At 45.1% G+C, this 57,671-nt stretch carries 57 protein-coding genes and 1 tRNA gene (2 of these 58 running past the window's edge); 11 read left to right on the top strand and 47 right to left on the bottom strand.

Annotated elements, in window-relative coordinates:
- On the top strand, positions 1–891 hold the 3' portion of the coding sequence (locus tag MHB43_RS10640; protein WP_405131938.1) for a PLP-dependent aminotransferase family protein. Its footprint begins 525 nt before the window's first position; 891 of the gene's 1,416 nt are visible here — the last part of the coding sequence; its start codon lies beyond the left edge, outside the window; the stop codon is at positions 889–891.
- 116 nt (positions 892–1,007) lie between these two features.
- Here the strand turns inward: MHB43_RS10640 and MHB43_RS10635 are convergent, their stop codons facing one another.
- The gene (locus MHB43_RS10635) at positions 1,008–3,458 is read right to left on the bottom strand and encodes a flavocytochrome c (RefSeq protein ID WP_405131937.1); all 2,451 of its coding nucleotides are present in this window, start codon (positions 3,456–3,458) and stop codon (positions 1,008–1,010) included.
- Between the two features lie 39 nt (positions 3,459–3,497).
- Positions 3,498–4,085: an NADPH-dependent FMN reductase gene (locus tag MHB43_RS10630; RefSeq protein WP_405131936.1), complete on the bottom strand. Its 588-nt coding sequence runs from the start codon at positions 4,083–4,085 to the stop codon at positions 3,498–3,500.
- 182 nt (positions 4,086–4,267) lie between these two features.
- Here MHB43_RS10630 and MHB43_RS10625 point away from each other — a divergent pair, with 182 nt between their 5' ends.
- Positions 4,268–5,197, top strand: a complete 930-nt coding sequence (locus MHB43_RS10625; protein WP_405131935.1) for a LysR family transcriptional regulator — start codon at positions 4,268–4,270, stop codon at positions 5,195–5,197.
- A 9-nt stretch (positions 5,198–5,206) separates the two neighbouring features.
- Entirely contained in the window at positions 5,207–6,145 is a 939-nt protein-coding gene (locus tag MHB43_RS10620) for an FAD:protein FMN transferase (RefSeq protein WP_405131934.1), read from the top strand.
- Between the two features lie 144 nt (positions 6,146–6,289).
- Here MHB43_RS10620 and MHB43_RS10615 read toward each other — a convergent pair whose 3' ends face one another.
- The gene (locus MHB43_RS10615) at positions 6,290–14,599 is read right to left on the bottom strand and encodes an immunoglobulin-like domain-containing protein (protein WP_405131933.1); all 8,310 of its coding nucleotides are present in this window, start codon (positions 14,597–14,599) and stop codon (positions 6,290–6,292) included.
- 399 nt (positions 14,600–14,998) lie between these two features.
- On the opposite strand from MHB43_RS10615, the gene MHB43_RS10610 reads away from it, so the two are divergent.
- Entirely contained in the window at positions 14,999–18,628 is a 3,630-nt protein-coding gene (locus MHB43_RS10610) for an S-layer homology domain-containing protein (RefSeq protein WP_405131932.1), read from the top strand.
- A gap of 317 nt (positions 18,629–18,945) precedes the next feature.
- On the opposite strand, the gene MHB43_RS10605 is transcribed toward MHB43_RS10610, so the two are convergent.
- From MHB43_RS10605 to nrdR, 4 genes are all read right to left on the bottom strand, one after another.
- Entirely contained in the window at positions 18,946–19,902 is a 957-nt protein-coding gene (locus tag MHB43_RS10605) for an IS30 family transposase (protein ID WP_405131931.1), read from the bottom strand.
- Between the two features lie 329 nt (positions 19,903–20,231).
- Complete coding sequence (locus tag MHB43_RS10600; protein WP_339183686.1) at positions 20,232–21,044, bottom strand: bacterial surface protein; 813 nt, start codon at positions 21,042–21,044, stop codon at positions 20,232–20,234.
- A 189-nt stretch (positions 21,045–21,233) separates the two neighbouring features.
- Positions 21,234–21,306, bottom strand: a tRNA-Ala gene (locus MHB43_RS10595).
- Between the two features lie 184 nt (positions 21,307–21,490).
- The gene (nrdR, locus tag MHB43_RS10590; protein ID WP_036609807.1) at positions 21,491–21,958 is read right to left on the bottom strand and encodes a transcriptional regulator NrdR; all 468 of its coding nucleotides are present in this window, start codon (positions 21,956–21,958) and stop codon (positions 21,491–21,493) included.
- A gap of 116 nt (positions 21,959–22,074) precedes the next feature.
- On the opposite strand from nrdR, the gene MHB43_RS10585 reads away from it, so the two are divergent.
- Positions 22,075–22,296 (top strand): alpha/beta-type small acid-soluble spore protein, encoded by a 222-nt coding sequence (locus tag MHB43_RS10585; RefSeq protein WP_017689472.1) that lies wholly within the window; start codon positions 22,075–22,077, stop codon positions 22,294–22,296.
- A gap of 82 nt (positions 22,297–22,378) precedes the next feature.
- Here MHB43_RS10585 and MHB43_RS10580 read toward each other — a convergent pair whose 3' ends face one another.
- The 12 genes from MHB43_RS10580 to MHB43_RS10525 all read right to left on the bottom strand — a co-directional run bounded on the left by MHB43_RS10580 (position 22,379) and on the right by MHB43_RS10525 (position 35,560).
- Positions 22,379–22,942, bottom strand: a complete 564-nt coding sequence (locus tag MHB43_RS10580; protein ID WP_036609809.1) for a lytic transglycosylase domain-containing protein — start codon at positions 22,940–22,942, stop codon at positions 22,379–22,381.
- Complete coding sequence (gene coaE / locus MHB43_RS10575; protein WP_339307715.1) at positions 22,939–23,535, bottom strand: dephospho-CoA kinase; 597 nt, start codon at positions 23,533–23,535, stop codon at positions 22,939–22,941. Before coaE ends, MHB43_RS10580 begins: the two co-directional genes overlap by 4 nt.
- A 9-nt stretch (positions 23,536–23,544) precedes the next feature.
- Positions 23,545–24,318 (bottom strand): manganese efflux pump, encoded by a 774-nt coding sequence (locus tag MHB43_RS10570; RefSeq protein WP_405131930.1) that lies wholly within the window; start codon positions 24,316–24,318, stop codon positions 23,545–23,547.
- 142 nt (positions 24,319–24,460) lie between these two features.
- Positions 24,461–25,288 (bottom strand): DNA-formamidopyrimidine glycosylase, encoded by an 828-nt coding sequence (gene mutM / locus MHB43_RS10565; RefSeq protein WP_036669994.1) that lies wholly within the window; start codon positions 25,286–25,288, stop codon positions 24,461–24,463.
- Positions 25,289–25,406: 118 nt separating this feature from the next.
- On the bottom strand, positions 25,407–28,061 hold the full coding sequence (gene polA, locus MHB43_RS10560) for a DNA polymerase I (RefSeq protein WP_405131929.1): 2,655 nt from the start codon (positions 28,059–28,061) through the stop codon (positions 25,407–25,409).
- A gap of 236 nt (positions 28,062–28,297) precedes the next feature.
- A complete protein-coding gene (gene phoU, locus MHB43_RS10555) occupies positions 28,298–28,957 on the bottom strand; it encodes a phosphate signaling complex protein PhoU (RefSeq protein WP_101313351.1) in 660 nt (219 codons plus the stop codon).
- 63 nt (positions 28,958–29,020) lie between these two features.
- Positions 29,021–29,776 carry a phosphate ABC transporter ATP-binding protein PstB gene (gene pstB / locus MHB43_RS10550; RefSeq protein WP_221823161.1) on the bottom strand — a complete coding sequence of 252 codons (756 nt, stop codon included), beginning with the start codon at positions 29,774–29,776 and terminating at the stop codon, positions 29,021–29,023.
- A 229-nt stretch (positions 29,777–30,005) separates the two neighbouring features.
- Positions 30,006–31,187: a methyl-accepting chemotaxis protein gene (locus tag MHB43_RS10545; RefSeq protein ID WP_405131928.1), complete on the bottom strand. Its 1,182-nt coding sequence runs from the start codon at positions 31,185–31,187 to the stop codon at positions 30,006–30,008.
- A gap of 152 nt (positions 31,188–31,339) precedes the next feature.
- Positions 31,340–32,068: a response regulator transcription factor gene (locus MHB43_RS10540; RefSeq protein ID WP_036609823.1), complete on the bottom strand. Its 729-nt coding sequence runs from the start codon at positions 32,066–32,068 to the stop codon at positions 31,340–31,342.
- Positions 32,069–32,184: 116 nt separating this feature from the next.
- Positions 32,185–34,005: a two-component system histidine kinase PnpS gene (gene pnpS, locus MHB43_RS10535; RefSeq protein ID WP_405131927.1), complete on the bottom strand. Its 1,821-nt coding sequence runs from the start codon at positions 34,003–34,005 to the stop codon at positions 32,185–32,187.
- A gap of 43 nt (positions 34,006–34,048) precedes the next feature.
- Positions 34,049–34,396 carry a cupin domain-containing protein gene (locus MHB43_RS10530; RefSeq protein WP_339183674.1) on the bottom strand — a complete coding sequence of 116 codons (348 nt, stop codon included), beginning with the start codon at positions 34,394–34,396 and terminating at the stop codon, positions 34,049–34,051.
- A 294-nt stretch (positions 34,397–34,690) separates the two neighbouring features.
- Positions 34,691–35,560: an SDR family oxidoreductase gene (locus tag MHB43_RS10525; protein WP_405131926.1), complete on the bottom strand. Its 870-nt coding sequence runs from the start codon at positions 35,558–35,560 to the stop codon at positions 34,691–34,693.
- Positions 35,561–35,949: 389 nt separating this feature from the next.
- Here MHB43_RS10525 and MHB43_RS10520 point away from each other — a divergent pair, with 389 nt between their 5' ends.
- Positions 35,950–37,509 carry a histidine kinase N-terminal 7TM domain-containing protein gene (locus tag MHB43_RS10520; protein WP_339183669.1) on the top strand — a complete coding sequence of 520 codons (1,560 nt, stop codon included), beginning with the start codon at positions 35,950–35,952 and terminating at the stop codon, positions 37,507–37,509.
- Positions 37,510–37,771: 262 nt separating this feature from the next.
- Here MHB43_RS10520 and MHB43_RS10515 read toward each other — a convergent pair whose 3' ends face one another.
- From MHB43_RS10515 to MHB43_RS10495, 5 genes are all read right to left on the bottom strand, one after another.
- Complete coding sequence (locus MHB43_RS10515) at positions 37,772–38,197, bottom strand: hypothetical protein (RefSeq protein WP_017689485.1); 426 nt, start codon at positions 38,195–38,197, stop codon at positions 37,772–37,774.
- A gap of 135 nt (positions 38,198–38,332) precedes the next feature.
- Complete coding sequence (gene mdh / locus MHB43_RS10510; protein ID WP_076318370.1) at positions 38,333–39,274, bottom strand: malate dehydrogenase; 942 nt, start codon at positions 39,272–39,274, stop codon at positions 38,333–38,335.
- Positions 39,275–39,289: 15 nt separating this feature from the next.
- Entirely contained in the window at positions 39,290–40,582 is a 1,293-nt protein-coding gene (icd, locus tag MHB43_RS10505) for an NADP-dependent isocitrate dehydrogenase (RefSeq protein ID WP_036609828.1), read from the bottom strand.
- 147 nt (positions 40,583–40,729) lie between these two features.
- Positions 40,730–41,842, bottom strand: coding sequence for a citrate synthase (gene citZ, locus MHB43_RS10500; protein WP_017689488.1), 1,113 nt, complete (start codon positions 41,840–41,842; stop codon positions 40,730–40,732).
- 443 nt (positions 41,843–42,285) lie between these two features.
- Positions 42,286–42,510, bottom strand: a complete 225-nt coding sequence (locus MHB43_RS10495) for a helix-turn-helix domain-containing protein (RefSeq protein ID WP_405131925.1) — start codon at positions 42,508–42,510, stop codon at positions 42,286–42,288.
- A 164-nt stretch (positions 42,511–42,674) separates the two neighbouring features.
- On the opposite strand from MHB43_RS10495, the gene MHB43_RS10490 reads away from it, so the two are divergent.
- Positions 42,675–42,899, top strand: coding sequence for a helix-turn-helix domain-containing protein (locus MHB43_RS10490; RefSeq protein WP_405131924.1), 225 nt, complete (start codon positions 42,675–42,677; stop codon positions 42,897–42,899).
- Between the two features lie 230 nt (positions 42,900–43,129).
- Here MHB43_RS10490 and MHB43_RS10485 read toward each other — a convergent pair whose 3' ends face one another.
- From MHB43_RS10485 to MHB43_RS10470, 4 genes are all read right to left on the bottom strand, one after another.
- The gene (locus MHB43_RS10485; protein ID WP_405131923.1) at positions 43,130–43,501 is read right to left on the bottom strand and encodes a hypothetical protein; all 372 of its coding nucleotides are present in this window, start codon (positions 43,499–43,501) and stop codon (positions 43,130–43,132) included.
- Positions 43,502–43,633: 132 nt separating this feature from the next.
- On the bottom strand, positions 43,634–44,173 hold the full coding sequence (locus MHB43_RS10480) for an accessory gene regulator B family protein (RefSeq protein ID WP_405131922.1): 540 nt from the start codon (positions 44,171–44,173) through the stop codon (positions 43,634–43,636).
- Positions 44,170–44,796, bottom strand: coding sequence for a hypothetical protein (locus tag MHB43_RS10475; RefSeq protein WP_405131921.1), 627 nt, complete (start codon positions 44,794–44,796; stop codon positions 44,170–44,172). Before MHB43_RS10475 ends, MHB43_RS10480 begins: the two co-directional genes overlap by 4 nt.
- A gap of 87 nt (positions 44,797–44,883) precedes the next feature.
- The gene (locus MHB43_RS10470; protein WP_405131920.1) at positions 44,884–45,216 is read right to left on the bottom strand and encodes a YolD-like family protein; all 333 of its coding nucleotides are present in this window, start codon (positions 45,214–45,216) and stop codon (positions 44,884–44,886) included.
- Between the two features lie 164 nt (positions 45,217–45,380).
- Here MHB43_RS10470 and MHB43_RS10465 point away from each other — a divergent pair, with 164 nt between their 5' ends.
- From MHB43_RS10465 to MHB43_RS10450, 4 genes are all read left to right on the top strand, one after another.
- A complete protein-coding gene (locus tag MHB43_RS10465) occupies positions 45,381–46,022 on the top strand; it encodes a hypothetical protein (protein WP_405131919.1) in 642 nt (213 codons plus the stop codon).
- Positions 46,023–46,035: 13 nt separating this feature from the next.
- Positions 46,036–46,239 (top strand): hypothetical protein, encoded by a 204-nt coding sequence (locus MHB43_RS10460; RefSeq protein WP_405131918.1) that lies wholly within the window; start codon positions 46,036–46,038, stop codon positions 46,237–46,239.
- A 135-nt stretch (positions 46,240–46,374) separates the two neighbouring features.
- Positions 46,375–46,578, top strand: coding sequence for a hypothetical protein (locus tag MHB43_RS10455; protein WP_405131917.1), 204 nt, complete (start codon positions 46,375–46,377; stop codon positions 46,576–46,578).
- A complete protein-coding gene (locus MHB43_RS10450) occupies positions 46,559–46,816 on the top strand; it encodes a hypothetical protein (RefSeq protein ID WP_405131916.1) in 258 nt (85 codons plus the stop codon). Before MHB43_RS10455 ends, MHB43_RS10450 begins: the two co-directional genes overlap by 20 nt.
- A 63-nt stretch (positions 46,817–46,879) precedes the next feature.
- Here the strand turns inward: MHB43_RS10450 and MHB43_RS10445 are convergent, their stop codons facing one another.
- The 19 genes from MHB43_RS10445 to MHB43_RS10355 all read right to left on the bottom strand — a co-directional run.
- Positions 46,880–47,608: an N-acetylmuramoyl-L-alanine amidase gene (locus MHB43_RS10445; protein WP_405131915.1), complete on the bottom strand. Its 729-nt coding sequence runs from the start codon at positions 47,606–47,608 to the stop codon at positions 46,880–46,882.
- Entirely contained in the window at positions 47,601–47,810 is a 210-nt protein-coding gene (locus MHB43_RS10440; protein WP_405131914.1) for a holin, read from the bottom strand. The genes MHB43_RS10445 and MHB43_RS10440 overlap by 8 nt, the downstream gene beginning before the upstream one ends.
- Positions 47,811–47,824: 14 nt before the next feature.
- Entirely contained in the window at positions 47,825–48,103 is a 279-nt protein-coding gene (locus MHB43_RS10435; protein ID WP_256721179.1) for a hypothetical protein, read from the bottom strand.
- Positions 48,104–48,203: 100 nt separating this feature from the next.
- Positions 48,204–48,362: a hypothetical protein gene (locus tag MHB43_RS10430; RefSeq protein ID WP_405131913.1), complete on the bottom strand. Its 159-nt coding sequence runs from the start codon at positions 48,360–48,362 to the stop codon at positions 48,204–48,206.
- Positions 48,362–48,655: a hypothetical protein gene (locus MHB43_RS10425; protein WP_405131912.1), complete on the bottom strand. Its 294-nt coding sequence runs from the start codon at positions 48,653–48,655 to the stop codon at positions 48,362–48,364. Before MHB43_RS10425 ends, MHB43_RS10430 begins: the two co-directional genes overlap by 1 nt.
- A 69-nt stretch (positions 48,656–48,724) precedes the next feature.
- Positions 48,725–49,177 (bottom strand): hypothetical protein, encoded by a 453-nt coding sequence (locus tag MHB43_RS10420; protein WP_405131911.1) that lies wholly within the window; start codon positions 49,175–49,177, stop codon positions 48,725–48,727.
- On the bottom strand, positions 49,177–49,485 hold the full coding sequence (locus MHB43_RS10415) for a hypothetical protein (protein ID WP_405131910.1): 309 nt from the start codon (positions 49,483–49,485) through the stop codon (positions 49,177–49,179). The genes MHB43_RS10420 and MHB43_RS10415 overlap by 1 nt, the downstream gene beginning before the upstream one ends.
- Positions 49,486–50,166: a tail fiber protein gene (locus tag MHB43_RS10410; protein WP_405131909.1), complete on the bottom strand. Its 681-nt coding sequence runs from the start codon at positions 50,164–50,166 to the stop codon at positions 49,486–49,488. It abuts the gene before it with no gap.
- 15 nt (positions 50,167–50,181) lie between these two features.
- Positions 50,182–50,823 carry a hypothetical protein gene (locus MHB43_RS10405; protein ID WP_405131908.1) on the bottom strand — a complete coding sequence of 214 codons (642 nt, stop codon included), beginning with the start codon at positions 50,821–50,823 and terminating at the stop codon, positions 50,182–50,184.
- Positions 50,807–51,994, bottom strand: coding sequence for a baseplate J/gp47 family protein (locus MHB43_RS10400; protein ID WP_405131907.1), 1,188 nt, complete (start codon positions 51,992–51,994; stop codon positions 50,807–50,809). The genes MHB43_RS10405 and MHB43_RS10400 overlap by 17 nt, the downstream gene beginning before the upstream one ends.
- On the bottom strand, positions 51,984–52,349 hold the full coding sequence (locus tag MHB43_RS10395; RefSeq protein ID WP_405131906.1) for a DUF2634 domain-containing protein: 366 nt from the start codon (positions 52,347–52,349) through the stop codon (positions 51,984–51,986). Before MHB43_RS10395 ends, MHB43_RS10400 begins: the two co-directional genes overlap by 11 nt.
- Positions 52,331–52,726, bottom strand: a complete 396-nt coding sequence (locus MHB43_RS10390; RefSeq protein WP_405131905.1) for a Gp138 family membrane-puncturing spike protein — start codon at positions 52,724–52,726, stop codon at positions 52,331–52,333. Before MHB43_RS10390 ends, MHB43_RS10395 begins: the two co-directional genes overlap by 19 nt.
- On the bottom strand, positions 52,723–53,514 hold the full coding sequence (locus tag MHB43_RS10385) for a phage protein (RefSeq protein ID WP_405131904.1): 792 nt from the start codon (positions 53,512–53,514) through the stop codon (positions 52,723–52,725). The genes MHB43_RS10390 and MHB43_RS10385 overlap by 4 nt, the downstream gene beginning before the upstream one ends.
- Positions 53,504–53,827 (bottom strand): phage baseplate plug protein, encoded by a 324-nt coding sequence (locus tag MHB43_RS10380; protein WP_405131903.1) that lies wholly within the window; start codon positions 53,825–53,827, stop codon positions 53,504–53,506. Before MHB43_RS10380 ends, MHB43_RS10385 begins: the two co-directional genes overlap by 11 nt.
- A 9-nt stretch (positions 53,828–53,836) precedes the next feature.
- The gene (locus tag MHB43_RS10375) at positions 53,837–54,391 is read right to left on the bottom strand and encodes a phage baseplate protein (protein ID WP_405131902.1); all 555 of its coding nucleotides are present in this window, start codon (positions 54,389–54,391) and stop codon (positions 53,837–53,839) included.
- Entirely contained in the window at positions 54,391–56,763 is a 2,373-nt protein-coding gene (locus MHB43_RS10370; RefSeq protein WP_405131901.1) for a phage tail tape measure protein, read from the bottom strand. Before MHB43_RS10370 ends, MHB43_RS10375 begins: the two co-directional genes overlap by 1 nt.
- Positions 56,764–56,808: 45 nt before the next feature.
- On the bottom strand, positions 56,809–56,994 hold the full coding sequence (locus MHB43_RS10365; RefSeq protein ID WP_405131900.1) for a hypothetical protein: 186 nt from the start codon (positions 56,992–56,994) through the stop codon (positions 56,809–56,811).
- Entirely contained in the window at positions 56,984–57,292 is a 309-nt protein-coding gene (locus tag MHB43_RS10360) for a hypothetical protein (RefSeq protein WP_405131899.1), read from the bottom strand. The genes MHB43_RS10365 and MHB43_RS10360 overlap by 11 nt, the downstream gene beginning before the upstream one ends.
- Before the next feature lie 32 nt (positions 57,293–57,324).
- Positions 57,325–57,671: the 3' portion of a phage structural protein gene (locus MHB43_RS10355; protein ID WP_193723776.1), read on the bottom strand. It continues 49 nt past the right edge of the window; only the last 347 of its 396 coding nucleotides appear in the window; its start codon lies beyond the right edge, outside the window; its stop codon occupies positions 57,325–57,327.

Here is a 57,671-nt window from a genome sequence, read left to right as displayed (position 1 = left end):
ATAATTGGAGCTGGTGTTCAGTACTTGCTCGGTGTGTTATCTGGATTAATAGGTGACGTTAGTCATGGGATCGCGATGGAAGACCCGGGATATGACGGTGTTCGGACGGTTTTTCAACATAAAGGTCTAAACATTCACCCTATTCCGCTGGAAGTCGATGGGCTTCATATCCGCAAGTTATACGAAAGCAATTCCCGCATCGTCTACATTACACCGTCACATCAGTTCCCCTATGGAATGGTCATGCCGCTCGCCAAGAGAATGCAATTACTGAAATGGGCAATAGACCAGAATGGGATCATTATTGAGGACGATTATGATAGTGAGTTCAGATATGTCGGCAAACCGATACCTTCCCTGCAAAGCCTGGATACCCAACAGCGAACCGTTTACCTGGGGACATTTTCAAAGTGCCTTCTGCCTTCATTACGTATTGCGTATATGGTTCTACCACAGACCATGTTAGAGCTACACCGTAAACAAGACTACCGATTATATGATCAAACGGTCTCTCATTTTCAGCAGAACACCTTAGAGCTGTTTATGAGTAATGGACATTGGGAAGCCCACATTCGCAAGATGAGGAAGGTATATCGACAGAAGCAATTCACACTCATCTCAATGCTTCAACAGGTGATGGGTGCTCAAGTTACCATCATTGGTGAGGATGCAGGACTTCATATTTTGTTGCGAGTACATAACGGAATGGATGAACACAAGCTGATTGCTACTGCTGAGAAGGAAGGTGTTCAGGTCTACCCGGTATCCCCCTTTTGGGCGCAACCAGCTCAAGCGGAGCAATCCATGGTTCAGATTGGTTTTGGTGGATTGAGTATTGAGGATATTACAGAAGGAGTATATGCCCTTCACCGGGCTTGGTTTGGGGTCTGAGAACATTCGTGTGACCACGACCACACAACCAAACCATTTTCACCTAGAAAGAACCCGCAAAACACTTGAAAATCCTTGTGTTAAGCGGGTTCTTTACATATGGAATCTGGAGTGATCTACATTTCTTTTTTGATGTTCTGTACATCATTCATTTCATCAACAGCAGTCTTACCAGCGATTCGTCCAAAAGTAAAGATATCCGTCAAGGCATTACCGCCTAAACGGTTGCCTGCATGTATACCTCCTGCAACTTCCCCAGCGGCATACAGATGTGCAATTGGCTGACCGTTTTCATCCAATACGCGAGTTTGGGTATCGATCTTGATACCACCCATTGTATGGTGAACCGCCGGTTTTCTAGGCGTAGCATAGAATGGAGACTTCTCAACTTTTAAGCTAAACGTATCCTTATGGAACTCCGGATCAAAGCCCGCATCCACATATGAGTTATACTTATCAATCGTATTTCTAAGAACTTCAGGTTCCATATTGATTTTCACGGCCAGCTCTTCTAAAGTATCGGCTCTGAACAAGGTACCTGCTTCCACTTGAAGGTCTATCTTTTCCTGGCTTGTGTTCGCTGCGGTTTTCTTGATCTCATCATCCGCAATCAGGTAAAATAAACTTCCCTGCTCGATAGCCGCTTTTGTTAAGACATCTCGTCCAGAGAATTCATTAACAAAACGTTCTCCCTTTTTATTAACAATGACAAAGTTTTCAGGTGGTACTTGCAGTCCACTGAAGAGTTCGCCAGTTTCAGGATCGGCTACCGGCATCATTTGAGTGAAGCCCATGCCTGTCAGTGCTGCTCCTGCACTCTTACCAAGTGATATTCCATCACCAGTCATCGCATAAGAATTTGTTGTTTTGATATCATCGTCAATATGGCTCCAGTACGTGTTGTATTCCTTGAGCATCTGAGTATTTGCACCAAAACCGCCGCTAGCAAGCACAACGGCTTTGGCATGAATGGTGATTTTCTGACCATTAACACCTGTTGCGATAACACCTGTTATTTTTCCATCTTCGATGATCAATTGTTTGACTGGGCTATCTGTAATCATTTTTCCTGAATGTTCTTCTACATATTTGCTAAGTGCAATGATAAAGGCAGAGCCATAACTTTTGACAGGTTTATGGCCGCGGCGCCAAAGAGCACCCACTGGAGCAAATACGATACTTTTATCATATTCAACCCCGATATCCTCAAGCCACGTTACACTTTCCAAGGCACGGTCTGTAAGTACTTTGACCAGATCGTACTGTCCATAGATCGTGTTTCCATTCAGATCCGTTCGTTTGCCCCCAAAATACGTTTGCATTCTGTGAAGAAGTGGCGAGTCGAATAAATAAGCCTTTTCTGTGCCGAACTTTTCCTGATACGCAGTAAACTCTTCTTTGAGTGCATGGAAATCATCGATATATTCCGGGTGGACCAGGCTCTCATCCATACTCAATAAATTCTCAATTGTCTGTCTTTCCCCTGGATTCTCAGTGAACTGTTGTTGCCATACAGGATCTGCAGCATTGACAGGACCACCTGAACGGATCGTGTTTCCCCCAACAGCCGGATATTTCTCAAGCACAATCGCACTTGCCCCATACTGTAAAGCTGTAGCAGCCGCACTTAATCCAGCTCCACCTCCACCTACTACGACCACATCGCAAGTGTATTCTTCGTCATCTTTCATCTGGCTGCTAGCAGGTTTTGGACGTCTTTTCAGGATGTCAGGGTTCACTCCGGCAAGCTTAACCGCTTTGGCTACACCATTGATGACTGCATTACTGGTTTCAGAAGCACCGGAGAGAGCATCTACATTCAGCGTCTGTCCCTCAATGATTTTATTCGGAATTCTTACAAAAACAACATCGGCGATGCCTTCGGTTTCACCCTTCGAATCGATATCGATGCTTTCAATTCTATTTTCACTAAAGGATACCTTCATCGGCAGATTGCCACTGTGACCTATGGCATTGATCTCATACACACCGGGTTTGTAGGTAAACTCCTCTTCTTCGTTGAGCTGATTTGAAATTTTGGCAAACCGAAGAAATCGCAGGAAACATGTTTCCAGGAAATCAATCGTTCCTTCATTGTTCAGGTCACCTGATTCGTCAAATGCTTTATGTGCAGTTCCAAGTAAAAACTCATACCCTGGCATCACATTGGCTTCAACACCCGGTGCATCCAGGATTTGACGAAGATGCAACTGTGCACGCGAGGAACCTTGTGTTCCCTGGGACGCACCTATGATCATCACGGGTTTGCCAGCCAGCGGATGGATTTCAAAGCTCAACCATTCCAGCAGGCTTTTAAGGGATGAAGGGATGGAATGGTTATACTCGGGAGTCGCAATAATGACACCATCACTTGCGATAATTTTTTCATTAAACGATTGTATAATTTCACTGTTTGTATGGTTATCGGACTGATTAAACATCGGAACATCTGTAATATCGAGGATTTCAATGGCTGCTCTGGACTCAAAATGCTTTTGCATGAACTGAAGCAGCTTGCGATTATACGATTTCTTTGCATTTGTGCCAACGATCGCTATGATTTTCATTGTGATTAGCCCCTACTCTTGCCAGGAAAATTTTTTCGTTTATTTCTTCAACGTCCTTTTTGATAACAGTTCCGTAGTGATCTCCGTAAACAAAACAAACTCATTGAAGATTTCGGCAAGCTCCGCTACTTTGTCAGCGTTAATGAGATTACCACTACTATCAAATGCACTCTGTGATTTTCCCAAAAGAAACTCGCTGCTAGGCATCATTCTTGCACCAAGCTCAGGCGAATCCAGGATTTGTCTAAGATGCGCTTGTGCCCTGGAAGAACCGAGTGCACCATGTGAAGCACCCACAATCAGAACAGGCTTGTCTTTCAAGGTTTGAGTCGTGTAACTGATCCATTCCAGCGCACTTTTCAACACTGCAGGGATCGCATGATCATATTCAGGAGTAGCGATAATGACACCTTTCGCATTAGAGATTTGATCTAATAAGTCTTGTACCTTCACAGGAATATCAACTTCAGCATCCTCTAATTCATCTTTTTCAATAAAGGCAGGCATATCCTTAATTTCAAACAAGTCAATCCGGGCTTCACTAGCAAAATGCTTTTGCATAAATTGAAGCAGCATGCGGTTAGTTGACACATCCGAATTCGTGCCCACGATAGCTAAATAGTTCATCGTAATCCCCTCTCTGTCATTCGAGATGATGTTCGTAACTGTCAGGTTCGATCTTTCGGCCTAACTCTAACATATCAAAGCTCAAATGATCTAATAGTTATTCATTGCAGTTTGATAACTAATTTGTTATAATCACCTCAAATTCAAAGTATGTTACTTTTTTCACAAGTGGGGTGAGGGACATGTCTAAGTTAGAATCTCAAGATATCTTGTGTTACATTGACAGCCTATTGAAATACAGTAACTATAGCAGGGCTGCCCAATCTCTTTACATATCTCAGCCCTACCTCACAAAGGTTATCAAGAAAATCGAAAGTGAGTTGGGCTGTGAGCTAATCACTCGCAACAAACTTCCGTACCGATTAACCGAGCAGGGGAAAATATATTATCAATACCTAACGTCACTTGAACATAGCTATGCGAAACTTATAAGGGAAATCTCATATGTATCGAATATGGGCAATAAAGTGTTACGAATCGGCATTCTTCCAAGCCTCGGTGTTTACTTAACACCCCTTTTTCTACCAGATTTTCTGGAGCTTCATCCTGCTTATAAAATTAATCTTGTCGAGGACTTACCTGAAAAAAATGAGAAACGTCTCCAAAATAATGAGTTGGACTTCTGGATCGGGCAAAATTCAAGCAGTATCTCCCCTAACTTGAACTCGTTTAACTGGGGCAGCCACAGTTACCAGGCCATCATTCCGCGTTGCTGCGAATTATATCAAGAGAATGTTGCAGTTATCCCGGAGGGCACGATTGAGATCAGCACCATTTTGAATCAAAAGCTTATTCTAACGTCCAAGGGTTCGGCAATCCGAAAACAGATTGATCAATTGCTCAGTGTCTACAAGGTACAGCCTAATATCATTATGGAAAGCAATGAAATCTACACTGTACTCCAGCTTGCAAAGCATAATTTAGGTCTGACCTTTGTGCCTGAGAGCATCCATATCAAGGAGTGCCCTTCGGAATACAACATCTATCCAATCCCTCTAGAGAAGATGAGTCTGGATTATTTTATAGCCCATCATGGAGCAAAAAAGCTGAATAGCGTGGATCATGACCTCATCCATACTTTTCTCAATCACGGACAACAATGTGCAATATAGGAGGCTATCATGAAACCTTTTACGACAACGGTACCGCTTATGGGAACGAACATATCCCTCTATATCGAGGGGACAGATGCTGAAAAGCTTACCGAGGAAGCCGTGAATATGCTTGTCCATTATGAACAAGTGTTTAGTGCCAACAGTGAGCAATCGCAGCTTGCCATGTTAAAAAAAGAAGCCGCATCACATCCGCTTAGAGTAGACAAGGAACTGTATGATCTTATTAAGATAGGCAAAGAACACAGCCTGAATAAAGATTCATTTTTAAATATTGCGATAGGGCCTTTGATCAAATTGTGGAGAATTGGTTTCCGCGAGGCACATGTGCCGGAGGATACCGAGATTAAAGCGGTGCTTGAGCTCTTGAATCCGGAGCATATACAGCTTGACGATGAGCAGCAAACGGTTCATTTATCCAAAAAGGGCATGGAAATCGACCTTGGAGCGATTGCTAAAGGTTATTTTGCTGATCAAGTTATGTCATTTTTCAAGAAAAACGGAGCCGCATCAGCTATGGTCGATATGGGCGGCAATGTTCTGGTTCATGGCGATTCTCCCACCGGGTCCAGTCACTGGAAAGTTGGAATCCAAAATCCCTTTTTACCTAGAGGAAATGCAGCAGCACTCGTTAGCATAAGGGAGCAATCCGTCGTTACATCAGGAATATACGAGAGAGTTTTAGAGAAGGAAGGGAGTCATTACCATCATATATTTAACAGCAGAACAGGCTATCCAATAGAAAGTAATATCGCTTCTTTAACGATTATTGCGGATCGATCGCTCGACTGCGATATATATACAACAGAATTGTTTGGGTTAGATGCGGTCTCCATTATTCATAAAGTTAATAAAATGAAGGATATCGAGGCTGCCGTAATCACGACGGATGGAAATCTGGCCTATACCGATAATCTTAGAGGAAGAATTGAGCCCGTATTAAGGTAAAGTTAACAACTACTTCTTTAAGCCAGGATCTAACGGCTTTTCCTGCTCACTGATTAAACAGACAATAAAGTGGACGGAACAAGTTCTTCCGCCCAACTTTATTATCTGAGTGAATCAATAGCAACTGCCTTATACTTAACGTGTCTACATCAAACCCAACAAATTATAGATCATCACTGCTGCTTCTGCACGGCTAGCATTCTTCTTCGGTGCAAACTCATCGTTACCTACACCGTTTATTATGCCTGCTCCCTGTATTGCCTCTACCGCTTGCTTCGCATAACTTGCGATGTTTGCTTCATCCTTGAAGGCTGTAGCTTCACCACTTGTTAACGCTAGTTGCTTAATTTGGACAGCCTTGTATACCATAACCGCCATATCTTCTCGCGTAATGTTCTCATGAACTCCGAATCGTCCATTTGGTTTCCCGTTCACAATCCCCAGCTTCTGCGCGGTTGCGATATTTCCATGGTACCATTCTCCTTGCTTCACATCACTAAAGCTTGTCGTTGCGCTCTCATCCGATAGCTCAAACATATTCATCAGCATGGTGATGAATTCTGCTCTTGTCACTTGAACATTTGGATTAAACTCTCCATCGCCTACACCCTTCACAATGCCTCTTGCTCCCAATGCTGAGATCGCATCCTTCGCCCAGTCTTGGGTCACATCCTTAAAGCTCGCTGCAACATACGCTACCGTATACTTGCTCAGATACGTTGGCTTGAACTCTACTTTTCCTGTCGCTGCATTGTATTTACCATTCGTCACCACTCTTAGCTCTCCGTTGTCCTTCACATCGTATACGACGACGTTGTTTGGATTTTCGGCAGCCTTTAGAGTGTATGGCAATTCAATCACGAGATCATCTCTGCCATCAAACTCCGTAAGTTTCTTACCATCAATCGTTAGCTCGATATCGAATACGACCTCACCGTTCAGCTGAGCTTGTGCGCCAGCTGGCAGTTGATTAGCTGCAATTTTCTTAATTGACAATCCTAACGTCTTCCCTGCACTTGTTCCTGTTCCAAGCAATTCAGTTGCCACGGTTACGACTGCAGAGCCTGTGTTGATCTCGATGCGATCTACCGTAGAAGATCCACTTGTTAAGCGCGCATCTACTGCGAGCTCAATCGTTAGCCCGTTCAAGCTCTCATCAGCTTCAACTCGCATGTGTAACTTACCGCCTGTCGTTTGATCAAGCGCACGCTTCACCGTATCCGCACTTAATTTCACTTTAGAAGCACCGCTCTCATTTACGACAGGCTTAATGTGTATTTGACCGTTGTTCATGACCACTGGCTCATTGCCACCTGGAGCTGTTGGTACTGTAGGTGCAGGAATGTTACCGTCACCGCCACCATTTCCATTACCACTGCTTGGTGCTTGTGGTGTTCCTGACACCACAACCCCTGCGGATTCATGTCCCGCTGCGTTTACCGTAGTAATACGGAATTCATAACGCGTACCATTCGCAAGTCCTGTGACTTCATAACTGCTAGCCACATTGTTCAGCGTTACCGTCTTAAACTCTGTATTTCCATGACCTGTAATCTTAATAGCGACCAGATCGCTGTCTGCAGGATTACTCCATTTCAAAGTCAGCTTCTGATTACCTGCTGTTACGCTTGTTCTGGTCACTTCTCCTGGTGCAGTCGGTTCCACCGATGGTGTTACCGTTACCGTAGCGCTGGATGATAAACCACCATCCACTGTAGTTACTGTAATCCTTACTGTTCCTGGTGCCACCGCTGTTACTTGACCTGTCGCACTTACAGTGGCTACAGCTGTATTGCTTGAGCTCCATGTTACTGCTTTTTTCGTTGCATTAGCTGGTGTTACCGTAGCTGTCAATTGCCCTGATTGACCTTCTACGATTGACAACGTTGTTTTGTCCAAGCTAATTCCCCTAACGGGTACGTTCTTCCCATGGAGTGCATCATACTCACTTTGTGTAATTGGAATTACCGTTCCGTGACGCGGACTAGCTGGTAAGTTGTAGTTAGAAGATAATGTCCAGGCACCTGATGCAAGATTAGTTGTCTCGAATGGAACATAACCTCTTCCACCAAACTCATCTACGAATAAATACCATTTTTCATCGGTATTTGATTTGAAGATCGTTGGACCCTCAACCCATTTGATGTTACCAACACCTTGATTAATCATCTTGAAGGTTGGATCTAAGATCGAGTCACCCACCTCTTGGAAGATCATCTTGCCAAATGGAGCAGAAGCTCCGTTGTTTTGCTCATCCTTCGTAAAGCGATACACTTTTCCTTCATGCTCAATCATCGTTGTGTCAATGATTGAATATCCATAATCCAAATATACTTGCGGTTCAGTAAACGTATAGAAATCTCTTGTCTTGCTATACATCATTTTTTGATAAGCATTGCCTGTATGAGATGCATCATCAAACATTCTTGATGCCCAAAATACGATATATTCACCTGTTGTGTTGTCGTACATAATTTCTGGTGCCCATGTATTACCCGCTTCTTCTGGTGCAACCTCTACCATGCGTTGATCTGTCCAGTTGACTAGATCATTCGATTCCCAAACCATAATGGAACGACTGCCCCATGTCTGTGCTCTACCCCAGTTACCATTGCCGTTAATTTTCAGATCGGTAGCGATCATGTAGAACTTATCACCTTCAGGCGAACGAATAATGAACGGATCACGTACCCCCTTCTCCCCTAAGGTAGAGGTCAATACAGGTTTACCATTATTCAATTCTCGCCAGTTCAACGGATCATTGCCGTTACTTAGTGCAAAGTGAACTTGCTCGCCTGTTGAAGTACCTTCTCCAGTGAAATATGTGAAGAAGTATCCCGCATAATTTTCATGAGCAGGCAGTTCCTTCACCTTCGCAATGAATTCCTTCGTAGTGGATGCTGAATTTAATGTAATCGTAGCTGTAAGCTTCACATCTACATTTCCACTACCGTGTACCGGACGTTTTACTTCCCCAGTAACTGAAACGACGTTTGGTTGTGCAGAAGCCCAAGTAATCGTTGTTCCATATAGACCAGATGTTGGTAATGTCATATGACCTCTTACATCATTAATGTTATGAACCACTAGTGCTGCTTTTGCTTCATCTACAGAAGTAACATCGTTTGGCAATGCCTTAACCATCAACGTAAAGGTTTTATTAACTGTCTCTGTACCATCTGTAAATACTGCTGTTAACGTTACCACTTGATCGCCAGTTGCGTTAGCTGGTCTGGTTACGGCACCTGTAGTTGAGATGACATTCCCCTTATCTGAAGTCCAGCTTATTGTTGTGCCATAAGCACCTGATGTTGGCAATGTTACATTGCTTATAATCGTATCTTTTGATGCATTAGAAGCAAGAAGATCATGAATCGTTAATTTCTCTGTCGCAGCCGATACAAGCATGCCCTCCATCAAAGCAATCTTCTGATCTGCATGAGCCTTAAGTAATGTAATATCTGCCGCAGTCATAGCACCATCATAGATTTGGAAGTCTGCAATCATACCACTGAAGTAAGGATCAGCTGCATAGAATGACTTACCGATAGATCCGCTACTGCCTGAAGTATTTTTTATTTGTTCTAGTGTCATTCCATTCGTTGAGCCTGATGCAACAGCAACACCATCAATATAAAGCGTTAGTGTACCATCCGTGCCTGAAACAACAGTCGTAACGACTTTCCATTCATTATTCTTTAAGCCCGTGGTAGAAGTTGAAGACTCGTTATTCCAAGCATTCGTCGCGATACCTAGGCGAGCTAGACCGTTAGCGTTATAACGTGGTGTGAAATACGTATAGTGTGTATTATTATTTGGTCTTCCTAATGCATATAACCACTCCGCAGCGTTTTTACCGCTCCAGTTCACAATGGATGAAACAGTCATATCCGTTAAACCATCAAGAACTCCTTGTGGTAGTTCTACATAAGAGTTAGTTGTGCCACCAGTAAAGCTTAGTACACCAGCATCTTGTGTACGAATCCATTCTGCTTTAGACGGATTCATCCATTTTCCATTGAAGTTTCCTGTTTGGTCAATAACCGTCGCACCATCGATATCATTCATATCATAGTGAAGAATGAGCTCTGCCCCAGATGGCTGCTCTACTGGAGGAGTCACGTCTTCATCAGCTAATGTTGCAATCTCTTCAACGGCTAATGCACGATTATAAATACGGAAATCATCAAATTTACCATCAAATAAACTATGAGAGCTGTTTCTCGATTTACCAATATAATTCATCGTTGTTTCCAGTAACATTCTCGGCTCAACGTTGAATGTCGAGCTACGTTTAACCTCTTGACCATTCACATACAATACGGCATCAAATTCATCCATTGTAATTGCAACATGCTGCCAAGTCTTCGTTGGTAATAACCCGGAATTTCTCACCGCATATTTATATTCTGATCCCAGTCGCGTGCTCTCATTGCTAAATTTCTCTGTAAAAGGGGTTACGACAGCAAACTCTAGACTACCTGTATCACCTTGTGTGCTCAAGTACATGGTGTTGCGGTTAACCTGTCTGCCTGTGTCAGAAGCAAAATCAAATATTCTTTGATTTGCTTGATTTCTGTCCATTTGAACCCAAGTAGAGAACGTTGCCTTCTCAAGATTCAAGGATTGAATCAAGTTATCTGGCAGCTTCACATATCCTGTTGATCCATTAAGCTCTAGAGCACCACCCGTTTTACCGATACGATCCTCTTCATTAATCGTTGCTCCACCTGCTAGTGTCGCGTGATGACCATTACCAGAAATGTCATTCAACGTTGTACCATTCACTGTATTTGCATCAAATGAGTAATGTACAACCGGGTCTGTTGATGGTGCTGGACCTTTCCAGGCATACTTCTCTTGCAAAGCATCATACTCTGCACGTGAGATTGGAATTACGGTTCCGTGTCGTGGTCCTGGCGGAAGTGCATATTTATCACTACTTAATACATTGTTCATATATTGCGTGCTGCTATCCAGATCTGTTGTATATCGGACATGATATGGCCATGAATCAAGGAACAGATACCATTTGTCTTTATTATTATCCTTAAAAATCGTTTGCCCTTCGTTGTTTCCATTATTTCCGATCAAGCCAAGTGTATTATCACGTGTACCCGGAACAGCGTCGTATTGAAGGCCGTTTGCTGCAATACCGTCCTTGTCATAGTAAAAAGTTGGTGCTTTCTCCACATACACTTTAGTATTTACTTCTGATTTGGTGAATCGGTACAACATATCATTATGCTCAATAAACGTCGTATCAATGGTCGGAAGTGACTCATCAATCATGACCTTTGGCTCAGAGAAGTTGTAGAAGTCTCTTGTTGTTGCATAGTACATCACATTGTACTGACCTGCAGGTCTTCCGTTATAATCACCATATGTCTCTGTGTTTTTCATCGATGATGCCCAAAATACGATATACTCTCCAGTTACCGGATCATAGATCGCTTCGGGTGCCCACGTATTTCCTCCAGTCTTAGGAGCAACCTCGATCATACGCTGTTCGCTCCAATGAACGAGATCATCCGACTCCCAGATCATCATGTAATGACTACCCGTAATTTGAGCTTGGTCGAAATTTGTACTTTCGCCCATTTTCAAATCGGTTGCCAGCATATAGAATTTATCACCTTCTGGTGACCGAACAACGAATGGATCACGAAGTCCTTTTTCACCCATATCCGATTGAAGGATCGACTTACCATTATTCAGCCCTTTCCAGAACAATGGATCTTCAGCTGTAGCGAAGGATATCTCTTCACCACCCTCATATTCACCTGTAAAGTATGCAAAGAAGTAAGCATCATGCTGTACTGGCGCAGCTGCTTGTTTAATCGTAACGTTAAACGTAAGCTGTTTAGAAGCTGCACCATTCGTAATTGTAGCTATTAACGTAACGGGCGTATCCGTAGCTTGACGGCTTACCCAACCTAGCTGTTTAGCATTACCAGCCGCTTCAGTCGTTCCTTTAACAACTGCCGGTCTGCTAGATAACCATGTAATTGTGGAGCCTTGTTCACCTGTAGCAACAAGATGTAAGTTACCTTTAATGTTGTCAGCATTGTAGATCTCTATTTGTTCAGCGTCCAGATCAACCTTCTGCTGATCATCGAATTGCTTCAAGATTGTAACAGGGAATACAGCTGTAGTTGATACGCCTTGATACGTTAAAGTAGCCGTAAGCTCTGCCTGAACATTACCTGCTTGAACAGCTGGACGTTGTACAGTGCCATGGTTAGAAATGACAGTAGGATGACTAGAACTCCAAGTAATGCTCACGCCGTTTTTACCGCTTGTCGGTAATGTAACGTTTCTCGTTATCTTATCGGTGCTTTTATCGCCTTCACCTAAGAAACTACTGATGTTAAGTTGATTTGCTGCATCATCCACAGTGAGCTGACGTATTTTGGAGATGTGTGTTGCTCCTTCTTGTTGATATAACTCGCCTACTTCTTGCTCTGTCAACGCGCGATCATATACTCGAAAATCAGCTACGCTACCTTGAAGGTATGGATCGTTTGAGAAGATTGATTTACCGATAAAGCCAGAGAAAGTAGCATCCGGATTAATAATTTCTGACAGCTTTAGTCCCTTTGCATTACCCGCAGCAACCTTAACTCCATCCACGAATAACGTTATCCTATTGCTAGCTTCGGACAAGGACACCGTTACATGCTTCCACTGCCCACCGATAAGGTTTGAGTTTGCGCTACCTGTAACTAATGCTTCGTTCGGCCAGCCATTTTTAGAGATACCTGTAGCAATCATATTACCTGATCCGCTACCGTGACGTGGTGTTACGAAGAAATATTTGTTCGTTTCTGGGGTTAATACAGTACCCAAACCGAAGATCCAGCGATTCGTACCATCATTCGTCCAGTTCACAATTGAAGATACTGTAATCTCATTTAGACCATGTAGTAGATCTAGTCCATTTGAGCCCTTAGGAATCTCAACATGTCCACTATTAGATGTAGAACTTCCACCATTGAAGGAAACAAAGCCAACCTCACTGTTTGAAATGAATTGTCCATTGTTTGGATTTCTAAATATTCCGTCAAATGTAACTGCCTTATTGGCAACATCCTTCAGTATGAGTTGACCGTCTACTTCTTCGGTTGTTTTCATGTTGTATTGAAGAATAAGATCATCTTTCAGTGATTTTCCCTTAACGGTAACGGCTGATGTAGCTGTAAACTCTCCATCTTCAGTCTGTACCGTAATTGTGGCTGTACCTCCACTAACAGCTGTAACTTTACCCGTTGAATTGACAATCGCTACACTGGAGTCACTAGATGCCCAGATAACTCTTTTATTTGTTGCATTTGAAGGTGAAATCGAAGCCACTAATGTCTCGCTGTCCCCCACTGATAAAATAAATGTAGGTTCATTAAGCAAGACACTCTTAACGGCAATCTGCTCAATAGAGTCATCCTTAGGTAGTAAGGTAACCATGAACTCCTTCGTTACCTGGCTTTTACCCAAAGAAATGGTTGCAGTTAACGTGACTTGTTGCTTCATTTCTCGTAAGAACACTTCCCCAGTTGGACTGATCGCACTCTCATCACTAGAAGTCCATGAGATCATTGCGCCATTCTTACCTTCAGTAGGTAGTTCAAGAGATTCTGTAACTGCCGATATGTCTCCTAACGTTAGCTCTATTTTGCCTTGTTGTACTTGCTTTTCATTAAACGATTGTTCATATACTACAGCGATATCTTCATTATTTAGTGCCTCTCCGTAAATTCTTAAATCTTGAAAGCTGCCCGCAAAAGTAGCATCCCCTAAATAATTGGAGCGACCGATGTAAGCCTGCAAATCAGTACCAAAGCTTGCTGTTGTTTTCTCTTTCGCGGTCGTGCCTATATGAACACCGTTAATATAACCTGTAATAGAGCGTTCTGTAATAACCGTCGTATAGTGAACCCATTGACCTTCGTTCGGTGTCGTTGAAGTGCCTGATACCCCTACCTCAGTCGTCCAAGGCTGGTCAACATTATTGTTATTCGTAAATACCGACTTAATATCGCCACTTGGATTCGATGGATTAAACATCCAGTAATTCGTTGGCCAGTTATTGCCAGCTGCTGGAGTACCGTAGAATAATGCTGAGTAGTTCCCACTTCCAGTGTTGCTCTTGATCCATACAGATATCGTTGTATTTTCTTGATTATCAAACAAACCACTAGGAAGCTGAACGTAGTTTGTATTACTATCTGTTCCCCCAGGTAAAGTGAGACCATCCGTGTACGTAATGTTTCCTACGGCCGTTCCATGCTTTTCATTACCTGATATATCCTGTACATCCTCAAGCAATGGATAATGCGCCAACATCGTTGGTGTTATTGTGTCCGCTGAAGCTTGATTGCTAGATGGCAGAACAAGATTAAACCAGTTACTGAAGGTCATAAGTAAAACTAACATTAGGATTGTAATTTGCTTCCGCATAGCATTCTTCCCTTCGATTAATTTTCAGAAGCATACAACCCATATCTCTCACCTATAAAACCAGACCACCTCGCTGAAGGAAATAGAGATACGTTTTTTTTAAAAAAAAGAATGCGCTTACATTCCTTCTCATATTACGTCTTCAACACTTCCAATTCAATGTAGTATCTTGTTCATAAGGTGGATTTTTTTATTGCAATTCACTCAAACTTCAACACTATCCCTATACTTCGAAGTAATCGTTTTCATTCCAAATATACTCTATGTTTAAATTAAAGGATTGAACGCCTGATAAACATAATATATATAGTTGGGCGCTTGTCATATGAACAACGTGTCCGAATACGATGCGGTAAGCCATGGGCGCACCGCATCGAAAAATAAGGAGGATTTTCATTTATGCCAAAACGATTTAGCAGAATGCTCGCCTTCCTCTGTTGCTTGGTAATGGTGGCGTCGCTAATGCCTACCAGCTATGCCGCCGCCACTGACAACATCGAGAACACAGTAGCGAATGAAACACCCACCGCCATTTTTGGAACTCCCGAACTCGGGTCAAACGACCCACTCTGGAGCAAGACCATGGAGCATCACATCAACAAAAGCACTGTGCCCGCCGATCCCAGACCCCATGCCACGGGCACAGCCAGAATCCTTTGGGACCATGACTACCTGTATGCCCGAGTAGTTGTGAATGACAGTAATCTATATCTGGGAGCTGGCGGAGATCACCAATACGACAGCCTGGAATTTTATGTCGGTACCGGAACCGGAGGCTCAAACCAATGGCGCGTCAGCGCGATGGGTGTGTTCTCAGGGCAGGCCGCTCCGGGCAGAGCTGCATGGACCCAGATCACGGAAACAGGATATATCGTGGAGATGAGAATACCCAAAAGAACCTTGACCTTGGAGGAGGGCAAGCTTACCTTTGAGGTTTATATTAATAACTCAACGGAAAAAGGCGGGGACCGCTATGAAGTCGTTTCCAGTTTTGGAGTTCCAGACGCAGCTTATACCAGCTCTGATTCATTTACAGACAGCCTGCAGCTCTCTTTAGCCAATGAAGTGGACACTAGATTCTCAATCACCGCCACTGCGGGACCGGGCGGCCGAATAACGCCGAACCCACCCGGCGATGTTCTGAGAGTAGATCAGGACGCTAACAAAGAATTTACGTTTACCCCCGATTCCGGCAAAATGGTGGATACCGTAACGGTAGACGGCGAGATCGTGACTCTATCTGCTGGCACTTATACCTTTTCGAATATTGAGGCTGACCATACAATTCACGTAACATTTAAAAATGATCCAGACGCGGGGCTGCTTCCCTTTGTTGTATGGAATGACAACTTCGCCAGTGGCGAGTACACAACGGCTGTCATCATCGACTTAGGCCAGGGGAAGGCAGCGTTAGGCTCCGAGCTTAATCCGGACTTGTTTACCTTGTCAGCCAGGAACACAACCCTGAACGGCGAAGCGGTGACCTTTGAAGGAACGCGCAAGATCACAAGGGTATACGCTAATGACGAACCGAAGGTACGCGGCTATCTGGGGCCGGTAAGCAATTCACCGGATTATCAGGACGGACTGGCAAGTGGCCGTTACATCGTAGTTGAGTCTGAGTTTTATTCAGCGAGCGGCGGCAAAACAACGCTGGATGGCAGCAGTAACTCAACAAAGCAGGTTTACAACATCGTCCCAAACGGAGAGATTGTACTGACAGAAGGGAGTCCACTTCGCAACGTGGTTTTTGAACAGGAAAAAGTTGTGAATCCGATCCTTGACAAGTTTACAACATTCACGGACAATTCGGTCAATCGCTCGCTCTATCTTCACAAGGATGAAGACGGTAAAGTGATCAAAGGATTGCCGCTGTATGTTTATACCCACGGCATGTCACGCGGCGGCACAAACGCTGCGACAGACCAAAAAGCGGCCATGAAATCCGCCAATGGCTCGGTCGCTCTAATGAAAAAAATGGAGAAAAATCCTGACAAGTACGCAAGCCATGTACTGAATATTTCCTATAATGGCGTATCTGTTCCCTCAACAGAGAATGTTAAGAAGGTCATAGACGCCCTGATTGCCAGCGGCGAAGTAGACCCTAATCGTGTTTACGCAGCAGGCTTTTCCTGGGGCGGCCAGTATACGAACAACTTAGTTAACAGCCATCCTGGCTTCTTCGCTGCCGCCGCACCTATGGCCCCGGTAAGCGGTTCACCGAATGCTAAGGACAATGACGCTCACAACAATCTGGCCTATTGGATGTTTGTAAATGCTCATAACGTTGCAGGCTACCAGACTAACCTCAATAACTTCATGAATAACAATATGCCGAAAATGATCAACGCGAGGGCTTCGCGCTTTGAGAGTAATGAGGTCCTTACGTGGCCCTACAATCAATTTGATCAGCCGAATCTGAGGCCGAATCCGGCCAACACACCTGTTCTGGCTGATTACATAGCGCACGAAGTTGAAGCGGCGGTTCTTTACAACCAGATAACTATGGGGGATTGGAGCATAGCTCCCACGGCGCAGTCCTCTAACTTGCCGGTTTGGAACAATGACTACACAGACGTCTTTGATTGGATGTTCTCGCAGAGAAAACCGGCCCTCCCCGGTGCTCCGAGCGGCTTCAAGGCGACAGCCGGTGACGGACAGGTCACATTGAGCTGGACTGCTCCTGCTGACGACGGTGGCAGTACGATATTGGGCTACAAGGTATGGTATGGCAACGTGACGCCGGTCACACTGGATGCGGCGGAGACCAAATATACCTTTAAGAACCTGACAAACGGCCAAGGCTACAGCTTCACGATCATCGCGGTGAACGCAAAGGGCAATGGCGCGGAGATCAGTGCGACGACGACGCCGATGAAGACGACGACTCCCACTGTGCCTGATTCTGGAGGCAATACGGGCAACACCGGAAACACCGGAAATACCGGCAACATCGGTAATACGGGCAACACCGACAATACGGGCACCGGGACAGACGATGGAACGTTGAAGTCGACCTACACAGTGAATACACCGAAGGATAAACCCGCGGTCACAGACAAAAACGGCAACACCACCCTCCCCGGTGGCGGCGAGATTGAGACCAAAGGCGGGACGAAGATTAAGGTGCCCGAAGGCACAACGATAGACTCAAACGGTAAGGTAACCATTCCGGCAGACAAGAGCCCCGAAGTGACACTACCCGGCGGCAACAGCACAGTGACCATTTCGGGAGGATCGACGATCGCGAGCGACGGTACGGTTACAGTAGGCGGCAACGACACGCATGTGACCCTGCCCAACGGCAACCGTGTGGATATTCACGGCGGATCGAAGATACGGAGCGGCGGAGCGGTTGTGGTAGGACCGAGCGGCGCAAAAGTTAGCTTAGATAACGGCATGTCGCTGAACATCCGTGAGGGTACGGAGCTGGCGTTTGATGACGCCACCCCACTGGGCTTCCTCGTGCTATCGGGCAATCCTTTCAGGGATGCCAACATGGACGACTGGTTTTACAACGATATAAATTTCGCCTACACATACGATCTTTTCAACGGCACGACGTCCACAACGTTCTCACCGGGCACCGCAATGACGCGTGCAGCGTTCGTGCAGGTACTGGCCAATCTTGAGGACGTAAATCTCTCCAGCTACACAAGTTCCCGCTTTAGCGACGTGACGGACGGACAATGGTACACCGCGGCAGCCGAGTGGGCAGCCGAAAAAGGCATAGTAAACGGTACAAACGCAAACCTGTTTGACCCCAATTCGCCGTTAACGCGCGAGCAGCTGCTGGTGATACTGTACAACTACATGAAGTACAAGGGCTATGAGCTCCCTGAAAGCCACGCTAAGTCCTTCACGGACGAGAGTGAGATCAGCTCTTGGGCATTGGAGGCCGTTCAGGCGCTGCGGGGCATCGGCATTGTATTAGGCAAGACGGACAACTTTTTTGCCCCCAAAGCCACCGCCACCCGCGCCGAAGTAGCCACGATCTTTGTAAGGTTCGTTGAATATCTGGCTAAGTGAAAGCGTATACAGAATTAAGGTGACCCCTCCCGGCTGGACAATATCTAGCCGGAAGGGCTCCTTGTTTTCAAACTGCACTTTTTTTGTCCAACCTCCTCCCATACTCACAGCCAAAATAATTAGGCAGATGAATAACTTCTGCACTCCCACAGAAAACCATCTCATGTGTTAATTTCCCCTCATCGTTAAACTGATTGGTATCCTTTTTTTGTCATTATATGTCGAAAATGCTCACACGAGAAGTGTATTGGATACCACCCTATTACTCAACTTAACTCTGTCTTAATTCTAGATTTACTTTAAGAATTGACAGATTGTCAAACCAAGTGCGACAGTTCCTCTGTGAAAGATTCGTGAGCGGTTCTCCAACCCAAGCATTTTCGTGGTCTGTGGTTTATTAGATCTAGTGAACTGGCAAGATCTTCATCCTCGACTTGAGCGAGATCGGTGCCTTTCGGGAAAAACTCTCGAAGCAATCCATTCGCATTCTCATTGGAACCGCGTTGCCAAGACGAATATGGATCAGCAAAATAAACGTGCAGGTCATGGCTTGTTTCCAGATTGGCATAGCATGCAAACTCCTTTCCCCGGTCAGCCGTGGCTGTGAGGAAAGTGCCTGTGGGATACTGTGAGATGGCTACACCAAGCGCAATTTCCATAGACAGAGCAGTGCGATCAGGCATGAGAATGGCGGTATATAGACGGGTTTTGCGTTCAATGAGCGTGGCTATGCATCCTTTACTTTTCCCACGACTAGATACGACGGTATCCAGTTCCCAGTGCCCAAACGTTTCACGAGAACGAACCTCTTGGGGACGATCCGAAATGGATCTGCCAATGGCAAATTTACCGCGAGTTTCTGCGGGTTTCTGACGCTTTCCTTTGTGCCGAAGAACCTGTAACGTGCCTTGAACCAGTCGACCTGCGTAGATCCAGCGATAGATCGTTTTGAAGGATACTGCTTGCAAGCCTTCGGTACGGAAGCGTTGATTGATCTGTTCCGGAGACCACGTTGCCTTCAGTTTTTCCTCCAGTGAAGCAGCTAAGGTGCTTGACCATTTACCTGAAGAAACAGAGGATTGACGACGCTTCTCATAAGCGTTCTGAGCGTGTTCTGCCTGATAGGGATACGATGAATTAGCACGATCTAGTTCGCGGCAAATCGTGGACGAATGTCTCCCCAGTTCTTTTGCAATAGCTCTTGAGCTTTTGCCTTGTCTGTGGAGGATTTCTAGCTTGCTGCGTTCGATTATGCTAAGATGTGAATAACTCATGGACTGATTCTCCTTGTGTGAATGCTGGTGTGGTAACTTTCATTCTACACGAATCAGGCTGTGAGCCATTTTTTTATTTCAGTAGGGTGTCGCACTTCATATTACAATCCGTCAATTTAAAAAAGAATATTAGTATCTTCGCTCCTTCTCTTGAAATAAGTTCAAGAGTTTACGGAGTATCGTGGTTCGTTAACACAACAAAAAAACGCCATCACATGACGTGATGGCGTTCTTGACTATGAAGCCTAGGGGGATCGAACCCCTGACCTCATCGCTGCGAGCGATGCGCTCCTCCACGATTGTTATTCAAGTAATAATAAAAAAGATGTTTATTGGGCTGTATTATACTCACTCACTTCAAAGTTTAAGATCTTATTAAAAATCACATAATTTTTACGACTCTTGAACGGCCCCTTATTGTTATCATGTTTATCAATAGCATAGGAAGCTGTACCACTTCCAGCTTGTTTGTTCTCATACCAGGCAATAAAACTTTTGACCTCTTCCATACTCAGATCGAACTCCTTCTCAAGGCCAGTATCCATCGTAACCACCAAAATAGCACGACCACCGTTTGGTTGTTCTGGTTCTGGTTCTGGAGTTGGTTCTGGAGTTGGTTCTGGTGTAGGAGCCGGAATTAACGCTCCACTACTACTAATATCGATTGCGCTCAGAACAAAATCCGTTGAGTCTTCTTTTTGATATATCAACGTTACTTGATGATCTTTATTATCTAATCCAGTTTTTTGGAATAAAAGCGTATCAGTTTGGGCATTTCCATAAGCAGAAAATAAATATGTAGTTTCATCAATCTGAATTTTCATAACTTTAGATTTATTCATATTTCTTGATCCAATTACTCTTAGTTTATCTCCCTTAAACCAAAAAGAAGCCGTTGCCTCATTTGTCAATGCAGCGGATGCAGAGCCTGTACTATACAAAGTGTTATCATACTTTGTCCATGTTCCTGTGTAGGTGATTAGGGGATTTCTGTCAACAATTCGACTCCACCCAGCTTCGGCCTGTTTTAATTGGCTACTTCCAACAGTAGCGGCCAAAGCTTCTTTTTGAAATCCAAAAAATGTTATAGCCATAATTACAATCAGGCTACTCAATCCTATCTTCTTCTTCCAGTTCTTCACTAACTTTCATCTCCTCAGTGTATGTTATTAATCAATTATATATTAAACAAGGGTATACATATAGTCTGTTATTTTTAATAAACATAAGAGTTATTGAATAATATCCGATCCTTATACCTTTACTAAGTGATAGTCCCTATTTTCACATCAAAAAAACGCCATCACATGACGTGATGGCGTTCTTGATTATGGAGCCTAGGGGGATCGAACCCCTGACCTCATCGCTGCCAGCGATGCGCTCTCCCAGCTGAGCTAAGGCCCCAGGATATGAAATAGATAACTTGTCAGCACTGCTACGTTCCACAGGCGACTCCTATATCATATAAAATCCAGCTTTCGCTGTCAATCACTTTTTCAAGATCCAAAGTGCTTGGAGAAGAACAACCGATTTCTCTGGTACACACGGACTGGAACTCCAGACTGCTCTTCTCCCTTTTCCCACTTCACTAATCCTCCAGATCGTCTTTGGACAACAGGGATTTCAGTTCTTTCATGAACATATTGATATCTTTGAACTGGCGGTAAACCGACGCAAAACGGACATACGCCACTTCATCGACTGGAAACAACTGTTCCATCAATAGCTCACCAATCTGGCGACTCTCCACTTCAGCATCGGCTGTATTACGCAGCGATTTCTCCACTTCAGATACCATCATCTCCAGGGTCTCTACGGAGACTGGACGTTTCTCACAGGCACGAATAAGCCCGCGGAGAATCTTGTCCCGGCTGAACTCTTCCCGGCTACCATCTTTTTTAATGACAATCAGTGGAGTCTCCTCAATCATCTCAAACGTTGTAAATCTTCGGGCACACTGCTCACACTCACGGCGACGACGAATGGATTTTGCCTCGTTGGCCGGACGCGAATCAAGCACTTTGGTACCCATATAACCGCAATAAGGACACTTCAACTCAGATCACTTCCCACGTTTTACTTTTTACCACATATTCCCTGTCTTGATTTTGTAATGAAAAATGCATTGCCGACACATAATACTTTTACCAACCCGCGAGGAGGTGAACAGCAATGGCACAAAGCAATGGTAACTCCAACAACCTGGTGGTAACTAAAGCTTCCGCAGCACTCGAGCAAATGAAATATGAAGTTGCTCAAGAACTCGGAATCAGCATCCCACAAGACGGATACCAAGGTAACATGACTTCTTACGAGAACGGTTCGATCGGTGGATACATCACGAAGCGTCTGGTAACAATTGCAGAACAGCAATTGGCAGGTCAATACCAATAATATCTGCATCGTAATACGCTACACAGAGGAGCATGGAGCGGCCGGTGATTAACCGGCCTGCTCTGTGCTTCTACTTATATACTTAGAACGTATTATAGATCTTTACATACTGATTATAATAGTAAATGACTCTTTGTACATAGTGACGCGTCTCACCAAACGGAATATCTTTCACCGTATCGAACGAGCCATCCCACACACCATCTCTGAGCCAACTGTTCACTTTGCCTGGACCCGCATTATAGGCAGCGATCATGACCGCTTCATTGCCATCGAATTGATCGGATAGATTCCGCAGATACCATGTGCCTAATTGAATATTTCGTTCAGGCTCGTGCTTCAATTCCTCCAGCGAAGTGTCGGGAATTTTGGCTTGTTCCAGTATCCAATTCGCCGTGTCCGGCATCAGTTGCATGAGCCCAATGGCACCTCGCTTGGATTCCTTGCTTGTCTTAAAATTAGTCTCCACCTTGATAATGGAAGCAATCAGAAACGGATCAACCTCATAACTCTGAGATTGGGCACGGATCTCTTCCTTATAATGTATGGGATAGAACCATGCCATCCAGTTTGTATTCAGAAATAACACCAGTACAAAGGACACAAACATCAACAGCAGTACACGTTTCTTACGCAATATTCTCATAACAAACCCTTAGGCCGTAGATATGAGTCAATTTGCTGCTCCGTCGCAGACCATAAGCCACTGTTATCGATGACAATGTCTGCCAGCTGTTTTTTGCGCTCAATATCCATCTGTACATCCATTCGAGCCTCGGCCTGTGCTGCAGTCATTCCATCCCGACTCATCAAGCGATCTCGTTGTACCGATCTCGGGACATATACAACCATGACTTCCTCGAAACCGTCCTCCAGACCTGATTCGTAGAGCAAAGGAATATCAGATACCACAAGTTTATCCGGATACTGCAACGCGTATGCAGCAGCCCGTTCACGCATCTCTCTTCGGATCGCCGGATGTGTGATCGCCTCCAATGCCTTTCGTTCCTCTGGTTGTTGAAAAACAATACTTCCAAGCTTTTTCCGATCCAGTGTTCCATCTTCGTTCAGTATGGCTTGTCCAAACCGCTTAACAGCGGCGGCCAACACGGGATGCCCGGGCATCATAACTTCCCGGGCAATAACGTCTGCATCGATGAGCAACGCTCCCTTACTGGCGAGATAGGCGGAAACACTGCTTTTGCCTGTCGCGATCCCGCCGGTTAAGCCTATATTCATCGTTTCACCTCATAACAGCTTCATTATTCCCATAATCATTAACATTAGCGCTGGCAATACAGACAGTCTTCGCATCCAGCGCAGAGCTGAGAATCGTAGGCCAACCTTCATGCCGAGTGACAGAAACGCTCCACTAAACAGCGCAATAATGAGTGCCGTCCACAGTGTAGGGAATCCTAGAAGTGCCGCTCCCAATCCTGCCCCAAACGCATCCAGAGACAAGGCAATACCAAGCCACATCGCTTCCTGGGCAGATATACTTCCCGAGTTATCCATATCCGCCTTGGAGGGACTGCGAAGGATCTGAATGACAACGCCCAGCTTGCGCAGCTCCAGTGTAAATACCATTCGTTCCAGTGATCCACTTGAAGCCGACTGCTCCAGATCCAGTGCGAGCACCTGATTCCTGCCCTTTGAATCCGACAGTCTCTCTTGTGCTTCTCCCACCCCAGTTACCGTTGCTTCTGTTTCCCCACTCGTTCCAGTGTCTGTTTCCTGCTGTTCTTTGCCTTGCTTTCGAATAAGTTGCAATAGTGACCATGCACCAATACCTATCAATATAACGGCTCCCACAATCGAAGCGATATCCGGTGACACCACATGGGACAACAACACACCTACTTGCATCGACAAGGCAATAACCAATCCCGAACAGATCGAAATAACAGCGATAGATAACAGGGGAATCTTAGTCCTCCGTAACCCATATGTAATCCCGACTCCAAAACCATCTAAACTAAGCGCCAAAGCAAGCGCCAGCAATGAAATAAAATGATGCAGCACCCCGGACTCCTCCTCTGTGCGGTACTCGTGCCAACTGAAGATGCCAGTATGGGTATACGCCCGCTTATTTCTGCCATATCAGTATATGGAGGGAGGAATCCAAGGGTGCTATGATTTCATCATTTCGTTCATTCAGTTCATGTTACAGCAGCTGACAGTTCGGACAAAAATGCGTTCCACGGCCACCAACCACCGTTTTTTCAATTAACGTACCACAAGTTGTACAAGGTTCTGATTTGCGTCCATAGATTTTCAGTTGATGCTGGAACATCCCCATCTCACCCTGTCCATTCACATAGGACTTGATGGAAGATCCACCTGCATTCACTGCATCTTGCAACGTAGCCACAATCGCTTCATGGAGCACCGTTAACTGAGCTTCGGTCAGTGTCTTGGCAATGGTCTCGGGATGGATACCTGCGCGAAATAGAGCCTCGTCCACATAAATATTCCCGATACCGACCACATATGCCTGATTTAAAAGTACAGCCTTGATTTTGGTTGTACGCTTGCCAACCGCCTCGCGGAATGCAGTTACCGTAAAGGCTGGATCAAGCGGCTCCAGTCCCAGCTTCAGCAAAGGTTTGGACACCAGTTCCTCACCTGCATTAAACAGATGCATCGTACCAAACTGACGCACGTCCTTATAACGCAATTCCGTACCATCGTTAAAATGGAAGATCACATGTGTGTGTTTCTCCACATCTTCATGCTGCTCATACACACCGTACCTTCCTTCCATCCGCAGATGGGAGACAAGCACCAGCCCGTCCAGCAAAATACGCAAAAACTTGCCGCGGCGCTCCACCCCAATGACGGTATGTCCCGCGAGTTCCATTGCAAATGCATCTATGTCGTCCGGCCGCTGAATAATCCGCGGCAAGCTAACGGTAACATGATCAATCGTTTTGCCCACAATAAGTTGATTCAATGTTCTTCTGACTGTTTCGACTTCCGGTAATTCCGGCATGATGTTCTCACCTCCCCTATATTATAACGGAAGATGGCGCTCAGCGGGACCCTTTTCTTATATCTCGAACATGGAAGGGTCTATTGTAAAATACCGGAAAAACCGCGCAGTGCTTGATTTATTTCGCTTCGTACCAGTTATCACCAAAGCTGACTTCTGCTTTCAGCGGAACCGACAGTTCCAATGCTTTTTCCATAACAGAAGGGACTAACTCTTTCATCAGTTCCAATTCATCCGCAGGCACTTCGAATACAAGTTCATCGTGCACCTGAAGCAACATACGGCTCTTCAACTTGCGTTCCCGCAGCGCTTCATCCATCTGTACCATGGCCAGCTTGATGATATCTGCCGCTGTTCCCTGAATCGGTGTATTCATCGCCGTGCGCTCTGCGAAGGAACGCAAATTAAAGTTGCTGGCATTAATCTCTGGCAGGTAGCGACGTCGTTCCAATAACGTTTTGACGTAACCATCCTGGCGAGCTTCCTTCACAATGTCATCCATATATCGGCGTACACCCTGGAAGACTTCAAAATACTGATCAATAAACTGCGCGGCCTCTTTACGTGTGATATGCAGGTTCTGTGATAAACCATAATCACTTATGCCATACACGATACCAAAGTTAACTGCCTTGGCGGAACGACGCATATCCCCATCCACATCCTCAGGCTTCACGCCAAATACATCCGAAGCGGTCTTTGTATGAATATCCATATCATTGACAAATGCTTCCTTCAAGCGCTCATCGTCCGAAATGTGGGCCAGTACACGCAGTTCAATCTGGGAATAGTCTGCTGCCAAAATGGACCATCCAGGCTCGGAAGGAACAAATACCTTCCGGATTTTGCGACCTTCTTCCATCCGAATCGGAATGTTCTGCAAGTTCGGAAATTGACTGCTAAGTCGTCCTGTTGCAGCAATGGTCTGACGATAATACGTATGCACCTTGCCATCACGATTGGATATCTCTTTGAGCAATCCTTCCACATAAGTGGATTGCAGCTTGGCAAGCTGACGATATTGCAGAATATGCTTGACCACATCATTATAAGGAGCCAATTTCTCCAATACTTCCGCATCTGTGGAATAACCCGTTTTTGTTTTCTTCACCACCGGCAAGCCCAGTCTATCAAATAAAATCTCACCCAGTTGCTTTGGTGAATTCAGATTAAATTCCGTTCCTGACAGCTTGTAGATCTCAGCCATCAACCTGCTGATCTGTTCTTCAAACTCACTGCCCAAAGCCTGTAGATCGGCTGTATTGGCCTTGATGCCCTGTTTCTCCATGTCCGCCAATATGCGTGACAACGGCATCTCCAGTTCATGGAACAGCGAATTCATCTCATCGGTTTCCAACACCTGCTCCTGAAGTGGAATAATGGCTGCTACTGCGGCAGCTTTGCGGCACAGGAAATCACCCAAGATCTCCACTTCCGGTACCTTGTACTTAGCGCCTTTCCCCATAACCGTGTCATCCTCTACGAGCGACGGCAGACCATACTTGGTCGTGAGTCCACTAATCGTCTGGTTGGATTCCGTTGGATCAAGCAAATACGCAGCCAGTTGTACATCAAATGACGCACCAGCGAATTCGATGCCATGTGCATGCAGGGCCAGGTCTACACGATGAAGATCATAACCGCGCTTTGGCTGGTCTGAATTACCAAGCCATGCCCGCACTGGAGCCGCAGCCTCGGAATGAAGCAATTCGGGAGATATGAACGTATATGTTCCAGCAGAACCTAGAGCTAGTCCAATCAATTTCGCTTGGTGAGGGTTATCCCCATGTGTCTCCACGTGGAGTACATCAATGGAATCCAGTGAACTGAACAGCTCACTGATGTTGTCCTCTGTTGCAATGGAGGATTCAACTTCGGCAGCAGGAACCGCTTCCTGTTCAGAACCAATACTGCCACTGAACGACAGGCGTTCGAGCAGAGATTTGAATTCCAGCTTAGCTAGTGCAGGGCCAGCATGTTCTTCTTTTAATCCAGCAAATTGCATATCCTCCCACGTCTGCTCCAGCGGAACTTCCCTGTGAATCGTCGCAAGTTGTTTGCTCATCCGGGCATCTTCGGCGTGTGCCTCAATCTTCTCTTTCATCTTGCCCTTCAGTTCACTTGTGCCGTTCAGCACATCTTCTACCGATCCGAACTGGTGCAGTAGCTTCAACGCTGTCTTCTCTCCAACCCCGGGAATACCCGGAATATTATCGGACGCATCGCCCATCAGACCCTTGAGATCAATGATTTGCAGCGGCGTCAGACCATAACGCTCTTTAATCTGAGCAGGATCGTACAGCTCAATATCGGTTACCCCTTTACGCGTCAGCCCGATATGTACATGTTCGGAAGCAAGCTGCAGCATATCTTTGTCACCCGATACAACCAGCACCTGTCTGCCCGCTTCATCTGCCCGTTTGGTTAACGTTCCAATGATGTCATCCGCTTCGAATCCAGCGAGTTCAAACTGAGCAATGCCAAGTCCTTTCAGCAGCTCTTTGAGCAAAGGGAATTGCTCTGACAACTCTGGCGGTGTTTTCTCCCGTCCACCCTTGTATTCCTGATACCCTTCGTGGCGAAACGTGATTTTGCCTGCATCAAATGCAACCATGACATGTGTAGGTTTATGCTCTTCAAGCAATCTCAGCAGCATCGTAGTGAAGCCATATACCGCATTGGTATGCAGACCTTTCGAGTTGGTCAGAGGCGGCATTGCAAAAAACGCCCTGTAAATAATGCTATTTCCATCTATGAGAATAAACTTGTCCATTCCAGCACCTCGCGTATTATATGGTCAACCTCTTCAAATTACATCTACTCTCATGATACCATACCCACCTGTCACATCAAAAAGAATAGCCTCTTTTCACTTCATTTTTAATTGCAAAAAAAAGAACCTTCTCCGCAGACAGCTGTACGCAGCCTACCTGAGAGAAAGTCCTTTTCCATTCATATGATTGCATTACTTTATCAGTACTGATTCCCCAATTCCAAAGCAATGCTCTTCTATTGATTCAGATCCGGACGTTTACCTGTCACCAGGTACACCGTGCTCTCACCAATGTTGGTTGCATGATCACCAATACGTTCAATATAACGCCCAACCATCATCAGCAGCATAGCCTGTGAAGCCTGATTAGGATGCTCCGTCATTAACGTGTAGAGATCACTGATCATGTGGCTATACAGTTGGTCTACCTGATCGTCCGTTTGAGCCATTTTATAGGCCAGGTCTGTGTTTTCTTTCAGGAAAGATTCGATGGATTCATCGACCATGGATTTCACGATTTCTGCCATTTGCGGGATATCCACCAGCGGTTTAATCAGCTTCTGTCCATCCATCCGGAGTGTCACCTTCGCCACGTCGAGCGCAAGATCTCCCATACGCTCCAGATCACTGGAGATTTTGAATGCCACGATAATACGTCTGAGATCCTTTGCCACCGGCTGTTGTGTGATGATCAGTTTGGAGCCAAGTTCCATAATTTTGTCTTCAAGGGCATTCAGATTCGCATCATTCTTGATGATGACCTGAGCTTTCTCCGCGTTCATCGTTTGTAAACTCTCAATAGCACCATCCAATGCTGCTCCTACATGTTCACCCATTTGTTTGAGCAAGGTACGCAGCTCTTCAAGCTCCTGATCAAATTCTTTTCTGCGAATCATAGATTTCATGTCCTCCTTATCCATCATCTCCGGGTATGCCGGGATCATTCCAATTCAGCTCGCTTAACCGAACCTTCCAGATATATAATCCTCGGTCCGGGAATCTTGCGGTGTGGAGAATAACGTCTCCGTATCAGCTGCCTCCACCACTTCACCATTCAGGAAAAATACCGTGCGTCCAGATACCCGTGCCGCCTGGTGCATATTGTGGGTAACCATAACGATCGTATACTTGTGATGCAATTCCTTCACCAGTTCCTCAATCTTCAATGTGGAGATCGGGTCGAGTGCAGACGTTGCTTCATCCATCAGTAGAACGTCTGGCTGTACAGCCAGCGCCCGTGCAATACAGAGACGCTGTTGTTGTCCGCCAGACAGACTAAGTGCCGACTTTTTCAATACATCCTTCACTTCATCCCATAGGGCAGCATGGACAAGACTCTGTTCCACCAACTGATCCAGTTCAGCCTTTTGGGTTACCCCGTGCAAGCGCGGTCCATAAGCCACGTTATCGTATATGGATTTTGGAAAAGGATTCGGTTGTTGGAACACCATGCCAACTCGTTTGCGCAGTGTCTCCACTTCAATCTCATTACTGTAAATGTCAGAGCCATCCAGCATAACCTGTCCTTCCACACGAACACCCGGAATCATGTCATTCATCCGGTTTAACGTGCGAAGCAATGTCGATTTACCACAACCTGACGGCCCGATGAACGCAGTAACGGTTTTTTCCGGCAGATCCATCGATATATTTTTAAGCGCGTGATGCGTATCATAATATAAATTAAGATTTTCAATGTGAATGAGGTCCTTCATGGATGTTCACTTCTCCTTCGCTGCAGGGACACGGAAACTCCCTTTACGTTGAGACCGATACTGATAATCTTTCATCGCTGCTCGGCCATCTTTAATATCCTACCCTTTCATTGTAAAAACAGTATCACTTTCATGTTAACGGAATGTAAAAAAGACATCCTTAACCTTCATGATCTGCTTAATGGATCAATCTGATTGCTGATGCCTGCCTTAATGACTACCTTATAGTTTACTCACTATTCGAAACCATCTCATCCAGCTTCGTACGAATGTGCTCTGCAACTTCTCCAGCTTTCCCACCTTCCATGGCGATCTCTTCTGCTATACGAGACAAATCTCTCACTGCACTGTTCAGTTGTCGGAACGTTGCTCCCCCTGCAGTGACATGCACCGAACTGTCGTCAATCTCCGCTCCGCTTGCCTTAACCAGTTCAACAGTCTGAAGGGTCAATCCACCAATATTCTCTAGCAATGAAGACATGTTGCCCGCAACCTCACGGGTCTGTTTTGCGAGCGCTCGAATCTCCCCTGCAACAATCTGAAAACCTCTTCCATATTCTCCAGCATGAGCTGCTTCGATGGAAGCATTCAGGGCGAGGAGACCACTTTGATCTGCCAGGGAGCGAATGGATTGTGCCATGCCTGAGCCTGTTTTGATCGAATTCAGCATGTGATCTGCATGTTGACCTTGACTCTCCATATGCTGATGTACCCGGTTATAGGAAGCATCAACGTCCTTCAAACTCTCTTCCCCATGCTTGGACAATGCCATGATCTCACGTGCTTCATGTACAGTCTGATTCGCTGCATGCACCAGCTTGGTGACTGCATCGTTGATTCTCGATATCTCCTGTCTGCTCTCGGTTACCGTACGCACACGCTCTGCCGATGAAGCCTGTTGCAGCCTGCGGGAGAGGGACATCACATCACGCATCGTCAGCACACCAAGCAGCCTGTCTTGTTCCGTAACCAGCAGACAATCGTAGAAATGCTGTTCATTCCGTCCAAGTGCGATATCAATAATCGTTGAGGCTTCCATATGAATATCTGCTATAACCGGAGATGTATTCACTACTTGTATGACCGGCTTACGGTAGAATAGATCTGCGGCAAAACGGCCATTTAACATCCGATATAACGTCTCTCGCATTAACAATCCAGTAGGTTTCATCTGCTCATCACACAATACAATACATGGGTGCTCCTGATCCTGATTCATCATCGTCGCTGCTTCTCCACAGGTCGTATGGACCCCCGCGACAGGTACCTGACGATAATAGTCATGCAAATGGATTACAGACTCTTCAGCAACTATTGCTACTTCAGTTTGCTCCATTATGGGTGTCGTTAATTCTTCATTATGTAAAACAACATGAGGCTGGTCGGGTTTCACTTCGAGCAACATGGGCATAAATGCGCAATCTCCTTTACGTATTAGCTCCGTCTTGAGGTGGGAGGTATAGGTACAAAGTATCACTAATATAAGTCCATGCTACTCCCTCTACGTAAAGTAAAATCTTCCTTTATGTTAAATGAACGTAAAATAAAACTCCCCGATCATTGCTAACTTGAATGATGGGGAGTTTTTCTTTTGACAACCAATTTATAACCTACACCACGAATCGAATCAATATGAACCGATTCCGGGTCCAGCTCCAGCTTTTTACGTAATGAGCTGACGTGAACATCCACGGTTCGTTGACCTCCGATATAATCGAAGCCCCACACAGCGTTCATCAGATCATCCCTTGTCAGTACCACACCCGGCTTTTTGGCCAAATATAGAAGTACTTCGAACTCTTTTGGACGCAGACTGATGGATTGTCCACCCAATGTCACTTCATATTTCAGAGGATAAATCTCCAGCTCTCCCAGAATAATTCGTGAGCCATCCTTGTCCTCAAGCTGTGGTAAATCTTCACCATTGGAATAACGTCTTAATACCGCATCCACTCGGGCTAATAGCTCAGACACACCAAACGGTTTGGTAATATAATCATCGGCACCTGATTTCAGTCCCTGTACAACCTCGGCTTCACCGTTCTTGGCCGTCAGAATGATAACAGGTGTACTAACACCCTGTATTCTTAACTTGCTCAGAATGTCCAGACCATTCATGCCCGGAAGCATCAAATCCAGCAAAATGAGATCAAATTCCTGGGACAAGGCCCGATCATATCCTGCAGATCCGTGATCCTCTGCCGTAACGTCATAACCTTCCTGTGTCAGGTTATACGTGAGTAATCTTGATAATGTAGGTTCATCTTCAATAACTAGCAAACGCTGTGCCATGATACCCCTTCTCTCTTCATAGGTTGTCTGTTGCCACAACACTTTTTCTATCATAGCACTAATTTGTTAACGCGGTGTAAAACAATACACACTTTTTACATTTTGATACCAGACGCCTACATCTCTTCGTCTTGAATGAATGGAAGGATCACACGGAACGTTGTCCCCATGCCCAGTTCACTCTCTACAGACAATTTGCCATGATGCAGTTCCACCAGATGTTTAACGATGGAAAGTCCAAGGCCTGTGCCTCCTGAATTACGGGATCTGCCTTTATCAACGCGATAGAACCGTTCGAAGATTCGCGGCAAATCTTTTTTCGGTATGCCAATTCCTGTATCTGAAACCGCAAAGATGACTTCATCATCGTTATCCATCGTCACCTGTAACTTCACTCGTCCACCATCGGGGGTATAGTTGATGCCGTTCGATAACAGATTGATGAATATCTGCTTCATCTTATCCTCATCTGCTTCAATGTACAGTTCCTCCGGAACATGCATTTCCAGACGAATCTGCTTTTTCTCCGCCACCTTGGACAAGGTGCCCAGCACCATTTCGAAGAAAGAGTGTACATGGACAGGTGAGCATTGCAACGGTGCGCGTTTCGATTCAATTTTGGATAACTCCAGAATATCCCCGATTAATCGGTTAAGTCGATCTCCTTCATCATAGATGATTTTCAGGAATGATCTCTCTGTCTCCTTATCCTGTACCCCGCCGCTAAGCAGCGTTTCGGCAAACCCTTTGACTGCAGCAACTGGTGTCTTGAGCTCATGAGAGACATTTGCAACAAACTCACTGCGCATTGACTCCAATCGGCGAATCGCTGTCACGTCCTGCAACAGGAACAACATGCCCCGATACCCACCATCATCTTCAGACATCGGTACTCCATCAATACGGATCAGTTTTTCCTCCGGGTTGAACACACTCACTTCTTCATGCATCCGTTCTTTCAGTGCAACACTCTCTTCGATGGTACGTGTTAATTCGTAGTGTCTTTTCAATTCAGTATAAGGCTTACTCGTAACCTTTCCTGCCTGAATACCAAGCATACGCTCCGCTTCCCGATTGACCAGTGCAATGGATTGCCCTGCGTCGATCATGACAATTCCTCCGGTCATGTTCGCGAGGACACTCTGTAACAACGCTTCATTGTCACGAATCGTCTTCAGCTGTGACTGCAAGCTGTCTGCCATTCCGTTTATGGCAAGCCCCAGTTGTCCGATCTCATCTCTACGCGTTACATCAACTCTGGCATCGTATTCCAGTTTGGTGATCCGATGGGCCACTTTTGTAATATGCTCAATCGGGGAGGTTAATCCGCGTGCAACCCGATAACTGACAAACGCGACAATTAGGAACAATAGTCCAAGTGCAGCAAACATAATCATCCAACCACGCTGAAGCCCTTGATCCACAGCCTGTAGACTCATGGATAGACGAATGTAGCCATCAAATTTGCCGCTAGGGATTTCAATCATGTCACTTTGATCCGAATTCACAGGTAGTGCTACATACAGCATGTCTTGTCCCAATGTCTCACTGTAACGTATGGATTGGCCGTATCCATCTCCGACGGCACCCTTAATCTCCTCACGGTTCAAGTGATTATCCATGGATGCCGGATCACTCTCGGAATCCCCAATGACCATGCCGTCTTTATTGATGAAGGTTACCCGGGAATCCGTCAGACGATCCAGTTCCAACGCCCGATCTGAATAATACTTTCGTGTGGCTTCCGAGGTTGGATCACTTGCATCATGGAATGGAAAAGTTGCTTTGAGCAAATTAATCTCGCGCACCATGGTTTGCTCCAATGCGGCTATATGCGTAGTCTTAAACACTCTGCCCATCGTATATCCAGCCACAATGACGGATACGCCGATTAGCACCATCATAATGATGGCAAGGCGAATTCGGAACGGTCTCATCTATCTCTTCCTTTATGATCAGATTAATATCTTATGAATTGCTCTACATTGAATCCAGTTCAATTCGGTCCCCACGGGTACCTGGATTGGAAATTACGAGAAACTCCACTTCCTCGTTGCTCCGATTCATCATCTGATGCGGCATTCCGGGTGCAATCTCTATTCCTTCATGGGTTTCCAGAACAAACGTCTCTCCATTAAGTTCCATACACGCTTCACCGCTGAGGATGAAAAAAAACTGACGGCTTACTGAATGAACATGTCGTATTTCAGCCGTTCCTGCGGGCATTCTCTCATGAATGATGCTCAATTTTTCGTTTTGAACAAGGTGCCAACCATCGCACTGTGCACCCCATATATAATGTGCTGCATTCTGTTTGCTCATTTTCATATGACTTGTCCCTCCGAGTATAATTGCTCAATCTATCATATCACAGAATAGGGGACTCCCAATCTTTTCAGTCAGCACTGTGCAATACGCTATTCGACTGCAGTCAGACAAGGCTAATAATAAAATATCATAGTTGTATCAACAGAGATGCCGACTTTTGTAAACAGGTGCTAAACCGCATCTTTGACATACATATTCACCTGATATCAAAAAGGCGCACCGCTCAGCCATGCTGAAAGCGATGCGCCTCTCTATATCATCAATCCTATCCTGAGTCTAAACGTTCTTTACGTATTATCCGTTCACCACTTCGCCGCCATTTACATGCATCACCTGTCCGCTCACATACGAAGAATCATCTGAAGCTAGATATACATAGGCGGGAGCCAGTTCATCCGGTTGTCCTGGCCGCTTCATTGGCTGCGTTGCGCCGAACTCACTTACTTTTTTCTCATCAAATGTGGATGGAATGAGTGGTGTCCAGATCGGCCCTGGTGCAACGGCATTAACACGAATTCCCTTCTCAATCACATTCATCGACAGCGAACGAGTGAACGAAGTGATTGCTCCTTTGGTAGACGAATAGTCAAGCAGGGTCGGGCTGCCGCGATAGGCTGTGATGGAGGTTGTATTAATTATCGTACTGCCCTGCTTCAGATGTGGAAGGGCTGCTTGTGTCACATAGAACATGCCGAAGATATTGGTACGGAATGTACGCTCCAGCTGTTCTGGCGTAATATCCTCCAGATTCTGCTGTGGATGCTGCTCTGCTGCGTTATTCACGACAATGTCCAGTTTGCCCAGTTCATTCACTGTCTGCTGAACCGACTTCTTCGCAAAGGCATCATCACCAATATCACCTGCAATCAAGATGCACTTGCGCCCTTCTTGTTCAACCTGACGCTTCGTTTCCTCGGCATCTTCGTGCTCGTTCAGGTATACAATGGCGACATCCGCGCCTTCCTTGGCATACGTAACAGCAACAGCACGTCCAATTCCGCTGTCACCCCCTGTAATAAGCGCCACCTTACCCGTCAGTTTACCTGCTGCCTTGTATTCAGGCTTCTCAAATTCCGGTCTGGGATGCATCTCTGATTCGATTCCGGGGCGTTGATCTTGATGCTGTGCTGGCATTGTTTTTTGATTTTGCGGTGTAGTTGACATCTAACATTCTCCTCTCAAAATGTGAACATATTTGGATTACAGAAGACATGGACATAACTGCACACTTCCTTGTCTTTCGTTCTCTGAAAAAAGTCTCATTCTGTAGGATGGCAGTAACAGTCCAGATTATTCTTCTGTGATCAACAGCAACTCAAGCCTCAGCGTGCTGTCTCTAATCGTTATTTACCACTCTCTTTGGATATCAAACAACCTATTTGCTTTAATGCCTGTTTTGCCAAAATTCGAAATTTATTCGAAATTAGACTGTTTCATGATACAAAGTGTATTCCTATGCTGCTTGGGCTGATGTACAATGTACAGTATACTGATGTGCTTTAACTCTCATTTTTATTGTTTTAATCATTCTAACCTAACATGGAGACCTGACAATGGAATCGCATATTAATACATATATAACACTCGTAGCTACTTCAGCCGTGCTGAATGTCTTTTTGTGTTTATATACCTATTTCAGAAGATCCGAGATCCCCAGTTCCAAAATATTCATTCTCTACACAGCAGCACTCTCCATATACACTTTTGGTTATGCAATTGAGTTGGCCAGCAACACGCTGGAACAGATGAAGTTTTGGACCACCGTAGAGTATATAGGCATGCCCTTCTCCGCATCTCTTGGCCTCATGTTGATGATAAAGTACACAGGAAAAACGTTATCCAAAAAGGTAACTGCCTCATTGTTTGTAATCCCTTCCATTACACTAGCTATGGTTGCAACCAATGACTTTCATCATCTATTTTATAAAAAAGTATGGCTGAGAGAAGATAGTCCCGTTCCTCTGATGGATATCGCAGTGGGTCAATGGTATGTTGTACACGGTGCATTCACCTTTTCCTGTCTGTTATGTGCCTGCCTCATTCTGATCGGACAATGGAGACATACCAAGAAGATGTATCGTCGTCAATTACTCACTCTCATTACTTCACAGATTATTCCTATGGTCGCAGCTTTTCTGTATTTGCTTGGTGTGACCCCCGGCGGGATGGACCCCGTACCCGTACTCATGTGTATCACGTCTGCTATGTATATCTGGGCGATTCTATCCTCACGTCTACTGACCATCGTACCCATCGCCAAAGACAGTATTTTCGAGAGCATGCGTGAAGGTGTTATTGTACTGGATAGTTTCAATCGACTGGTCGATTACAACCGATCTCTGCGTGACATGTTACCAGAGCTTGATACAACTATGATTGGCCAACCCTTGGATGATATCTGGCTTAATCTTGCTGGAAAGACGTTTCCCGTTGAATACGGAAGAGAAGGATTGCAAACCGATCTTTACTGGCAGTTAAATGGAGAGACCGTCTGTTATCAGGTCAGGACATCTTACGTGTATAACAAGGATGCACAGACTGTGGGCAGTCTAATTATGTTAATCGATATAACGGAACAACGCTTCTTGCAAGAACAGCTGAAACAACTGGCTTATTTCGATGGTTTGACCAAAATCTATAACCGCACTCAATTTTTGCATAGAGGACGGGAGATTTTGAGTGAAGCTCAGCTTAATCTACAACCTGTTTCATTTATTTTATTTGATATTGATTACTTTAAACGCATCAACGATACTTACGGGCATGATGTTGGCGATCAGGCCATCATTCATGTGGTCTCTGTTTGTAATCGATATTTAAGTCCTGAGATGTTGTTTGCCCGTTATGGAGGAGAAGAGTTTGTCATCGCCCTTCCGAATACCTCGCTTCAAGAAGCCGAGAAACTTGCCGAACAACTGAGAGTTGCCTTATTGAATGACCCCCTGGATGTTAAGGGAGTGCCTATTACACTGACCTCAAGCTTTGGTATTGCCCAGTACAATGGAGGGTCAGATTCGCTGGAGTCCTTGTTACGCGACGCTGATACTGCCTTGTACGAATCCAAGCGCAACGGTCGAAATGCAGTGCGTGCGTATACTGTGAGTACAACCTAACCAATGTAGACAGTGTCTGATGGAGTATGCATGCTGTTATGAAGGGTAGTGATCCCTCTAGTTCCAGTTCAAATACACCGAGGACCGCTGATCTCATCTCGGTAATAAAAAAATAGACAGCCAATGAGGCTGTCTATTTTTTATTTGTTTCAACGGAACACCATCTTACATATCATCTGGCTTGTCCTAATTACGTCTGCAAACGCTTAACCAACAACTAACAATACATCTTCGTAGGATGGATTAACCGTCCACAACGCACTTAGATCACCTGATTATTCACCATCAGGTACACCATGATTAGCAAGAATACAGCCAGAAGTGTACTGAACATACGGATCTTGCTTTGCTCAGGACCCACATCACGCTTGTTTTTCACACCTTCAGCAGCGAGTCGCAGCGGTTTACCCATAATTCCTCCAATAGCCGCAATAGCCAAGAGCAGAACAACAACAACAGCCATCCAGACATGAGAATACTCACCTTTGGTCATCAGGTAACCACCAGTAAGAAGTTGGATTACAAGTCCATACTGCGCGACTTTGTTCAAAGAACGAAGTGATGCAAAGGCTCCCTCTTGTGCTGCGGCATTCAAAGTACGGATTTTACCGACCACAAATGGCAGAATCAAATAGAATCCCATCGCCAGTGCTCCAACAATATGGAGCAGATACATAATCATTGTCAAAATTTTCATCCTCCTCAACATTTTCGGTGTGCTATACATCACATCCCATTATACTGGGGAACTTATCCAAAGAAAAGAAAACCTCCGGGTTTACCGGAGGTTTTCTTTTAGCTTCTGTTCAAAAAGTTTTCAAACTTACAGGTTTACTACCGAAATGACGTTGCGAACCGAATCAGCAGATTTGTCCAATCCTGCTTTTTCTTCCGCTGTCAGGTCAAGTTCGAATATTTTCTCAATGCCATTACCACCCAAAATGGTTGGTACACCGAGGAACAGATCATTATAGCCATATTCACCTTCAAGATAAGCGATCACTGGAATGATACGTTTCTTGTCCTTCAAAATGGCTTCGGTCATCTGAACAAGCGAAGCTGCTGGTGCGTAATAGGCACTGCCGTTACCCAGCAAATTCACAATCTCGCCTCCGCCAACACGTGTGCGTTGAACAATGGCCTCAATGCGGTCTGCCGGAATCAGCGTGTCAATCGGAATACCACCTACGCTCGAATAACGAACGAGGGGCACCATGTCGTCTCCGTGGCCGCCAAGAACGAAACCACGAACATCTTCAACAGATACATTCAGCTCTTGCGCAATGAAGGTACAATAACGTGCTGTATCCAGAACACCTGACTGACCGATAACACGGTTTTTAGGAAAACCAAGGGTCTGATAAGCTGCATAAGTCATCGCATCCACCGGGTTGCTTAGAATAATGACGATGGAATCAGGGCAATATTTTTTCACATTTTCACAAACGGACTTCACGATACCCGCATTCGTATTGACCAGATCGTCGCGGCTCATACCCGGTTTACGGGCGATGCCAGCGGTGATGATTACAATCTCAGAACCTGCAGTATCTTCGTAGTTGGAAGTACCGACGATATGACTGTCAAATCCTTGAACAGGACTTGCTTCCATCATATCGAGTGCTTTCCCCTTCGTCGGGTTCTCCAGTTGAGGAATATCAACCAGCACAACATCCCCGAGTTCTTTTTGGGCAAGCATTAATGCGGTCGTAGCACCGGTAAAACCGGCGCCGACTACTGTGATTTTTTTGCGCTGAATAGTCAAGATTCACATCTCCCCTTACAGGTTTTTAATGATTTGATCCGCGAATTCAGAACATTTCACTTCAGTAGCGCCGTCCATCAGACGTGCAAAGTCATACGTTACTGTTTTATTGTTAATGGATGTTTCCATACCTTTGTAGATCAGGTTAGCTGCTTCTTGCCATCCCAAGTGCTCAAGCAACATTACTCCGGACAGAATAACGGAACCAGGGTTCACGACATCTTTGTCCGCGTATTTAGGTGCAGTACCGTGAGTTGCTTCGAAGATAGCATGTCCTGTTACGTAGTTGATGTTTGCTCCAGGAGCGATACCAATTCCGCCAACTTGCGCTGCAAGTGCATCGGACAGATAGTCACCGTTCAGGTTCAATGTTGCGATAACATCAAATTCGCCTGGACGAGTCAATACTTGTTGCAGAGCGATATCGGCAATCGCATCTTTTACAATGATTTTACCAGCATCTTCAGCAGCTTTTTGTGCTGCATTCGCTGCATCTGTACCTTCGTTTTCTTTGATGATGTCGTATTGTGCCCATGTGAATACTTTGTCAGCGAACTCTTCTTCAGCCACTTCATATCCCCAGTTTTTGAAGGCACCTTCTGTGAATTTCATGATATTACCTTTGTGTACCAATGTAACCGTCTTACGGTTATGGTCAATTGCGTACTGCACTGCTGCACGTACCAGACGTTTCGAACCTTCGGAAGAAACTGGTTTGATACCAATACCGGAAGTCTCAGGGAAACGGATTTTGTTAGCACCCATCTCCTGTTGCAGGAACTGGATCACTTTTTTCACTTCTTCAGAACCTTCAGCATACTCGATTCCTGCATAGATATCTTCTGTGTTCTCACGGAAAATGACCATGTCTACCAACTCAGGACGTTTAACCGGAGAAGGTACACCGTCGAAATAACGAACAGGACGCAAGCATGTGTACAGGTCAAGCTCTTGACGCAGGGCTACGTTCAGGGAACGAATACCGCCACCGATTGGCGTAGTCAATGGTCCTTTGATCGCTACGATATACTCACGAATGGCTTCCAGTGTATCATTCGGCAACCACTCACCGTATGTATCGAATGCTTTTTGTCCAGCAAACACTTCATACCATGCGATTTTTTTGTTGCCATCATAAGCTTTTTCAACAGCTGCATCCAATACACGTTTGGAAGCTTTCCAGATATCACGGCCTGTACCGTCACCTTCGATAAATGGAATGATTGGATTACTAGGTACTTGAAGTGTACCATTATCAATTTGGATTTTTTCGCCTTCAGTTGGGTGAGCAAATTTTTCTAATTTCATAGTTAAAATTCCTCCTAGGTTTCGTATATGCAGTATTCATCATACCACTAGTCTTGTTGAGAGAAGGGTCCTGAGAGCCTAAGCCAGTAAAGCCTCTGCTTTCCAACCCTTCACCCCGTCTATATTATTATACCGTTTTTGCGGCTATTAGCGAAGTTCAATAGAAACGTATTTCTGTTCTGTAGGGCCAGTGTACTCCGCACGTGGACGAATGATGCGATTGTCCGCAAGCTGTTCCAAAATATGCGCAGTCCATCCAGACACCCGGCTGATCGCAAAGATTGGAGTGAACAATTCCTGTTCGATCTCCAGTTGGGTATATACAGAAGCAGAATAGAAGTCTACGTTAGGCTTCAGTCCTTTTTGTCCTGTTACCAGTTCCTCGATCTTCACAGACATATCATACAGGCGCGTATCATTGTTCATCTCGCCAAGTTCCTTGGACATCTTCTGTAGATGTTTGGCACGTGGATCACCGTTTTTGTACACCCGATGTCCAAAGCCCATGATTTTTTCACGATTATTCAGTTTTTCCTGAATTGCCGCTTCAAGTCGATCAGGCGTACCAATCTCATTCAACATTTTCATAACGGCTTCGTTAGCACCGCCATGCAGTGGTCCCTTCAGTGCGCCAATGGCGGAAGTTACACCAGAATAGATGTCCGACAGCGTCGCAACCGTTACACGGGCTGCAAATGTCGAAGCGTTTAACTCGTGATCCGCATGCAGGACAAGGGCTTGATCCAATGCTTTCACTGCGGTCTCGGATGGTTCTTCACCAGTCATCATATATAAAAAGTTCTCTGCGATGGAAGCGCCTTCTTTTGGAGCCACAGGTTCTTTACCCTGACGGATACGGGCGATGGCTGCCACAATCGTTGGCAACTGTGCTTGCAACTTAACCGCTTTGTTCTCATTCGCTTCCGTTGTCATCTCATCCGCTTGCTCGTCGTACAGTGCAAGTGCAGAGACAGCGGAACGAAGTGCTGCCATGGTGCTGACGTTTTTCGGATACAATTGGATTTGTGCAATCAACTCGCTCGGAATCGGCGCGTAATCGCTCAGGCTTTTACGAAGGGATTTCAGTTCATCCGTTGTTGGCAATTTACCAAACCACAACAAATAGGCAACTTCTTCAAAGCTGGCATGTTCAGCCAAATCGTCGATATCGTAACCACGGTATGTGAGCACACCGTCTACAATAGAACTGATCGAAGAGGTTGTTGCAACGATGCCTTCCAGACCTTTGGTAGCTGTCATATTACATCTCTCCTTTAATAAGCGAAATCAGGAACCATTCCAGAGTGCATATAAGTGCCAAAGTGCACCTATTCTCTTTTTGTAAACATTTTCATTTTAAAATTAACAAATATTTCAAACTGCGGTTTTCCTATCTGTCAATCGGTATTTACTTATAACATCATACTGGATTTTGTCGTTTATGTGAACATGATGAGAGTTCATTCGCACATCAAACTTCTTTATCGGACCGATAATCAATAGGCTGTTGCAATCGGTTTCAATTTGTGTCATATTGTCTCATTTTTACTGTAGCACCAACGGTTTGTTTCATTTTTGATGTGTCATTGTGTTTCATGATGTATCAATCTGTATCACTCACTTTGTGGGGGATAAGTGGGGAAAATACTCAAGAAAAAAAGCAGGATAGACTCCCTGCTTTTTTTATGCGAAATATCATAGAACTACTCTGAGAAGTCCATTTTATGTAGAGGAAGGCCGTATAACTCCCCCAACTTAGTTGCCAATTTAAATCCCATATCAGATGAGTCTCGTTCGTATGTAACCAATTCCTCCGCACTTATGTTTAATGCGCTTGAAGCTTCCGCAATTGTCATTCCTTTTCTATCCCTTGCCTCTGCCAGACTAATTTTATTCTCATCAACCGCAGTTATGTTTAACACATACATACTTCGCACCCCTTCTCTTTGTTGTCCGAGACAAGAACTTATGTTCCCATTTTAATTTATAATCCCTATTTTTACAATATGGAGCAGTTAATAAACATTTTAAGTGGCCCATTGTACATTCGTCATTTAAGCGCCTATAATAGCAAGTGGAATAATTTAGGCATATGAGGTGTGAATGGATGAACCCTGTACCGGGGAGAAGCCGTTTGCCGTACCTCTTAGCCAAACGTAAGATCAAACAGACTGATCTTGCTAGAGAACTGAACCTGACTGAAGGGTTCATATCTCAGGTTATTTCTGGAAAGAAGTACTTCTCGTATCAAAATGCAGCCCATGCAGCAAGAATACTCCGGTGTACTATGGAGGAATTGCATGAATGGGACGACTAGGCGAACGGCGGAGGCGCAAGCCCCTCCCCGGTAGAAAGTTTACCCTAGGTAAAGATTCTCCAATAACCTATCTATAAATCCAGTTATTCTCACTCCCCCTACCTCTATTAAATCCCATTATTAGCCTCTTGTAAACCATAATTGGTATCTCTGAGTTTGTCCCACGATTCAACAATATTCGACACGTTTCACCTGCATTTGTCGTAAAAAAAGAACCGCGTTAGCGGCCCTTATGTCAACACAACCCTCGGATTCATCACTGTGAGTTCTTCCATAAATGTTTTATACCTATGGTTAACTATTTCGCAACGTACTGAGTGTTTGGTGATTTCATTTTCAAAGTAAGCTTCTTTATATATTGAGTTCACGGAGACTACATTTTCCGTGTTAATAATAGTCGCTCTGTCTACGTGAAGAAATTTATACCCCATGTTGTTGATCGCATTCAACCAGTACTTCACTGGTCCTGGTAGATAATAGGTGCCTTCGGTGGAATAAATGATTGAACGATCAATCGTTCCCTCCCATGCCATATAGAATATGTTCTCGATATGGATGTCTTCAATTTTCCCACCGTCCTGGCTGGTTGTTACTGATAACATTTCACCACTCCTATTTATTAAGCAAATTTTTTGGGGGTTTCGGATTGGATACCCACGCCAAGCTTGCTGGCATTACAGAGATCACAGCCAAAGCAGAAAGTGCGGTTGCTACAGCAGAGTAGATTTTAGTTTTCATTTTAGTTTTTCACCCCCTTTAAATAATACATATGCTGCAAGCATAATTCCTTGAGCGAAGTAAGCGATGGCTGCGAACGAAGATCCTACCCAGAAATTAGAAGCAATTATAAACATCCCCACTACTTTTAATATCGGATAATATCGCTCAGGTATTATAGTTTGATCCTCAATTCCTGCTGGGGCAAAAACCATCACACATACCAGACCGATTACGGTTAATACAGTTGTAGTTAATTGATCTAACGTCACCAAGGACAACAATGTTGCCGTGCCGGCAGTGGCGACCGCACACCACGTACTTGATTCCAGATGCAAACCACCAGTAAGTTGTCGTAACACAGCAAAGGCCAACAACATTACAGCCGCATCTTTTCCGTGACCAGTAAATAATGCGCCGAGTACAGCTAGTCCTATTACGGTAAAGAAGTTTATTGAAATAATAAGCGAGTGGTTCAAATTCTCAATTGGAGCTGGGTGGTTCGGGACAACAGCCTTAATATGTTTGGCGATCCGCCAAGCGGCAGCCTCTATCAATATTCATCTCTCTCTTTCCGTATAGCATAGTAAAGAAACAACCCAACAGCCAAAGCCATATGAGCGATCACCAGCAACATATTATCTAGATAAAACATGACCGTGGAAGCCAACAATGAAAAAACAATAAACGCGGCCACTCCGATATGTTCCCATTTAAATCTGAATTTTTCGAAGTCGGCTGTAAATCCAATTTTGAATTTCAATAGGCAATACGTTACCCCTATTGCCACAACACTCGTTGCTACTTGGAGAGCAGACCCTTCAACAGAAGTAGCTAATGTTGAGGTATCTACGCCTCTAAAGAATGAAAATAGAATAACAGTTTGTACTACGGTGTAACTGAATGTACCTACGATAGCGATTATCGAAGACCACATTACAGGAACTTTTACCACAGTAGTGATAAGTAGTATAAAAAGGATAGTGCTTAGTGCAGGAGCCAAGGCGGACATAGAAGCCTCTTCACGCATCAAATAACTTTGAAAGTTTATGAGTAGACTCATAAATAATCCAGGCCATATGTATTTTCTGACCTTTATTCTAAAGATAGCAAGCATTAGAGCGAAAGCGGTCATTGTCTCAAGTGTTGAAAAAAGTAAGAACCTCGTTGGCTCCCACATGGTGCATTTCCCCTTCTCAGATCAATTAAAGTTATACTTTAATTATACTGGAAGAAGTGGCAATTACATAGCCAAAAACATACAAATTTAGAGGTTTGCAGAGATTATTTCCGCAATCGTAATTTCCTTTTTTCCATCTTCTAACAACAGGTTGACTCTACCACTTTGCTGATTAATACCAATTACAACCCCACTGTAATGTTCGTCGTCAAACGGGCTGAAGACTACCAGATCGACTTGCGTTTTTTCGTGGAAAGATTCAGCTAAAGCACGAACGATTTCTTCGATAGCTTGCTCATCCATAATGGGTTTACCTCTACGTTGTTGTTCCCTTTGATGACGCAACATTGCTTCGCGGTGTTCGGGCAAGATCATACGTGAACTTTCAAAGATTCCGTTACCCTCAAGTTTTTTACCCATAGAATATTCCTCCAATTGATAAGAACGTACGTTTGTTTGTATTATATGCGAACACGTGTTCTTTAAGCAACTGAAATATCAGGAAATTATGGAATTAGATATAGAAACATTTTCCTAGGTCTGATAGACTAGTTTTATATCATACATATATTGGAGGAATCACCTTGAAGAAAGCTTTATTACTACTCTCTGCACTCATGCTTACAGCAGCACTTACAGCCTGTGGATCAGACAAGACAGCAATTAAGGACGAAAACCCAGCACAAGCTAAGGTAGAAGAAACGGCTGCTCCAGCAGCAGAAACGACTAAGGCTGAAGAACCAGCAGCTGAACCGGTTGTGGAAGAAGCAAAAGAAGAAGCTCCGGCTCCTGACGATATCTGGACGTATTACGATAATGCAACGTGGTCAGACGACTTCAACGGTGTAAAATCAAGCATCGAGAAAGTAGTCGTTACCGATCAAGCCCCTAAAGATTATGACGAAAGTAACCTTACAGCTTCAGCAGTTGGAATCAAATTCAAGATCGAGAACACCACTGATAAGCTTTGGACTACATACCCGGACCAAGCTGAGTTGATTACATCTACTGGCGAACAGTTACAGGCTGATCTGTTTGTCTCCGATGACCTGGGTGGAGAAATCGAAGAAGGCGTTATTAAAGAAGGTAATGTCATTTGGTTCCTGGAACGTGGCCATGCAGCAGACGTTAAATGGGTCAAAGTAAAATGGTACGTTACCGAAGGCGACGGGTTCTCCATGGATGCAAAACGTGAAGAATACTCCGTTAAGCTTGAACTGAAATAATAGGAGGTTCATTATGAAATTCGGATTCCGGAAGCCATCGCTTAAAAAGCGGATATCAGCCAGGACCAGCATCAAACGTCAAATCATACATCGGTCCGGACTCAAAATGCCACGTGGTTATGGATGGCTCCGGAATCCGAAACGAGCTATCTATAACAAGGTGTACCGCAAGACTTCGTTTGATATTTTCAAGGTAATCAAAAAGTTGTTCAAATAAAAATAAGGCCCTACCAGCTAAGTGCTGATAGGGCCTTTTGTATTACCAAGCGCTTGGTATAATTCTATTGACAGCCCGATAGCGGGCGTGGTATGATCCATATATAAACCCGTTACCGGGCGTTGGAGGTTTAAGTTGAACGATCCTTTAAAACACATCATGGGCACTCAAGAAGCTGCAGAAATATGGGGATATAAATCACCCGATCATGTAAAGCGTTTATGCCGAGAAAAGAAAGTGCTCTGCGTACAGATCGGAAACACTTGGATATTAGACAGGAATCAACCAAATCCCCGCCAAATAAAAGGAGTTGCTAATAATGGATCATCTGACGAATAGTATTAAAAACACAATCAACGTAATAGACGGATATACAACCGGTACGCTGATTGTAGACGGAGAGTTCGTTGGACTGCTCCTGGAGGATGGGTCTGAATTACCTCTGGATAACAACCGACATATTGAGGTACGTAACGGTGACGGGTCATATGAGAGAGTGATGATCGATCAGATTCAGACGACAATGACCGCCGAAGGATGGCCGTTATATGCCGGCATGTACGCAAGAGTCAAATAACGCAAAAAAGGTTCTGCCAGCAATTAAGCCGGCAGAACCTTTTGTATTTTCAAACGCATAGGATTATTGTGGTGTATTCAGCGTTGCCGTCTTTGTCTTCTGATCCCAATCTATCTTGGCGCCTTTGATGTTGTCGCCAGCAGCACGTAACGGAATCAGAACCGTACCATCCTTTAAAACTGCACCCTCAATACGTTCACCATTAACGATTGCCGTGACCCCATCCTCTGGTTTTGCCGTGTCCGTTTTCTTTGCTGCCAATCCCAGGTATGAAGCGATTCCGAAAACATGACCATCAATGATTGCATCGATCACACTTGCCTTCTTGAGACGATCGGCATCCACAGCAACATCAACAAACAGATTTTCCGTCAATACAGCAGGCATCTTGGATTCACGTACCATGTGCAAGTTCTGCGCCTTCTGTCCTCGGTCGATTCCTCCCACCTTGCCCATGATCGCCTTGTGTAATGCGTCCTGAAGCTTGATGCTGTTTTGGGATGCAGATGTATACCTGAACGTCTCGAAGCCGCCCTTGCCCCCGCCAGCGTTGCAATGGATGGATATCAAGATATCAGCGCCAGCAGCGTTCGCCTTTGATGTCCTATCACGCAATTCCAAGAATACGTCTGTGGAACGGGATAACAATACCTGAACACCTTCATATTCGGCTTCCAACCTCTTTTTGATATCAAGAGACAATCCCAGCGCGACATTCTTTTCCTGTATTCCGTTCGCAACTGCTCCTGGGTCCTTACCACCATGGCCTGCATCGATCCATACTTTAAACATCTGCACCATCTCCTTTACTTACTTCCGGCAATCCTGCCAAGCTTGTAAGCAAACTTGTGACTATTGATAATACGACTGTCCCGCCCACTACACGCCAATCTACTTCTGTAAATACAGTGGTTGCGCCGATAACACCAATCGCCACTTGTGCTCCTGTTTTAATCGCCCGGACGCCTGCTGCTTGCCACCATTTCTTTGTCATAATTACATTCCCCCTTATCTTGCTTCGATTTTATCAAGGCGTTTATGAGCTTGTTTTGATGATTCTTCTACCCTCGTAAGTCGTTCTGTTACCCCAGCAAGCTGTTGATTCTGTAATCTAAGATCAACCCGAAGGTCGTCAATTCCGCGTTTGATGTAAGAAACATCCGTATGCAATGATGCGTCTTGAGTTGCTTCTTGGATAACCTCATCCTTGTAAGCCTTGGTGCGTCCGATCCAACCAATCAGCAAGCCGCTAATCGTACTGACCACGCCCAGGAGTGCTATAAACATAGTGAAGTCCACCCTTCTTTCCCCCGTCTCTATCTAATATGGAAAAGCCCCCTGACCACTCCAGAGGGCATAAAAATAGCGCACCACTTGGGTACGCTTGTTAGATCCCTTCAGTTTTTTCTAAAATGTAATCCTCAACAGCCTGGCGATAATCAGTATTCGTAATGTCATCAAGCAAGTACACCTGTCCAGTCTTAGGATTTTGTCCTTTATTCAAAATTCTCTCTGCCGCAATACGCACAACTACATCGTTCACCATTACAAAATCCCTCCTGTATTCTCATTGGCTAACAACAAAACTTGATCTTCCAATTCTTTGATACGCTGTTCTTCAGGCGACAAGACGATTGGTATCTCTTCCAGTATCGGTTGTTTTGTCTCTATATCGATCCTTACTATACGGTGCGTCAAAAAGTTAATTACTCCGTAGTCAAGGTCAATATGCTCAATCTTGGTCACCTCCTTTCGCGGAAGAACGTCCCCACTCATTTCGCCTGAATTAAATACAATTTCGCCATCTTGGTCATATATAATTCTCATCCCTACTCGCATATTAACATCGCCTCCATATCTCTATATATTGTGACCCTATGCCAAAAAACACGCTCCGTTTTGGACGTGTTACCCAAACGCTTCCCATATCATTACATCTGTATTCAATCCAGGACAGGGTAGGTTGAAAGAACTCGGAGTTACATATCCGTAGGTATTAGCCATTGGATTTCCTGAATATTCTCTTATTCTCATCATTCGAAAGTCCCTTCCAGAATAAACCAATCCGTACAATGCTAAGCTAAAGGAAGTCCCATCTGCATTCGGTACGCCCGAAGCTGTAGCTGAATCATAAGCTAAAAACGCTAATTGCTTATTAGTATTTCTCACAACGATTTTTTTGGGTCTAAAAGACAACCCTGTTACAATAAAACCCCTAAAGTTTAATGGGAATCCATCGTCCATTGTAAAGTCTTGAAAGTTTGATCCTGCTGTAAAGGAACCCGTCGCGTAATCAGGGTATACAAAGGAAGGACCATCCAACCCGTAATTATCCAATGAGTAACTATCTATCCCTGGCATTATGTCACCTCTTTACCGCTGATAATAGCAGCAATTGCGTTGGTAGGATTGCAAGATATGCGTATCACTTCCCCGGCAAGCATTATCTGATCCAAAAACGGGATGGTTACCGTGTCGTTAGCTTTAATTTCGTGATCGAATATTACGTTCGTAAAACCTAATGACATTTTAAACTTGGCCGGGGCAGATGATTGATTGCATAAAGTCACCGCTTTTACCATGGCCATGGCACCAGATGGAACTGTGTAAGCATTTATTTCCGTTAACGATACTGACCCCTTAAAAAATCTATTTGCTACTGTTGGCATCTATAACGCCCCCCATAGGTTTTCTTCTGGTGTTTGTAATACCCAAGGTGTCCATGTTGTTGTTGTAGCCTTTTGCCTTGTGTAAACTTCGTTGCTATTGAACAAAGTCACTCTCTGCAAAGTTGAACCCGAATAATTTCTAATTACTTCAACATAATAATTGGTGTTAATTCCAGGTCTGTTGGTAGCTGTTCCTACGTAATAGATTCCTGGTGTAGTTATGTTGTTCAAATCAGCTAAAGCTAAATATTGTGCGTCACCATTGTCCTCTGTAAGCTTATATTTCTGCCAAGTTTTATCATCTACATACTTTTGAGCTACTAATCTTGCATCATTGAGTGCCTTTTCAGTAGGTGCAAGACTTTCGGAACCTCCATCAATCTTGTTTGATAGCTGCACTTTACCTTTTACCGTAAGGGATGCATCCGGTATATCTGCATTTCCAATATCATCTTGTAGCTGGATTATATCGGCCTGAATCTCTTCCAAAGCAAAGTCCACATTAGATTGTTCAGCCGCCTTCTCTTGAAGCTCTTTTAAAGCGAGATAAGTCCAGTTAAGAAACCAGTTGAACCACTGCGCCGGAGGTTTCATTCCTGGTTGAAATCCAGTCTGTTTCTGAACCTCGGAAGGTTCAGTTCCTACTTCATGCCATTCAGGTACCTTTTGTGTAAATGCCACGTTGTGGCCCCCTTCCTATATTGGTAAGTCTGTATTTGTTCCTGCTTGATATACAGCCCCAAGACCGCCACCAATTGATTCATCGTTGATATCACCGAATCCGGCCGCTGAATCATAAGATTCCGGAAGTCCTCCGAATTCGAACGTCCCCTGCAATTCAATACTCTGGACACTCACCCCGGCAGCTACCGTCTTGGATATGATCTGCACGAACTGATTCAGTTCAATACCGGAAGAAGCCAATCGCTCAAGCGGAAGACGCATCAGGGCAATTGCAGCCGGTTCCGGATCAAGTGGGTCATGGAACTTCTGAGTAATTTTGATATCCGAGTAACTGGCACCTACGGCCAAGGCGATAACCCGAATAATCGTATTAACATCGCCCTTGCTCAAGTTCCGGGCTATCTTGGATTTGATCATAATCCGGTACACATCGTCTGAAGCCGCGCCGCGCTTCTGGCCCACGTTTCCGCCGATCAGATCCAGCGTTGTTCCCTTGGCCTCGTCAATGTCCCGCCACTGCTCAATCTTCTCGAACCCCTCTTTTAAATCATTGATAGGCTCACTTACGATTCTTAGCAACTTGCCTATGTTGCTTTCGGGATTTTTCGTGAACACATCGGTCAATTTACGGATTAAATCAGCTGCTGAAATCATCTGTAACCACCTCTATCCAATCAGCTGCAGTTTGTGCTACTTGGAATACCTCGATAGGTATATTTCCCGCTGTGAATGTCGTTCCATCCTGTGACAGCTCCAAGGATACATCCTCAACCCCGGCAATCTTGTAGATGGTCGATACCAGCCGCATCAGGATCACGTCATCGTTCATGCTCAGCCCCGCGTACACGGTCCCGTCTGAATCTGTTCCCCCTATGAACTGCGCGAGAGCCGAAACCACCTGTGCGTTACCGTCAGCCGGGTATGATGACGTTTTATAGATAAGGACCTTGATATGGATCGGTAACACCTCAGCACGGGAAAATGAGACGGGTTGTTCGTTGCCGCTCAGATCCTTTAAAACTACGGTTGTATCACCATAGGATTCAATACCAGCTGAGCCAACACCGAGAATGGCCGTTGCAATATCCACGTCTTCACCGCCAAGTACATAGGACTGGTAGGATTTCGGAGGCCGTCCGGCTGAATCAATATCCTTGGAGCTATTAATAATTACAGCCGCTGCACGTACACCAGCCACACGCAGGATAGCCCCTCTTATGCTATCGCCTGTAGCTGATCCGCCACCAGCAACTGACAGCCCGAACAACTCCCGAAATTCAGGGTCTGTTTGCTTGGCCCGTCCACCAGACGTGGCCGCTATGTTGGTTACTGCCGTGACATCCGGGTTGGGATTGACGATAACGGAAATGAGTCCCGCAGCCACGTTGCTACCTGTGCCCGACTCCATCGCCTCGATGGCTACAATCGTTTTGCCTGTAGAGTCAAACACAGCAGGATCAAGTGTCTCAAACTGGACATCTCCCTCTGTAGCAATCAGAAAGCCTTCTGATTGGGTATACCCCGGTGTTCCTGTCAACGTCACCGTTCCTGTAGCGTATTGGTCCAGCACCCGAGAAACGCCAACATATGGCCCCAGACGGTCCAGACTGTTACCTTCAGCGGTGTTTACGTATCCGCTGTAATATACTTTTTCAGCAAGGGCATGGACGATAGATAAGAACCAAGCAAAAAGCCGTAGGATGATACCCAGCGGCGATTTTTCAGAGGTATTCACTTTTTCGCCCCATGCTTCCTTGGCCTTATCTTCCATTTCTTCGAACAGATCCACGAAACGCTTCCGCTTGAACCCTGTTTCATCCAACACCGATTTCCACCCCCTCCTGCTCTACAACTTCGCCGTTGGTTCCGATAGCTAAAAACGAAACCGTCATAACCCTAGCCTTCCGGTCAATGCTGAACGTGATTTCCTCCACGCTCTCAATACGATCATCATCCAGGAGCGCACGGTTCAACTCATCCCGCATTTCCTCTTCATTCACAGTTTTTCCGGTGAACAGATCGAAATCAATCCCCAAGTCCGGATTCAGGAACCATTCTCCTGTCCTGGTTCCCAAGGATATTTCACAGCACTGGGCCAACTCTTCGGTATCTTCCACCAACAGTAACTCCCCAAAATCATCAAACTGGATATCCCCATCGATTAGCTTGAGAGACTGCATCCAAACACCCCCACAATAACAGCATCGTTACGGTCATGCGCTCGGCCCGTATCCGGTGGAGCAACCGAGCCTGTCATAGCGTTCCGGATTTCATTATCAGCAAATTGCACCATAACAACATCCCCCGGATGAAGAGATGGCTTATATTCCTTTTCCACGCCATCAACCTTGTATCTATGGCCCAACGCCTGAACGTTAAGAATCATGGCCGGATCATCCGAAGTCGTCCGAATCAAAGGCTGTACATCCGCTGTGCATGTACCCTCATCAAACTTGATCACTTTACACGGCGTGCCGCAATGGATATCTGCCATAGCCTTATCAACAAGCGATTGTAACAACTTTGCCATGGCCGCTGCTGGATCTACCTTGCTCATATGACCGCCTCCATATCCGTCTTGAAATCTCCCGTTCGGGTGAAGGTATGGGAACCGCTCCGGACATGAAGTCGACCAGAGAAGACACGGCTTTTTAGATCAATAGCTGAAGCAGTTGTGATCCGGTACTGAAGCTGGGACGAGAGATTGTATCCTTTGGAACCGCTCTGCTCAAAAGCAGCAGGAGTGCCAATCAGTCCAGTGTCTGAATTGAGCTTGAACAGTTCATCCGCTCCACGGCGAAGACTCCTGATATACAGCTTGCCTTTGTTGATATAGCAGCTTGTTCCGCAGTCCTTACACACCTTGGATATGATCTCTGTGACCGCACCCTTGGCGCTGTATCCGTCCTGGTACCTGTAATCCTGATTCAGATCCATTTGAGCGATAGGCAGCCCAATATAGGCCGCCATCTGTTTAATGATCTTGCTGGCCAAAGTATTTTTGGCAAAAGCGATTTCTTTAACCTGCCGCTTGGACATATCGTACCCGTCCAACACTCTCATTGTGGTGATCTTGTCCACGCCTGACCAAGCTGTACGCACATCAGATATATAGCCATGCAAGATAACCCCAATATCGCCTTTGTATCCGGCATTGACCATCAGGACTTTTCTGGCTTTGATATTATTCAACGTTGTATCCGAGAGGTTCCAGATCTTGATTTCTGCCTCATTTGGCAACGGATCATTATCAAATGGAATCGTTCCCTCTATGTTGTACTTGTCCATGCTGAATTTCATGCCCTCGGTCATGACTTCGACCACACGGCCAAAGTTATTCTTCATCCTCATCACCTTCGATCAAATATAAAAAGACGCTCTCTGAGAGCGTCCGCCAGTTCACTATATGTTCCGTCTCGGATTGATCGTATGGAACGATCGGCACCCTCGGGAAACGTTTGTCTATCACATCATAGAAAAGAGTCGTCCCGTACACCAGCTTTTCACCTGTGACCAGGACTTCTCCATCCTTCTCCAGATCCACGGTAAAGTAATCGAACTGCTCATTATATTGGACTTCAAATGTGAAAATCTCTTCATCCAGCGATATATCAAAGCGATAGGGAATCAGGTCTTTTTCGATATCGATGTAGTCCATACAACCTCCTTACGCCCATGGGCTGCCTGGTTTAAACTTAACCTTTTTTACAGGCTCCTTCTCTTTTTTCGATTTGGACTTTGTGGGCTTGCTCGACTTTGACTTGTCCTTATCTTTGGAACTCTTCGACTTGGATTTTTTGCTCTCCTTGGTCTGTTTCGTTCCTGAGTTGACAATCTTGACTGTCTGAGCTTTGACAGGTGTAGGTAGTTTGGCTGAATACGATGCTGTGGCAATACGTACCTCAGTCATCGTAAAGGATATCGTGTATCCATTGGCAATCTGGTTTGTATGTCCTGTTGCCAGTCCGGATATGATCCCAGTGAAAGCCATACGGCCGACATACTTCACAATCTGGCCTGAATCGGATGCTTTTTTGAGATACGCGAGTATCTTGGATGCATCCGATCCGGCCACCACACCTGTAATGCCCATCGTCCTGGCTTTGCGCTGAACATGGTCCGTCATGTCGATATCTTTTTCTACAGGCTGCGTGGTGATATCCACGTCAAATGTCGGGCTTTCCTGTTCCACCAAGATGTAATGACCGTCAATCTTTGCCATTAAGCTCCCTCCATTTCAGGAACCTGTAGCCCCATGCGTCTGAACGTTTCTTCCAACGCCAATTGCAGTTGTCGTTTAACCTCTGCGCCGATGTCGGTTGCAGCGTTTGCCGTAGAAGCATCCGCCCGGATATCGATATTTACGCTGACGTTCATACTGGAGCTTGCTGCCACGCCAGCAGTTGAAGCAGTTGCAGGAGCAAGCGCTCTTGCTGGAGCCATGGCAGACCGTCCATTCACATCAGGCATGATCTCTTCTGTGACATCAGCTGAAGCACCGGACACACGATCCTGAGTCCCTTCAATTCCTCGGGCCAAACCTTCACCCGTGAAGAAACCAACCTCCATCATAACGCGAGATGGTGAGTGGATGCCCAAGATACCCTTGATCTTATCCGTAATGCTGTTACCAATATCTTTGACTTTATCGACCACGGCGTTCGCCATACTGCCGATACCATTGATCATGCCTTCAATGATGTTTTTTCCGATATCAAACAGGTTTATGCCTGAAAGGAATCCGGTAATCTTGTCCCAAATTGACTTGATTCCGTCCCAAATGGCTGTCGCTTTAGTTTTGACCGAATTGACCAAACCTGTGAACATGTTTTTGATCCAGTTCCCCATGGCTTGAAAGGCAGATATGGTTCCAGCTTTAAGGGCCTGCCACTTGGCAACCAACCAGTCTTTAATGGCTCCCCAGTTTTTAAATATAACAATCGCTGCCACAATAACCGCTATGATAGCCAGGACAACCCATGTAATCGGATTTGCCAAGAATGCCGCATTCATCGCCCACTGAGCCGCCGTCATTGCCCACGATGCAGCAGTTGAAATTACCATAGCTACCTTTTGAGCAGTCCAAGCAATAATGGTGGCTGAGATTGATGCTACGACCGCCCATCCTTGGAAAACATAACGGGCCATAGCCACAACCATTTGACCAGTCATTACAGCGGCGTTAGCTGCAATTTGTATTTTGGACAATAGAAAAGCGGCTGTCATTCTTGCTCCGGTTACCATCGCCTTAATGCCTGTTTGAATCAAGGATGGTAGCAGAAGGGTAGTGATAATTCCTGCCACAGCGGTAATTGTGCCTTTATTATCCTCTAATGTTTTCTTGAAATCTTGGAATGTAGAAATAGCCTGATCCTTAAACTCAATAATTTTGGGAATGAACTCATTGAATTTGTCATAAACAAAGGCAACTGCATCCCCTGTCCATTCCAATGCAGCACCTAGCCCATCACCGATAGCATTACCAACCGCCTCAATCTGTGGTTTGTGATCCGCCATCCATTGCCCGAACTGGTTGAAATACGGAAGAAGCTTCTCACCGATAGGTATCAGGATACTGGTTTCAATCTGTCTGCCGAACATCTGGAAGGCTTCGCCTGGCTTTTCAAATTTAATCTTGTTCAGCTCAGCCATGGCTTCACCTGTGGAATTGAACTGGCTTGTGGCCCTGCCCATCCCCGCAACAACATCCGCCTCTAGATCCTCGAATTGAGTACCCAGAAGCGATACACCAATTTGGTTTTTGAGAACTGGATCTTCAACGTCAGATATCATTTGAATAATCTGGCTAAATGCCGATTTCGCCTCAGGTCCACCTTTGGCGAACGTATGCATCATCGTATCCGCATTAAGACCCAACATTTCAAACGCCTCTATTGAAGCCTTACTACCGTCTTTGGATCGGATGTTAAATTCCTTTACCGCATCCCCAACTTTATCGAGCTGGAAAACACCTTCTGCAGAACCGGCTGCAAAGACATCAAACATTTCATCAGCCGAAAATCCCAAGGATTTGAATTGGTTGGCATATTCGTTGGCGCTGTCTATCAATTCATCAGACTTGTTCAAACCCTTCTGAGCGCCTTGCGCAAGTAGATCATATGCCTGCTCTGATGTGATACCGAACTGTTTCATCATGGTATCAACCGATTTTACAGACTCGTTAATCTCAAAGCCAAAAGCATCACGTAGCAATAATGCGCTCTGTGTTGTGCTTTCCAGCTGATCTCCGGTCTGCCCGGTTACTTGTTGAACCGTTGAGATAGCACTGCCTAGATCTGCCCAATCCTCACCGAAATTCTGACTGTATAGGTTCTTAGCAACTTCCTTAGTCTCCGCCATCTGATCGGACGCCGCGCCCGTAGCGCTTTGCACATCGGACATAGCTCTTTCGAATTCCGTCGCAGCTGCTATGCCGGCAATTCCCAATCCAGCCATTGCAGCCACACCAGCAGCACCCAACCCGACAACGCCTTTGGTCAGGGTAGATATTTTCTTATTTCCTTCATCCAGACCCCTGGTGTTCAGCTTGAAACCTACGGCAAACATGAGGTTGCCAATGATACCTCCCGCCACCTCAAACCGCCTCCTTAAAACAGAAAAGGCGCCCGCAATGGACGCCTATTTCCGTTTTTCATTTTTCTTTTGTTGTTCAATATGAAGGTCCAGTGCCGCATTAGCTTCAGCGATATCATCAGGTTCCATGTTGTCCAGGTCACTGTATGTGATCGACATATCAGACAACAACAACCGCCATAGCGCCCAATTGTTTGTGGCGCGTTCTCGTGCTGCTGATTTACTCAGCATCTTTGGAATCTTCCTCGGAATCTTCTTTCTCGTCGTTACCTGTAATGAATGCATAAGCTGCGCCTACGACTTCGCCCAGCTCCTTATAACCAGACGGACCCTTGAAGTCATCCACCTTCGTTTTAGGCTCAACTACGACATGAGAAAGCATTTCTTCTGCAAGTCGTTCATCCTGAGGTACACCAAATTTATTTTTCATACGGTCTGAAATTTTGGTAACTTGTCGAACGCCTGGGAACTGGAATGTAAACTCGTTTCCTGCTTTAGAAGTGAATTGTTTTTGTGCGAAGTTTGCCATGGTATATCATCCTTTTCTATTATGGTTTTTAATTAGCTGAACAACATGTCCATCAATACAAATTCATACTCCCGATCCTCTGCCTCATTGCCATAAGTCCGAGATGCAGGCTTTTTGATGAATGCTTCTGTTACGGTGATGGTCTCTTTTGGTGGTCCCGCATTGATAATCGTGACTGGAACCAGTTTCCCACTATTCGCAAGTCCATCCAGATAGGCCACTTGTGGGCTTGTCTGCTGTAACGTAACGGTAGCTGTGCCGAGAGGGTTATTCACCTTCGTCCGGACGGTATCGCCTTGAGCGCCAACCTTTACCTCGAAATTGTCTTCATCTTTCTCTACCTCGACCATATCCTCCGAAAACCCGGTAAGATAAACAC

Source organism: Paenibacillus sp. FSL H8-0317 (genome assembly GCF_045040685.1).
Taxonomy (GTDB): Bacteria; Bacillota; Bacilli; order Paenibacillales; family Paenibacillaceae; genus Paenibacillus.
Note: the sequence above shows the minus strand (reverse complement) of the source record. Positions and strands in the feature narration are given on the sequence as shown.

Excerpts from the sequence above, each read along its gene's own strand:
- MHB43_RS10635 (WP_405131937.1), bottom strand. The coding sequence starts at position 3,458 with ATGAAAATCATAGCGATCGTTGGCACAAATGCAAAGAAATCGTATAAT.
- MHB43_RS10630 (WP_405131936.1), bottom strand. The coding sequence starts at position 4,085 with ATGAACTATTTAGCTATCGTGGGCACGAATTCGGATGTGTCAACTAAC.
- MHB43_RS10625 (WP_405131935.1), top strand. The coding sequence starts at position 4,268 with ATGTCTAAGTTAGAATCTCAAGATATCTTGTGTTACATTGACAGCCTA.
- MHB43_RS10620 (WP_405131934.1), top strand. The coding sequence starts at position 5,207 with ATGAAACCTTTTACGACAACGGTACCGCTTATGGGAACGAACATATCC.
- MHB43_RS10615 (WP_405131933.1), bottom strand. The coding sequence starts at position 14,599 with ATGCGGAAGCAAATTACAATCCTAATGTTAGTTTTACTTATGACCTTC.
- MHB43_RS10610 (WP_405131932.1), top strand. The coding sequence starts at position 14,999 with ATGCCAAAACGATTTAGCAGAATGCTCGCCTTCCTCTGTTGCTTGGTA.
- MHB43_RS10605 (WP_405131931.1), bottom strand. The coding sequence starts at position 19,902 with ATGAGTTATTCACATCTTAGCATAATCGAACGCAGCAAGCTAGAAATC.
- MHB43_RS10585 (WP_017689472.1), top strand. The coding sequence starts at position 22,075 with ATGGCACAAAGCAATGGTAACTCCAACAACCTGGTGGTAACTAAAGCT.
- MHB43_RS10580 (WP_036609809.1), bottom strand. The coding sequence starts at position 22,942 with ATGAGAATATTGCGTAAGAAACGTGTACTGCTGTTGATGTTTGTGTCC.
- coaE (WP_339307715.1), bottom strand. The coding sequence starts at position 23,535 with ATGAATATAGGCTTAACCGGCGGGATCGCGACAGGCAAAAGCAGTGTT.
- mutM (WP_036669994.1), bottom strand. The coding sequence starts at position 25,288 with ATGCCGGAATTACCGGAAGTCGAAACAGTCAGAAGAACATTGAATCAA.
- polA (WP_405131929.1), bottom strand. The coding sequence starts at position 28,061 with ATGGACAAGTTTATTCTCATAGATGGAAATAGCATTATTTACAGGGCG.
- phoU (WP_101313351.1), bottom strand. The coding sequence starts at position 28,957 with ATGATTCGCAGAAAAGAATTTGATCAGGAGCTTGAAGAGCTGCGTACC.
- pstB (WP_221823161.1), bottom strand. The coding sequence starts at position 29,776 with ATGAAGGACCTCATTCACATTGAAAATCTTAATTTATATTATGATACG.
- MHB43_RS10545 (WP_405131928.1), bottom strand. The coding sequence starts at position 31,187 with ATGCCCATGTTGCTCGAAGTGAAACCCGACCAGCCTCATGTTGTTTTA.
- MHB43_RS10540 (WP_036609823.1), bottom strand. The coding sequence starts at position 32,068 with ATGGCACAGCGTTTGCTAGTTATTGAAGATGAACCTACATTATCAAGA.
- pnpS (WP_405131927.1), bottom strand. The coding sequence starts at position 34,005 with ATGAGACCGTTCCGAATTCGCCTTGCCATCATTATGATGGTGCTAATC.
- MHB43_RS10530 (WP_339183674.1), bottom strand. The coding sequence starts at position 34,396 with ATGAAAATGAGCAAACAGAATGCAGCACATTATATATGGGGTGCACAG.
- MHB43_RS10525 (WP_405131926.1), bottom strand. The coding sequence starts at position 35,560 with ATGTCAACTACACCGCAAAATCAAAAAACAATGCCAGCACAGCATCAA.
- MHB43_RS10520 (WP_339183669.1), top strand. The coding sequence starts at position 35,950 with ATGGAATCGCATATTAATACATATATAACACTCGTAGCTACTTCAGCC.
- icd (WP_036609828.1), bottom strand. The coding sequence starts at position 40,582 with ATGAAATTAGAAAAATTTGCTCACCCAACTGAAGGCGAAAAAATCCAA.
- citZ (WP_017689488.1), bottom strand. The coding sequence starts at position 41,842 with ATGACAGCTACCAAAGGTCTGGAAGGCATCGTTGCAACAACCTCTTCG.
- MHB43_RS10495 (WP_405131925.1), bottom strand. The coding sequence starts at position 42,510 with ATGTATGTGTTAAACATAACTGCGGTTGATGAGAATAAAATTAGTCTG.
- MHB43_RS10490 (WP_405131924.1), top strand. The coding sequence starts at position 42,675 with ATGAGGTGTGAATGGATGAACCCTGTACCGGGGAGAAGCCGTTTGCCG.
- MHB43_RS10485 (WP_405131923.1), bottom strand. The coding sequence starts at position 43,501 with ATGTTATCAGTAACAACCAGCCAGGACGGTGGGAAAATTGAAGACATC.
- MHB43_RS10475 (WP_405131921.1), bottom strand. The coding sequence starts at position 44,796 with ATGTGGGAGCCAACGAGGTTCTTACTTTTTTCAACACTTGAGACAATG.
- MHB43_RS10470 (WP_405131920.1), bottom strand. The coding sequence starts at position 45,216 with ATGGGTAAAAAACTTGAGGGTAACGGAATCTTTGAAAGTTCACGTATG.
- MHB43_RS10460 (WP_405131918.1), top strand. The coding sequence starts at position 46,036 with ATGAAATTCGGATTCCGGAAGCCATCGCTTAAAAAGCGGATATCAGCC.
- MHB43_RS10450 (WP_405131916.1), top strand. The coding sequence starts at position 46,559 with ATGGATCATCTGACGAATAGTATTAAAAACACAATCAACGTAATAGAC.
- MHB43_RS10445 (WP_405131915.1), bottom strand. The coding sequence starts at position 47,608 with ATGTTTAAAGTATGGATCGATGCAGGCCATGGTGGTAAGGACCCAGGA.
- MHB43_RS10440 (WP_405131914.1), bottom strand. The coding sequence starts at position 47,810 with ATGACAAAGAAATGGTGGCAAGCAGCAGGCGTCCGGGCGATTAAAACA.
- MHB43_RS10435 (WP_256721179.1), bottom strand. The coding sequence starts at position 48,103 with ATGTTTATAGCACTCCTGGGCGTGGTCAGTACGATTAGCGGCTTGCTG.
- MHB43_RS10430 (WP_405131913.1), bottom strand. The coding sequence starts at position 48,362 with ATGGTGAACGATGTAGTTGTGCGTATTGCGGCAGAGAGAATTTTGAAT.
- MHB43_RS10425 (WP_405131912.1), bottom strand. The coding sequence starts at position 48,655 with ATGCGAGTAGGGATGAGAATTATATATGACCAAGATGGCGAAATTGTA.
- MHB43_RS10420 (WP_405131911.1), bottom strand. The coding sequence starts at position 49,177 with ATGCCAGGGATAGATAGTTACTCATTGGATAATTACGGGTTGGATGGT.
- MHB43_RS10415 (WP_405131910.1), bottom strand. The coding sequence starts at position 49,485 with ATGCCAACAGTAGCAAATAGATTTTTTAAGGGGTCAGTATCGTTAACG.
- MHB43_RS10405 (WP_405131908.1), bottom strand. The coding sequence starts at position 50,823 with ATGATTTCAGCAGCTGATTTAATCCGTAAATTGACCGATGTGTTCACG.
- MHB43_RS10395 (WP_405131906.1), bottom strand. The coding sequence starts at position 52,349 with ATGCAGTCTCTCAAGCTAATCGATGGGGATATCCAGTTTGATGATTTT.
- MHB43_RS10390 (WP_405131905.1), bottom strand. The coding sequence starts at position 52,726 with ATGAGCAAGGTAGATCCAGCAGCGGCCATGGCAAAGTTGTTACAATCG.
- MHB43_RS10385 (WP_405131904.1), bottom strand. The coding sequence starts at position 53,514 with ATGAAGAATAACTTTGGCCGTGTGGTCGAAGTCATGACCGAGGGCATG.
- MHB43_RS10380 (WP_405131903.1), bottom strand. The coding sequence starts at position 53,827 with ATGGACTACATCGATATCGAAAAAGACCTGATTCCCTATCGCTTTGAT.
- MHB43_RS10375 (WP_405131902.1), bottom strand. The coding sequence starts at position 54,391 with ATGGCAAAGATTGACGGTCATTACATCTTGGTGGAACAGGAAAGCCCG.
- MHB43_RS10365 (WP_405131900.1), bottom strand. The coding sequence starts at position 56,994 with ATGCTGAGTAAATCAGCAGCACGAGAACGCGCCACAAACAATTGGGCG.
- MHB43_RS10360 (WP_405131899.1), bottom strand. The coding sequence starts at position 57,292 with ATGGCAAACTTCGCACAAAAACAATTCACTTCTAAAGCAGGAAACGAG.